Origin of the sequence: Stenotrophomonas sp. SAU14A_NAIMI4_8, assembly GCF_003086695.1 — a bacterium.
In the GTDB taxonomy this organism is placed as follows: Bacteria; Pseudomonadota; Gammaproteobacteria; order Xanthomonadales; family Xanthomonadaceae; genus Stenotrophomonas.
This window is the reverse complement of sequence record NZ_CP025999.1, coordinates 57672-114131: the sequence shown is the minus strand read 5'-3', so window position 1 is coordinate 114131 and position 56460 is coordinate 57672. Positions and strand designations below refer to the sequence as shown.

The 56460-nt window shown below is 68.4% G+C and carries 51 protein-coding genes (2 of these 51 running past the window's edge); 13 read left to right on the top strand and 38 right to left on the bottom strand.

The window, feature by feature from the left end:
- Positions 1-384, top strand: partial view of an FAD-dependent oxidoreductase gene (locus tag C1930_RS00460; RefSeq protein WP_108755017.1) — the 3' end only. Its footprint begins 1062 nt before the window's first position; only the last 384 of its 1446 coding nucleotides appear in the window; its start codon lies off the left edge, out of view; the stop codon is at positions 382-384.
- Here C1930_RS00460 and C1930_RS00455 read toward each other — a convergent pair.
- Positions 370-2832, bottom strand: a complete 2463-nt coding sequence (locus C1930_RS00455) for a response regulator (protein ID WP_234412712.1) — start codon at positions 2830-2832, stop codon at positions 370-372. The two genes, C1930_RS00460 and C1930_RS00455, sit on opposite strands and share 15 nt — an antisense overlap.
- A 165-nt stretch (positions 2833-2997) precedes the next feature.
- Here C1930_RS00455 and C1930_RS00450 point away from each other — a divergent pair, with 165 nt between their 5' ends.
- Positions 2998-3861 (top strand): methylglyoxal synthase, encoded by an 864-nt coding sequence (locus C1930_RS00450; protein ID WP_108755016.1) that lies wholly within the window; start codon positions 2998-3000, stop codon positions 3859-3861.
- Positions 3862-3975: 114 nt separating this feature from the next.
- On the opposite strand, the gene C1930_RS00445 is transcribed toward C1930_RS00450, so the two are convergent.
- Genes C1930_RS00445 through ttcA form a run of 3 tightly spaced genes read right to left on the bottom strand, consistent with a single transcriptional unit; the run spans position 3976 to position 6646 of the window.
- Entirely contained in the window at positions 3976-4755 is a 780-nt protein-coding gene (locus tag C1930_RS00445) for a SprT family zinc-dependent metalloprotease (RefSeq protein ID WP_108770819.1), read from the bottom strand.
- Positions 4756-4814: 59 nt separating this feature from the next.
- Positions 4815-5720 (bottom strand): recombination-associated protein RdgC, encoded by a 906-nt coding sequence (locus C1930_RS00440; RefSeq protein WP_108747982.1) that lies wholly within the window; start codon positions 5718-5720, stop codon positions 4815-4817.
- A 38-nt stretch (positions 5721-5758) separates the two neighbouring features.
- Complete coding sequence (ttcA, locus tag C1930_RS00435; RefSeq protein ID WP_199912391.1) at positions 5759-6646, bottom strand: tRNA 2-thiocytidine(32) synthetase TtcA; 888 nt, start codon at positions 6644-6646, stop codon at positions 5759-5761.
- Between the two features lie 91 nt (positions 6647-6737).
- Between ttcA and C1930_RS00430 the strand changes: the two genes are divergently transcribed.
- On the top strand, positions 6738-6941 hold the full coding sequence (locus C1930_RS00430) for a YdcH family protein (RefSeq protein WP_079224582.1): 204 nt from the start codon (positions 6738-6740) through the stop codon (positions 6939-6941).
- Positions 6942-7077: 136 nt separating this feature from the next.
- On the opposite strand, the gene plsB is transcribed toward C1930_RS00430, so the two are convergent.
- The 5 genes from plsB to C1930_RS00405 form a co-directional block, all read right to left on the bottom strand.
- Positions 7078-9714: a glycerol-3-phosphate 1-O-acyltransferase PlsB gene (plsB, locus tag C1930_RS00425; RefSeq protein ID WP_108755013.1), complete on the bottom strand. Its 2637-nt coding sequence runs from the start codon at positions 9712-9714 to the stop codon at positions 7078-7080.
- Positions 9714-10673 (bottom strand): hypothetical protein, encoded by a 960-nt coding sequence (locus C1930_RS00420; protein WP_108755012.1) that lies wholly within the window; start codon positions 10671-10673, stop codon positions 9714-9716. Before C1930_RS00420 ends, plsB begins: the two co-directional genes overlap by 1 nt.
- A 317-nt stretch (positions 10674-10990) precedes the next feature.
- Positions 10991-11806, bottom strand: a complete 816-nt coding sequence (locus tag C1930_RS00415; RefSeq protein ID WP_108770818.1) for a serine protease — start codon at positions 11804-11806, stop codon at positions 10991-10993.
- Positions 11807-12021: 215 nt separating this feature from the next.
- Entirely contained in the window at positions 12022-12747 is a 726-nt protein-coding gene (pyrF, locus tag C1930_RS00410; protein ID WP_108755010.1) for an orotidine-5'-phosphate decarboxylase, read from the bottom strand.
- Positions 12744-13667, bottom strand: a complete 924-nt coding sequence (locus tag C1930_RS00405; protein ID WP_108751735.1) for a 5'-nucleotidase, lipoprotein e(P4) family — start codon at positions 13665-13667, stop codon at positions 12744-12746. The genes pyrF and C1930_RS00405 overlap by 4 nt, the downstream gene beginning before the upstream one ends.
- 102 nt (positions 13668-13769) lie before the next feature.
- On the opposite strand from C1930_RS00405, the gene C1930_RS00400 reads away from it, so the two are divergent.
- Positions 13770-14426, top strand: a complete 657-nt coding sequence (locus C1930_RS00400; RefSeq protein WP_108757602.1) for a DUF480 domain-containing protein — start codon at positions 13770-13772, stop codon at positions 14424-14426.
- A gap of 75 nt (positions 14427-14501) precedes the next feature.
- Here C1930_RS00400 and C1930_RS00395 read toward each other — a convergent pair whose 3' ends face one another.
- The 3 genes from C1930_RS00395 to C1930_RS00385 form a co-directional block, all read right to left on the bottom strand.
- Positions 14502-15509, bottom strand: coding sequence for a DUF4272 domain-containing protein (locus C1930_RS00395; RefSeq protein WP_108770817.1), 1008 nt, complete (start codon positions 15507-15509; stop codon positions 14502-14504).
- A gap of 46 nt (positions 15510-15555) precedes the next feature.
- Positions 15556-16092: a GNAT family N-acetyltransferase gene (locus C1930_RS00390; RefSeq protein ID WP_108770816.1), complete on the bottom strand. Its 537-nt coding sequence runs from the start codon at positions 16090-16092 to the stop codon at positions 15556-15558.
- 141 nt (positions 16093-16233) lie between these two features.
- Complete coding sequence (locus tag C1930_RS00385; RefSeq protein WP_108755007.1) at positions 16234-18210, bottom strand: UvrD-helicase domain-containing protein; 1977 nt, start codon at positions 18208-18210, stop codon at positions 16234-16236.
- A 109-nt stretch (positions 18211-18319) separates the two neighbouring features.
- Between C1930_RS00385 and C1930_RS00380 the strand changes: the two genes are divergently transcribed.
- Positions 18320-19057 carry a sel1 repeat family protein gene (locus C1930_RS00380; protein WP_108770815.1) on the top strand — a complete coding sequence of 246 codons (738 nt, stop codon included), beginning with the start codon at positions 18320-18322 and terminating at the stop codon, positions 19055-19057.
- Positions 19058-19107: 50 nt separating this feature from the next.
- A complete protein-coding gene (locus C1930_RS00375; protein WP_108747968.1) occupies positions 19108-19728 on the top strand; it encodes a thymidine kinase in 621 nt (206 codons plus the stop codon).
- A gap of 511 nt (positions 19729-20239) precedes the next feature.
- On the opposite strand, the gene C1930_RS00370 is transcribed toward C1930_RS00375, so the two are convergent.
- The 7 genes from C1930_RS00370 to C1930_RS00340 all read right to left on the bottom strand — a co-directional run bounded on the left by C1930_RS00370 (position 20240) and on the right by C1930_RS00340 (position 28119).
- Positions 20240-21844: a glucan biosynthesis protein D gene (locus C1930_RS00370; protein ID WP_108755005.1), complete on the bottom strand. Its 1605-nt coding sequence runs from the start codon at positions 21842-21844 to the stop codon at positions 20240-20242.
- 48 nt (positions 21845-21892) lie between these two features.
- On the bottom strand, positions 21893-24358 hold the full coding sequence (locus C1930_RS00365; protein ID WP_108770814.1) for a serine/threonine-protein kinase: 2466 nt from the start codon (positions 24356-24358) through the stop codon (positions 21893-21895).
- A gap of 22 nt (positions 24359-24380) precedes the next feature.
- Entirely contained in the window at positions 24381-24947 is a 567-nt protein-coding gene (locus C1930_RS00360; RefSeq protein WP_108747965.1) for an ECF-type sigma factor, read from the bottom strand.
- Positions 24948-25014: 67 nt separating this feature from the next.
- Positions 25015-25827 carry a bifunctional DNA-formamidopyrimidine glycosylase/DNA-(apurinic or apyrimidinic site) lyase gene (gene mutM, locus C1930_RS00355; protein ID WP_108747964.1) on the bottom strand — a complete coding sequence of 271 codons (813 nt, stop codon included), beginning with the start codon at positions 25825-25827 and terminating at the stop codon, positions 25015-25017.
- A gap of 65 nt (positions 25828-25892) precedes the next feature.
- A complete protein-coding gene (locus C1930_RS00350; protein ID WP_234412711.1) occupies positions 25893-26543 on the bottom strand; it encodes a hypothetical protein in 651 nt (216 codons plus the stop codon).
- A gap of 44 nt (positions 26544-26587) precedes the next feature.
- Complete coding sequence (locus C1930_RS00345; protein ID WP_108770813.1) at positions 26588-26920, bottom strand: EF-hand domain-containing protein; 333 nt, start codon at positions 26918-26920, stop codon at positions 26588-26590.
- Positions 26917-28119 carry a fatty acid desaturase gene (locus C1930_RS00340; RefSeq protein WP_108770812.1) on the bottom strand — a complete coding sequence of 401 codons (1203 nt, stop codon included), beginning with the start codon at positions 28117-28119 and terminating at the stop codon, positions 26917-26919. The genes C1930_RS00345 and C1930_RS00340 overlap by 4 nt, the downstream gene beginning before the upstream one ends.
- A gap of 215 nt (positions 28120-28334) precedes the next feature.
- Between C1930_RS00340 and C1930_RS00335 the strand changes: the two genes are divergently transcribed.
- Positions 28335-29093 (top strand): ATP-binding cassette domain-containing protein, encoded by a 759-nt coding sequence (locus C1930_RS00335; RefSeq protein WP_234412798.1) that lies wholly within the window; start codon positions 28335-28337, stop codon positions 29091-29093.
- A gap of 211 nt (positions 29094-29304) precedes the next feature.
- Here the strand turns inward: C1930_RS00335 and C1930_RS00330 are convergent, their stop codons facing one another.
- Together C1930_RS00330 and C1930_RS00325 are read right to left on the bottom strand one after the other, a co-directional pair.
- Positions 29305-30507 (bottom strand): DUF4785 domain-containing protein, encoded by a 1203-nt coding sequence (locus C1930_RS00330; RefSeq protein WP_108770811.1) that lies wholly within the window; start codon positions 30505-30507, stop codon positions 29305-29307.
- An 11-nt stretch (positions 30508-30518) separates the two neighbouring features.
- A complete protein-coding gene (locus C1930_RS00325) occupies positions 30519-31397 on the bottom strand; it encodes a hypothetical protein (protein WP_108770810.1) in 879 nt (292 codons plus the stop codon).
- Between the two features lie 209 nt (positions 31398-31606).
- Between C1930_RS00325 and C1930_RS00320 the strand changes: the two genes are divergently transcribed.
- A complete protein-coding gene (locus tag C1930_RS00320; protein ID WP_108751723.1) occupies positions 31607-32446 on the top strand; it encodes a phosphatase PAP2 family protein in 840 nt (279 codons plus the stop codon).
- A gap of 138 nt (positions 32447-32584) precedes the next feature.
- Here C1930_RS00320 and C1930_RS00315 read toward each other — a convergent pair whose 3' ends face one another.
- Complete coding sequence (locus tag C1930_RS00315; protein WP_108754999.1) at positions 32585-34852, bottom strand: TonB-dependent receptor; 2268 nt, start codon at positions 34850-34852, stop codon at positions 32585-32587.
- Positions 34853-35011: 159 nt separating this feature from the next.
- Here C1930_RS00315 and C1930_RS00310 point away from each other — a divergent pair, with 159 nt between their 5' ends.
- Both C1930_RS00310 and C1930_RS00305 read left to right on the top strand, forming a co-directional pair.
- On the top strand, positions 35012-36058 hold the full coding sequence (locus C1930_RS00310; RefSeq protein WP_108770809.1) for a TIGR00266 family protein: 1047 nt from the start codon (positions 35012-35014) through the stop codon (positions 36056-36058).
- A 157-nt stretch (positions 36059-36215) separates the two neighbouring features.
- Positions 36216-37208, top strand: coding sequence for a patatin-like phospholipase family protein (locus tag C1930_RS00305; RefSeq protein WP_108754679.1), 993 nt, complete (start codon positions 36216-36218; stop codon positions 37206-37208).
- 67 nt (positions 37209-37275) lie between these two features.
- Here the strand turns inward: C1930_RS00305 and C1930_RS00300 are convergent, their stop codons facing one another.
- From C1930_RS00300 to C1930_RS00275, 6 genes are all read right to left on the bottom strand, one after another.
- On the bottom strand, positions 37276-38322 hold the full coding sequence (locus tag C1930_RS00300) for an XVIPCD domain-containing protein (protein ID WP_159093500.1): 1047 nt from the start codon (positions 38320-38322) through the stop codon (positions 37276-37278).
- Positions 38323-38412: 90 nt separating this feature from the next.
- A complete protein-coding gene (locus tag C1930_RS00295; RefSeq protein ID WP_108770807.1) occupies positions 38413-38640 on the bottom strand; it encodes a hypothetical protein in 228 nt (75 codons plus the stop codon).
- A complete protein-coding gene (locus tag C1930_RS00290; protein ID WP_108754996.1) occupies positions 38637-39470 on the bottom strand; it encodes a hypothetical protein in 834 nt (277 codons plus the stop codon). Before C1930_RS00290 ends, C1930_RS00295 begins: the two co-directional genes overlap by 4 nt.
- Positions 39471-39605: 135 nt before the next feature.
- Positions 39606-40466, bottom strand: coding sequence for a hypothetical protein (locus tag C1930_RS00285; RefSeq protein WP_108770805.1), 861 nt, complete (start codon positions 40464-40466; stop codon positions 39606-39608).
- Between the two features lie 127 nt (positions 40467-40593).
- Positions 40594-42603, bottom strand: a complete 2010-nt coding sequence (locus tag C1930_RS00280) for a hypothetical protein (RefSeq protein WP_108754994.1) — start codon at positions 42601-42603, stop codon at positions 40594-40596.
- Positions 42604-42689: 86 nt separating this feature from the next.
- A complete protein-coding gene (locus C1930_RS00275) occupies positions 42690-43172 on the bottom strand; it encodes an Lrp/AsnC family transcriptional regulator (protein WP_108747953.1) in 483 nt (160 codons plus the stop codon).
- A gap of 125 nt (positions 43173-43297) precedes the next feature.
- Between C1930_RS00275 and phhA the strand changes: the two genes are divergently transcribed.
- The gene (phhA, locus tag C1930_RS00270; protein ID WP_108754993.1) at positions 43298-44191 is read left to right on the top strand and encodes a phenylalanine 4-monooxygenase; all 894 of its coding nucleotides are present in this window, start codon (positions 43298-43300) and stop codon (positions 44189-44191) included.
- Positions 44192-44332: 141 nt separating this feature from the next.
- The gene (locus C1930_RS00265; RefSeq protein ID WP_108757599.1) at positions 44333-44992 is read left to right on the top strand and encodes a DUF4375 domain-containing protein; all 660 of its coding nucleotides are present in this window, start codon (positions 44333-44335) and stop codon (positions 44990-44992) included.
- A gap of 129 nt (positions 44993-45121) precedes the next feature.
- Here C1930_RS00265 and C1930_RS00260 read toward each other — a convergent pair whose 3' ends face one another.
- The 10 genes from C1930_RS00260 to C1930_RS00215 all read right to left on the bottom strand — a co-directional run bounded on the left by C1930_RS00260 (position 45122) and on the right by C1930_RS00215 (position 55721).
- Entirely contained in the window at positions 45122-46219 is a 1098-nt protein-coding gene (locus C1930_RS00260; RefSeq protein ID WP_108770804.1) for a GDSL-type esterase/lipase family protein, read from the bottom strand.
- A gap of 92 nt (positions 46220-46311) precedes the next feature.
- Positions 46312-47067, bottom strand: a complete 756-nt coding sequence (gene kduD, locus C1930_RS00255; protein ID WP_108751714.1) for a 2-dehydro-3-deoxy-D-gluconate 5-dehydrogenase KduD — start codon at positions 47065-47067, stop codon at positions 46312-46314.
- An 81-nt stretch (positions 47068-47148) separates the two neighbouring features.
- Positions 47149-47997 (bottom strand): 5-dehydro-4-deoxy-D-glucuronate isomerase, encoded by an 849-nt coding sequence (gene kduI, locus C1930_RS00250; RefSeq protein WP_108754990.1) that lies wholly within the window; start codon positions 47995-47997, stop codon positions 47149-47151.
- 155 nt (positions 47998-48152) lie between these two features.
- Positions 48153-49211, bottom strand: coding sequence for a LacI family DNA-binding transcriptional regulator (locus C1930_RS00245; RefSeq protein ID WP_108751712.1), 1059 nt, complete (start codon positions 49209-49211; stop codon positions 48153-48155).
- Positions 49212-49249: 38 nt separating this feature from the next.
- The gene (locus tag C1930_RS00240; protein ID WP_108754989.1) at positions 49250-50836 is read right to left on the bottom strand and encodes a family 43 glycosylhydrolase; all 1587 of its coding nucleotides are present in this window, start codon (positions 50834-50836) and stop codon (positions 49250-49252) included.
- A 28-nt stretch (positions 50837-50864) separates the two neighbouring features.
- Positions 50865-52022, bottom strand: a complete 1158-nt coding sequence (gene pelA / locus C1930_RS00235; RefSeq protein WP_234412710.1) for a pectate lyase — start codon at positions 52020-52022, stop codon at positions 50865-50867.
- Entirely contained in the window at positions 52019-53302 is a 1284-nt protein-coding gene (locus C1930_RS00230) for a TRAP transporter large permease (protein WP_108747944.1), read from the bottom strand. The genes pelA and C1930_RS00230 overlap by 4 nt, the downstream gene beginning before the upstream one ends.
- Before the next feature lie 3 nt (positions 53303-53305).
- Entirely contained in the window at positions 53306-53842 is a 537-nt protein-coding gene (locus C1930_RS00225) for a TRAP transporter small permease (protein ID WP_108754988.1), read from the bottom strand.
- A gap of 10 nt (positions 53843-53852) precedes the next feature.
- On the bottom strand, positions 53853-54854 hold the full coding sequence (locus C1930_RS00220) for a TRAP transporter substrate-binding protein (protein WP_108747942.1): 1002 nt from the start codon (positions 54852-54854) through the stop codon (positions 53853-53855).
- Between the two features lie 39 nt (positions 54855-54893).
- On the bottom strand, positions 54894-55721 hold the full coding sequence (locus tag C1930_RS00215; RefSeq protein WP_108754987.1) for a 2-keto-4-pentenoate hydratase: 828 nt from the start codon (positions 55719-55721) through the stop codon (positions 54894-54896).
- A gap of 155 nt (positions 55722-55876) precedes the next feature.
- On the opposite strand from C1930_RS00215, the gene C1930_RS00210 reads away from it, so the two are divergent.
- Positions 55877-56460: the 5' portion of an alpha/beta hydrolase gene (locus C1930_RS00210; RefSeq protein WP_108770803.1), read on the top strand. 451 nt of this gene lie beyond the right edge of the window; 584 of the gene's 1035 nt are visible here — the first part of the coding sequence; the start codon lies at positions 55877-55879; its stop codon lies beyond the right edge, outside the window.

The window sequence follows — 56460 nt, the reverse complement described above, 5'->3', positions numbered from 1 at the left end:
CGCCAGCCGCTGTCGATCGAAGCCGGTGCCGACGATGAAGTGATCGGCGTGACCGTGGTCGAGACCCGCCTGGGCGAACCCGATGCCAATGGCCGCCAGAACGCGGTGCCGATCGACGGCAGTGAATCGCTGCTGGAGGCCGACGTGGTGATCATCGCCTTTGGCTTCTCGCCCACCCTGCCGTCGTGGCTGGCCGAACACGGAGTGGAAAGCCAGGGCAACGGTCGCATCGTGGCCGGTGGCAAGCAGCGCCTGCCGTACCAGACCGCACACCCGCGCCTGTTCGCCGGTGGCGACGCGGTGCGCGGTGCCGACCTGGTGGTGACCGCCGTGGCCGAAGGGCGCGATGCGGCCGCCAGCATCGTGCGGCTACTGGCCAGCTGAGACCGTCGTGCCCGGCTGAAGCGGCGTGGCCAGCAGGTCGGCCACGGCCGCGTGCAGGTCGTGCGCCGCCACCGGCTTGGCCAGGAAGCGGTCCATGCCGGCGTCGACACAGGCCTGGCGGGTACTGGCCAGCACGCTGGCACTGAGCGCGATGATAGGCACCCGCGCCGCACCCGGGCGGGGATCGGCACGGATCGCGCGGGCCAGCGCGAAACCATCCATGCCCGGCATCTGGCAGTCGGTGACGACCAGCGCGAACGACTGCGCCTGCCAGGCCTTCCACGCCTGCGCACCATCGGCCACGGCCTGCACCCGCAGCCCATGGCCGCGTAGACGGTTCACCAGCAGCTGGCGGTTGGTGGGATGGTCCTCGGCCACCAGCACATCGACGCGGGGCAGCCGCTGCGACGGCCCCGGCCGCGCCGGTACCGGTAGTGCGGCGGGCGGCGTGCAGGCGGGCAGCCACAGGTCCAGCCACAGCGTGCTGCCCTGCCCCACGCGGCTGCGCAGCTGCAACTGGCCGCCCATGGTGGCGGCCAGCTCGTGGCAGATCGCCAGGCCCAGACCGCTGCCGCCGAACCGGCGCGTGGTGGACGCTTCGGCCTGGGTATAGGCACGGAACACCGCCCGCTGCCGGGCGGGGCTGATGCCGACCCCGGTGTCGGCCACCTGCAGCCGCACCTGCTGGCCATCGCCCTGCTGCGGCGATGTCTGCGGCAGCACCTGCACGCGCAGTTCCACGCCACCGTCCAGGGTGAACTTCAGCGCGTTGCCAACCAGGTTCATCAGGATCTGGCGCAGGCGCAGCGCATCCACCCAGCAACCGGCCTGCAGGGCAGGATCCACTTCGCAGCGCAGGTACAGGCCCTTGCTGGCCGCCAGCGGCGCCAGCAGCCGCTGCACGCCCAGCAGCAGGGCGCGCAGGTCGGTGGGCTGGGGCGCCAGCGCCGCCGCTTGCGGCTGCAGGCGCTGGCTGTCCAGCACGTCATCCAGGATCTGCCGCAGCATCGTAGCGGCCTCGTCCAGGCTGCACAGCGCCTGCTGCTGGCGACCATCGAGCGCGGTGCTGCCCAGTTGTTCCAGCAGGCCCAGCAGGGTGCTCATCGGCGTGCGGATCTGGTGGCTCATCGTGGCCAGGAAATGGGTCTTGGCCAGCGCGCCCTGCTCGGCTTCCTGGCGTGCGTCCTCCAAGGCACGCGCCCGGTCGTGGGCGTCGGTCACGTCCATCCAGTAGCCGGTCCATTCCATGTCGCCGGTCTGCTCGCCACGCACGGCCATCGGCTGCGCACGCGAGCGCACCCAGCGCCAGCCGCGGCGGCCGCGGCTGCGGAAGCTGACATCGATCGGGCCGCGCACCAGGGCGGCGGCATCGACATGTGCCAGCACCCGCGCACGGTCGTCCGGATGCACGGCGGCCATCAGCTGCGCATGATCGATGCGCGCGGTATCCACGCTGACCCCGAACAGGGCATGCACATCGCCGGCAATGTGCGGCACGCTGTACACGCCGCTGCTGCTGCGGCGGGCGCGGAACACCACCGCAGGCAGGCTGGCGGTGACATCCAGCAGACGCTGTTCAAGCCGCTGCCGTTGCAGTCCTTCGCGGTGCAGGCGCCAGAACCCGTAGGCATGCACCAGCGCCAAGGCCATTGCAGCCAGCAGCAGCGGTACCAGCCAGCGCAGCGCCCGCTGCGGCGGCGGCCGCGCTTGCGCCTGCAGCGGCGTCCAGCGCGCCAGCGCCTCGGCCTGCGCGGCAGGCGACGGTTCCTGCAGCAGCGGTGCATGGCGGGCCAGCCGCGCTGCGCATTCGGGCACGGTGGCCATGACCAGCGCATCGCTGAAGCCGGCCGGTGCGGCCACCCGCAGCACATCGCCGTAGAACTGCAGCGCGGCGCTGGCTTCGGCCAGGTTCACCACCACCGCATCCACCCGCCCTTCCACCAGCAGGTCGAAGGCCTTGTCCACCGGCGCTGGCGGCAACAGCAGGGCGTACGGGGCCTGTTCGCGCAGATGCCGGGCCAGCGGTTGCCGCTCGGGACTGGCGACCGTGGCGCCCTGCAGGTCGCCCAGGCCCAGGACCGGACGCGCGCCGCGCAGGCGCACGATCACCTGCGGCACCTGCAGGTAGCTGTGGCTGCTGACCCAGCCTGCCGGCACCTGTGCACGCGGCCAGCCCAGGATGGCCTGGGTACCGGCGGGCAGCTGGCCCGCGGACAGGGCGGCGGCCGGCACCGGCCTGGCCTGCATGCTGGGATCGTGCTGCTGCAGGGCCTGCAGATACGTGGCCAGCACGCCGGCGGGCTGGCCCTGATGCACCATCGACAGGGGCGGGCGATCGGCCGGATAGGCCACTGACCAAGGACCCTTGCACGCGTCCTTGGCGTAGGCGGCGGGCATCGCGGCCAGCATGGCCAGCAGGGCCCGGGCCGCACGGCCGGCAACGATCACGTTGGCATCCTCTCTGGCGCGGGCAAGCAGGCAGCGAAACCGCTCGGTGCCCTGCCGTCACGCTAGCGACTGGGATCGGCACGACAATGAGGAAACTTGCAAAAGCCGCTCTGGCGCGCTGATCACGACATACACTGCCGCTTCTACCATCTGCTGGAACCCACGATGCGCATCGGCCTGGCCGCCAACCGTCTGCACCACCATGATCCCCGTGCGGCGCTGTTCCGCTGGTTGCGCGCCAGCGAAGCGGGCCTGCGCCAGCTGGGCGTGTCGCTGCATGCGGTGGGCCGCACCCACGATGCGATCGAGCGGCATGGCTTCCTGGCCGGTTACGAAGGCCTGCGCCGCTATCCGTACGGTCGCCAGGGCGGACTGATGAAGCTGGTGGCGGAAGTGGTCGGCATGGGCGGCGATCGCGTGCTGGATGGCGCCATCTACCTGATCGATCCGGTCGATCCGTCCTCGGTGTTTCCCGAAGCCACGGCCTTGAAGCGGCAGTGCGTGATCCACGGCAAGCCCTTCATTTCCACGGTGGCCACCGCGCGTGACTGGGTGGAGGTGGAACGCGTGCATGCCGGCCTGGCCGCCGACCCGGGCGCCGATGACCTGCATGCCTTCGGCCAGCAGACGCTGGCGCTGATTGCCCACGATGCGATGAAGCCGGCCATGCTCGCCTTCGCCGATACGCACTTCGATGTGCTGGCCCGGTTCGGCGAGCGGGTGGCCACCGGCACCACCGGCCAGCGCTTGAACGAACTGGCGTGGAGCCGCGGCTGGCCGTCGGATACGCCGTGGGTGACCCGCTACCAGAGCGGGCCGATGGGCGGTGATGCGCAGATTGCCGACCGTGTGCTGGAGGGTCTGTGCCAGCGCGCGATCTTCTTCGAGGACCCGCACGTGGCACGCCAGCACGAAGCCGACATCCAGCTGCTGGAGCGCGCTGTCACCACCGTGACCGACCAGGCGGTGTGCATCACTGCACCGCAGGTGGCCGCGCGTTGGGCGACCGCAGCCGCAAGGCGCAAGTAGAGTCGAGCTTGCTCGACTGGGCGCGGTGTTGGACCCAAGAGCCGTCGAGCAAGCTCGACGCTACAACAGCAACAGCGCGGTGTTGGAACCAAGCGCCGTCGAGCAAGCTCGACGCTACACCAGCTGGCGCAGCATGGCCTTCAACCGGCGGCCTTCCAGCTGGAAGTAGTCGCGCTGCTCGCGCCAGGCCGGGAAGCGCTGTTCCACTTCCTGCCAGAACGCCGGCGAGTGGTTGGCCTGGATCAGGTGGCAGAGCTCGTGCACCAGCACGTACTCGAACGCCGCCGGCCGGCCCAGCACCAGCGCCAGGTCCAGCGCCATGCTGCCATCGGGGGCCAGCGAGCCCCATTGCGAGGACATCACCTTCAGCCGCACGCGGCTGGGCGCGCGCGGCAGGCCCGGCAGGTACTTCGGCAGCCAGCGGCCGACATCGGCGCGGGTCTGGGCCTCGTAGAACTCGCGCAGCAGGCGCCGCAGCGTGGCATCGCCGGCACGGGTCGGCCACTGCACGCAGGCGCCGTGTTCGTCGATCTCCAGCCGGGCGTAGCGGCCTTCCTGCCAGCGCACCGGCAGCAGCTCGCCGCGCAGCGGCAACTCGCCGGGCTCACCCGGCTGCAGCGGCGCCGGCAGGCCGTTGTCCTGGTAGACGCGCAGTTGCAGCGCCAGCCAGTCGCGGTGCTGTTCCAGGAAGCGCTCGCCCATCACCAGGCTGGCGCGCGGCGGCAGGGTCAGACGCGCGCCACGCTCGTCCACGCTCAGCTTGATGCGGCGGGCGCGCGGGTCGCGCACGCGCAGCACCTCGATCTCGGCATCTTCCAGGCGCAGGCGCACGGTATCGCGCTGCACGGTGGCGGGCGGGGTCGTGCCGATCAGGCGGCGCAGCAAGCGGCTCATGTGCCCAGCATAGCGCCGTGCGCGGCCGCCGGATGACCGGCGACCGACGGGGTGCCTGTTCAGTCAGCCTTGCTGAGCTTGAAGGCCTCTTCCAGCAGCAGGAACAGCCGGCGGATCTCGGCGCTCTGCAGGGCGAAGCGGGCGTCGAACTCGGCGCGGCGGCCGTCTTCGTCGGCGTGCTCCAGCTGGTCCAGGGCGCCGTCGAGGAACTTCAGCTTGCGCACGATCAGATCGTCGCCGATCACGAAGGACAGGTTGTCTTCGAAGATCAGCGCCAGCTTGGTCACCTGCTTGCCGGCATCCAGGTGCTTGTCGATCTCGTCGCAGCGCAGTTCCTGGTGCTGGCACTTCACCACCGCGCCGCCTTCCACCGGGTCCTTCATCTCGCATTCTTCGCCCAGGCTCAGGCCGGTGGGCAGCGGTTCGCCGGCAATCCAGCCGGTCAGGATCGAGCGCGGCGCTACTTCGGCGTTCAGCGGCATGGCCGGGAAGCTGCCCAGCAGACCGCGGATGTCGGACATGAAGTATTCGCCGGTCTTGCGGCTGGACGTATCCACGACCACGTAACCGTGCTGCAGATCGATGAAGGCATCATTGCGCGAGGACTTCACGAAGGCGCGCGGCAGCAGTTCGTGCAGCAGGTCGTCCTTCATGCGCTTGCGCTCGCGGCCACCCGGGCGGCGGCCTTCCTTCTCTTCGATCTCTTCCAGCTTGCGCTCCAGCAGATCGTTCACCACCGCTGCCGGCAGGATCTTGTCTTCACCCCCCACCGTCAGCCACAGATGGTCGGCGATGCGGTGCGACAGCTGTTCTTTTTCCTCGCGGCCGAACGGCGAGATGAAGCCGCGCGAGTTCATTTCCAGCGCACCCACCGGCTTGAGCAGGGCGTGCGGCAACAGGGTATCGACTTCGGAAAAATCAGTGGCGGTCGGGAAGCGGAAGAACGTCAGGTTGCGAAAGAACATGGAATTCCGGAAGGCAAGAGGAAAAAGGACGATTCCGCTCAGGCAGCGGATATCTGTGCGGGTGCGTGGTCATCGGGCGGTGGCGGTGCACTGCCACGGTCCAACGCCATGAAATCAAACAATGCGGGGTCGGCCAGCTGCGAGGGATGCACCTGGCCCATGGCCCGTGCGATCTGGTCTACGCGGCCGGGGTGGTCGGCATCCCACTGCTTCAGCATCAGGCCCACCTGGCGGCGCTGCAGGTTTTCCTGGCTGCCGCACAGGTTGCAGGGAATGATCGGGAACTGGCGCGCCTGTGCATAGGCGGCGATGTCGTGCTCGCGCACGTAGGCCAGCGGGCGGATCACCACGTGGCGGCCATCGTCGCTGCGCAGCTTCGGCGGCATGCCGGACAGCTTGGCGTGGTGAAACAGGTTCATGAAGAAGGTGGCCACCATGTCGTCGCGGTGGTGGCCCAGCGCGATGCGGGTGAAGCCGTGCCGTTCGGCATGGGCGTACAGCGCGCCACGGCGCAGGCGCGAGCACAGCGAACACATCGTGCGGCCTTCGGGAATGACCCGGCTGACCACCGAATAGGTGTCCTGTTCGATGATCTGGTACGCCACCCCCAGGCTGGCCAGGTACTGCGGCAGCACGTGTTCGGGGAAGCCCGGCTGCTTCTGGTCCAGGTTCACCGCCACCAGTTCGAACGGCACCGGTGCCTTCTTCTGCAGCTGCAGCAGCAGGTGCAGCAGGGTGTAGCTGTCCTTGCCGCCGGACAGGCAGACCATGACCTTGTCGCCGGCGCCGATCATGCCGAAATCGGCGATGGCCTGGCCGACCTGGCGGCGCAGGCGCCGTTCCAGTGCGTCATGCCCGACCGCGCCCACGCGCGCATCGCGCACCGCGCGCGGCACCGGGTCGGGAAGGGAGATCACAGCACTCATGCGCTCCATTCTAACGGCTTGCGGCCGCCCGGACCGGGGGTCGGAATTCCCCTCTCCCGGTCGTCATCGTCGCTGTGTATGCTCGCAGACTGTGGACACCTACAGCCCCGCCGAGATCGTCGAACGCCTGGTCGCCCTGCGCGCCGAACACCGCGTGCTGGATGAACAGATCACCCGCATGGCGGCCAATGGCGAGGACGAACTGGAATCCAAGCGCCTGAAGCGGCGCAAGCTGCAGTTGAAGGACTGCATCGCCAAGCTGGAAAGCCTGCAGATTCCCGACGAACCGGCGTAACGGCCCGTTCCGGTAGGTGCCAACCTTGGTTGGCCTCCTGGCCTGGTAGGTGCCAACCTTGGTTGGCACGCGTGGAAGGTGTGCGGACCAAGGTCCGCACCTACCCATCGCCGCCGGGCGAGGCCCGGCGCTGCCGTCAGGCCTGCGGGGTCGGCTCGTCCGGGCGCGCCGCTTCCGGGCTGACCCGCTCAATGGTGTGGCGCAGCTCGCGGCCCAGGATGAACTTGGCATCCTTGGCCCAGGCATCCAGCCGCTGGTCGAACACCAGCTTGCTGTTCTCGTCGGGCCAGACCAGGCGCAGCTCGCGCAGCTTCTGGATGAAGCCGCGGAACAGGGTCTTGTCGAAGAACTCGGGCGCGGCCGGGGCGTACAGCAGGCTCAGGCGCTGCGCCGCCTGCTGGCACAGGCTTTCCAGTTCCGCGGTACCGAGCACACCCGGGCCGTTCTTCACCAGCACTGAAATGGTGATGTAGTAGCGCTCGAACGCCTGCTGCAGCGAATGGCCGATCGCGCGCAGCCGGAAGACTTCGTCGGTCTGGCCGGTGTTGCGCGCCAGGATGCCGCCGTCATCGTCATTGATGTTCTGCAGCAGGCCTTCGCGCACGAACACGTCGATGGTCTGCTCGATGCGCTGGGCGAATTCATCTTCGCTCCACGGCAGGAACAGCTCGGCCTGCAGGAACGGGTACACCGTGCGGCCCAGCTGCACCAGGCCGGTGCGGCTCATGCGGCGGTTGTTCTGGAAGCAGCAGGCCACCCACGAGGACGCGGTGAACAGGTGCAGCACGTTGTTGCGGAAGTAGCTGAGCAGCACCGCGGTGTCGCCGCTGACACTGAGCACGTCACCCAGCGGGTGCTTGATGCGGGTCAGGACGTTGATTTCCTCGGCGTGGGCGATGATGCGCTCCGGCGAGTGCGGGGTCACCGTCACCCGGTCCGAATACGGCATCTCGACCAGCAGGGTCTTGCACAGCTCGATCTGCGCGATCAGGTCGGCCTCGCCCATCGCGTGCTTGGGCGTGGACAGCAGCGCCAGCGCCAGCAGGTTGATCGGGTTGACGTCGGCGGCGCCGTTGATGCGCACCTGGATGCGCTCGGCCAGGGTATCGACGGTGCTGGACAGCCAGCTCGGCTTCTCGTCTTCCGAGACGGCCTCGCCGTTCCACTCCGGCGCCTTTTCAGCCAGCACGTCATTCAGCGCGATCGGTTCGCCGAAGTTCACCACCACCTGGCCGTAGTTCTGCTTCAGCACCTTGGGGATGCCCCACAGCAGCTGCCAGATCGATTCCTTTTCCTTCGGCCGCCCGGACAGTTCATCCAGGTAGCTGCCGCCTTCCATCAGCTTTTCATAGCCGATGTAGACCGGCTGGAACAGCACCGGCTTGCGCGGCTGGCGCAGGAAGGCGCGCAGGGTCATCGAGATCATGCCGCCCTTGGGCTGCAGCAGGCGGCCGGTACGCGAACGGCCACCTTCGACGAAGTACTCGATGGAATAGCCGCCAGCGACAAGCTGCGCCACGTATTCACTCAGCACCGCCGAATACAGCGCGTTGCCGCGGATCGAACGGCGGATGAAGAACGCACCGCCCTTGCGCAGCAGGGTGCCGACCACCGGCAGGTTCAGGTTGATGCCGGCCACGATGTGCGGCGGCACGATGCCACGGTCGTACAGCAGGTAGGACAGCAGCAGGTAGTCCATGTGGCTGCGGTGGCTGGGCACGTACACCACTTCGTGGCCCGGCGCGGCGGCCTTGAACTTGTCCAGGTGGTGCACCAGCACGCCGGCGTAGATGCGGTTCCACACGTGGCTGAGCATGAAGCTGGCCGAGCGCACCACCGGGCTGGAATAGTCCGCGGCGATTTCCCAGGCGTAGGCATGCGCCTTCTTCCAGGCCTCGGCGGGCTTGGAGTTGTCGCGCTTGGCCTGGGCGGCAATGGCTTCGCGCACCGTTTCGGCGGCCAGCACCTGGTCCACCAGCAGGCGGCGGGTGGACAGATCCGGGCCGATCACCGATTCACGGATGCGGCGGAAGTGGGTACGCAGCACGCGCTGCAGCTTGCGCACCGTACGCTCGGGCTCCAGGCCCTCGTCCACGGTGGAACGCAGCGAAATGGGCGGGGCGAAGCGCACGATGGTGCTGCGGCCGTTCAGCAGCAGGCCCAGCAGGCGGCGGAAGCGGCCGACCAGCGCCCAGTTTTCCGAGAACAGCACCGCGAACCAGCCGCTCTGCTTGTCCGGCGCGCGGCCCACGAAGATCGAGACCGGCACCAGGTGCACGTCCAGATCGTCGCGCACGCGGTGCGCCTGCAGCACCTTGGCCAGCGAATCGGAATGGGTCTTGGCGCCGCGCTGCTCTGGAATGAGCGAATTGCTGGAGCTGCGCCGCGACAGCGCCAGGTAGGCGCGCTTGCGGCCGGTGGGGTCACCGGCCAGCGGCACCAGCGGCGAGGGCAGACCGGCCTGGCGGCAGGCCTTGTCCAGGATCAGCGCGTTGGACAGGCCGTAGTCTTCCAGCACGTAGACCACCGGGCGGCCGTCGTTGTACTGGCCCGGATCTTCCGGTTCGATCTTCAGCGACAGCCACGGTTCCACCAGCCGGCCCAGCAGCCGCGCCCACAACGGGCGGCGGCCCGCGGCGCGCGCAGCCGCAGGCGGCGGTACCGGGTTGGGGCCGGTGCCGGTCGAGGGGGACGCCGGCACTGCTTCGGCGGGCGTCGTCTGGGATTCTTCGCCGGGGAACGGCAGCGGGTTCTGTTTCGACATCGGCGCCATTATGGCTTAGGCGGCGGTGTTGCCGCTTCCCCGGCCGCGTCCGGGGCCGCGGTGGGTGCCGGTGCGGCGGCCGCGCGCGCGGCATCGGCCTGGCGCAGCAGGGCGTCGGTATCGGCCAGGGTACGGGTCAGGTACCAGTGGCCTTCGCGACGGCTGAGCGGCAACTGCAGGGTCAGGGTGCTGCCGGCCAGTTCGTAGGTCATGCGCACAAGGGCGTTGTCGCCCTGCACCGACAGCAGCTCGCCCTGCAGGCTGCGCAGCGCTTCGTCCACGCCCAGCCCGTAGCTGGCCAGCACGGCCTTCAGGGTGTGGATGAACGGTGCCAGCTGCTGCAGGCTGCCTTCCATGCCGGCCGCACGCAGGCCGTCCTCGTCGCCGAAGCCGACCTTGCCGGCGGCGCCGACCAGCGCGCTGATGGTGCTGCGCGCCCGCGCACGGTCGCTGATCGGGGCGCCCTGCGCCCACAGGGCCAGGGTCTGCACCAGTTGCACGTAGTGCGCCTGCTGGCTGGGCGTGTAGCCCTTCTGGTGCTGCAGGTACTGCACCCCGAAGTTGCCCATCGACTGCGCGGCCTGGCGCACCGCGCTGGCCTGGCCGGCCAGCTGGCGGTCGAAGCTGCGCTGCAAGCGGGGGCCGGCATCGGGTTCGCGCAGGGCCGACAGCATCGGCAGCAACTGGTCGCCCAGCGGCAGTTCGGTCAGCGGCCACTGGCTGTGGCCTTCGTCCCAGGCCTGTTGCAGCCTCTGGTACTGGCTGGGCGGTACGGCCAGCCTGGCGTAACCGACCAGATCATCTTCGGCCAGGCGCTGGGCCATGGCCTGTACCGCAGCGACGGGCTCAGCGGCAGGCGCGACGGCGTCCGGGCTGGATTGGCGGCAGGCGGCCACCGCCAGCAGCAGCACGGCCAACAGCCCCCCGTAACGCGCAGACCTTGTTTGCACTGCCCTTGCCACGCTCATGCATTCGGACTCCCCGGACCGGTCCGCATCTTGCGGCCTGCGAGGTGACAGCGGCAAGCCGCACGGTCACGGTTTCCCGCGCAGACCGGGGTCCGATCCCTTCCGCGGCCCGGCAGAAGGGCGCTGACGCCACTGCGCAGGCATACAAAAAAAAGAGCCCGGATCACCGGGATCGCAGGCTCTTCAAACCGGCACAAGGCCGGAGGACAAGGTGTCGCACGGTTCCGGCACGAGGCCGGATGGCGGCGATGCTACGCCGACCTTCAAGTTCAGGCAATACTTCATGTAACACAATTTAAATAATTGATTTTATTGACTCAATCCTTCTGCCACACCGCTTCAATGAAATCCACGGCATGTTTTTCGGCGATTCGGGCATAAACGCCGGGGTAGCCGGCCAGCGCGCAGCCCTCGCCCCAGCTGACGATGCCGAACTGGGTCCAGCCTTCGCGCAGGCGCAGCAGCAACGGCCCGCCGGAATCGCCCTGGCAGCTGTCCATGCCTTCGCGACCGGCGCAGATGACCTTGCCGCGCGACAGCTCGCCGGCGTAGGCCTGCTGGCACTCGGCGAAGGGCACGAACGGCACCTGCACGGTCTGCAGATGGGTGGGGAAGGCGTCGGCGCCGCTTTCGGTGGTGCCCCAGCCGATCACGGTGAAATCGCGGCCGGGCTTGAGGTAGCTGGCATCCGGGCGCAGCCGCACCTGCACCGGTTCGGCGTCGGCCAGCGGCGCGTCCAGCTGGATCAGGGCCACGTCGTGTTCCAGCGCGCTGCCGCTGTTGAACGCCGGGTGCACGTGCAGGGCGCGCACGTTCGAGGGCCGCGGGCTGGCTTCGGTGGACAGCGCGGTGGCGCCGCCCAGCACCGCCAGCGCAGCCGGCTGTGCGCCCTGCACGCAATGGGCGGCGGTCAGGACCCAGCTGGGTGAGATCAGGGTGCCGCCGCAGAAGTGCCGGTCGTAGTCGGTATCGCCGTAGGACAGCCCCTGCAGGCTGACCATGAACGGGTACTGGCCCGGTTGGGCGCTTTCGCCGCCGATGATGCGCGGCGTTTCGCGTGGCGCCGGCGCCGCGCTGGCGGTGCTGGACGCGGCGAGCAGGCCGGCCAGCAGGAACAGGGTATTGCGATCCATGTAGGTGTACTCCCTTCATCGTGGGTGGGCCGGCAGCCAGAGGCCGTGCCGGTTCACCGATTGGGAAGCACAGCGGCGCGCCGTTGCGCCGACCCGCGCACAGTTTTCGCCGCTGGGGATGCTTGCGACAGGATCATCCGCACAAATGCGAACGCCATCCCACGGTGGGTGGGATGGCGTTCGGGGTGCGGAAGTGCGGTACGTCGCCGGCAGGCTCAGCGGGCAGCCAGAGCCGCCACGATTTCCTGCTGGATGGCACGTGCGGCGGCCTGCGGATCGGCCGCCAGCCGGATCGGGCGGCCGACCACGATGGCGTCGGCGCCGTCGGCGAAGGCCTGGGCCACGCCCACCGTGCGCTTCTGGTCATCGCCCACCGGGCCACCGGGGCGGATGCCCGGGCAGACGATCGAGAACCCGGCACCGGTGGCGGCGCGGATCGGACCGGCTTCCTGGCCCGAGGCGATCACCCCGTCGATGCCGGCCGCCTGGGCGGCCAGCGCGCGCTCGACCACCACGTCGACCGGTTCGCGGTCGATGCCCATCTGCGCCAGGTCCGCACGGCCCATCGAGGTCAGCACGGTCACCGCCAGCAGGCGCATGTCGCTGCTGTTGGCGGCCGCGCAGGCCTCCATCATGGCCGGGTGCCAGCCGTGGATGGTGGCGTAGCTGACCGGCCACTGCGACAGGCGCTTGATCACGGCGGCGGCGGTGGCCGGAATATCGAAGAACTTCAGGTCGACGAACACGCGCTTGTCGCGGCGGGCCAGTTCGTCGAGCACCTGGAAGTACTCGCCGGAGGCCAGCAGTTCCATGCCGATCTTGTAGAACGCCACGCTGTCGCCCAGACGGTCCACCCACTCCAGCGCCTGCACGCGGTCAGGCACGTCCAGGGCGAAGATCAGGCGCTCGTCAGCGCGCAGCGGCAGGGGCGCGCGGCTCACGGTGCGTAGTCCAGCGCGGCGCGCTTGGCATCATGGCGGGCCTGGCGCGACTGGCTGTAATCGTTGTTGAACTGGGCCGGCTCGAAACCGCCGTAGGTCGGGTTCGGCAGCATCCACCAGCGCTCGCCGAACCAGTCGTGGTACTGCTGCAGCAGCGCGTCACGGCCTTCGTTGGTGTTGGCGGTCACTTCGACGAAATCGCCCAGCTGGTCGCCGAACTGCATCAGCACGCGGTACTTCTGCCCGGCCAGGCGGCGGCGGCAGTTCTTCTCGCTGCCGGCCTGCTCGCAGCCTTCCACCACGGTGCCCAGGCCCAGGAACACGCTGTCATCGGCCACCGGCAGGCCCTGCTCGCGCAGGTTGGCCAGGGTCGCGTCCTTCAGGTGCACGGCGCGGTTGGAGATGTACAGCAGGGTCACGCCCTTGGCGTTGGCGGCCTTGGCGAAATCGACAACGCCGGGAATGGCCTTGGCCTTCTTTTCGGCCACCCACTGGTCCCAGCTCAGCTCGTCGTATTCCTTGCCATCGCGCACCAGGCGCGCCTGGTAGGGCGAGTTGTCCAGCACGGTCTCATCCAGGTCGAGCACCACCGCCGGCTTCAGGCCCTTGGCATCGTTGCCGCGCTCTTCCGGCACCAGGGCGTCCCAATGGGCTTCCTTCAGCGCCACGTCCAGGTGGTCGGCGGCGGCGCGGTAGGTCTGCTCGGTGATCGCCTTGTATTCCTGCGCACGCTGCATCCACAGCACCGCATTGAGGTTGTCGTTGGCGGTGGCATCGGGCGCGCCTTCTGCCTTGGCAGTGGCGGCCGCAGCCTCCGGGGCGGCGGCTTCAGCGGCAGGCGCATCCACGCGCTTGCAGGCGGACAGGCCGAGCGCCGCAGTGGCGAGCAGGCTCAGGGACAGGGCAACGGGACGACGCATCAGGATTCACCGGCATTCAGATATACCGGCCCATTTTACCGGCAAAGACGCCACCGGGGCCGCTATGCTTCCCGGTTCACCCGTTGCGTGCTGCAGGCTGCCATGACCGATTCCGCCCCGACCCCCGACGTTCCCCTGCTCGACGCCATCCAGGCCCGCCTGCTGGGCTGCCTGGTGGAGAAGGAGGCGACCACGCCGGACACCTATCCGCTGACGGTGAACGCTGCGCAGTCGGCGGCCAACCAGAAGACCGCCCGCGAGCCGGTGATGAACCTCGATGCCGGCAGCGTGCAGCACGCCCTGCGCCAGCTGGAGACGCTGGGCCTGGCCCGCCAGCACTTCTCGTCGCGCGCCGACCGCTACGAGCACCGCCTGCAGGCCGCGCTGGACCTGACCCGGCAGCAGACCGTGCTGCTGGCCCTGCTGCTGCTGCGTGGGCCGCAGACCCTGGGCGAACTGGTGACGCGCAGCGAGCGCCTGCACCGTTTCGCCGATACCGACGAAGCCCGCCACGCGATCGAACGCCTGCAGCAGCGTGGCCTGCTGCTGGTGCTGCCGCGCGCCAGCGGCCAGCGCGAAGACCGTTACATGCACCTGCTGTGCGGTGAAGTGGATGGCGCGGCCCTGGCGGCGAAATACGCCGGCAGCGGTGGTGGCAGCAGTCCCGCCGGCGCCGACCCGGACCTGCTGGCCCGGGTGGAGCAGCTGGAGGCCACCGTGGCAGAACTGCAGGCGCAGCTGGCTGCACTGCGCGGCTGAGGGGGTGGGTGCCGACCGTTGGTCGGCACGGTGCCATACCAGCGAGGGCGGCCTGACCACCCTCGCCCCGCAGACTCAGGTCGGCGTATCCACGTCGTCCCAGTCGGCCTGTTCAAAGCAGAACAACCAGTTCAGCGCGTAGTGGCGCTCGTAGATCACGCCGCCCTCCAGCGCACCGGGCATCGGTGCACCTTGGCGCTGGGCCTCACGCGCAGCCCAGTGCAGCCGGTAGTGCAGATCCAGCGCATCCAGCAGCTCGGCGGTATCGCGCAGGGCCGCAGGCGCGCTGCCACTGTCAGCCTTCTGCAGCAGGGCACCCACCACATCCGGCACGGCACAGGTCGCCTGCGGCCACGGCAACACCTCGGACAGGCCCAGCGCCCACAGCAGCACGGCCAGGCTCTCGTAGCGCCATCCGAACGGCAGAGCCGCCTCGGCGTCCCCGTGCTCGATGAAGGCGGCCTCAGCCGGGCTCAAGGCCTCGGGCAGGGCCGGCAGGCGCCCGGCCAACTCGGCCAGGCTCAACGGTGGGTCACCGGCCTGCAGCGCCTCGGCGCGCAGCGCACACGCCAGCAGCGCCTGTGCTCTGGCCCAGACCTGGGCAGGCGCGCGCAGCTGTGCCTCGGCCGCGCCCACCACGGGTGGCAATGACGGCGGGGCATGCACCGCGTGGGCCTGCAGCTGCTGTTGGCTGCGCGCCCGGCGCTGCTCGGCGTCGACGGGATAGGGCACCTGCGCCTGCGGATCGAGCGCGTCACCCAACAGCACCTTGCCGGCCGGATCGCGGACGCTGCCATCTTCCAGGAAGCACACCGCGTTGGCCTGGAGCAGCCAAGGCTGCAGCGCCCCAAGATCGGCTTCGGCCAGCTCGAACAGATAGTGCTGGCGCACGCGCTGCACGTGCCGCATCAGGTGATAGCGCGCGGCGGTCATCTGCCCGTCGCCGTGGCCCAGCACGTAGTTCACGAAGCCGCCCAGGTGCGGGGCCAGTGCGGGGTCATCCAGACCACGGACGTTGGCAGCGTCGGCCTGTGGTGGCGGTGCCAGTACGTGGCCGAGGGTGGAATACGCGTTGATCAGCATCGGAGCATCCGTGCAGGAAAACAGACCTGCACCTTACTCCACTGGCTCATGCTGGCTGTTGAACCGCCGCAGCGCCCGGTGTGGCATACAAGCGGCTGGCCGCGTCCACGCCCGGCAGCTGGATCACCCCGCGTTCCTGCATGCCCAGGCCCAGCAGGATGCGCCCGGAGGCCACGTTGTCCAGGTCGGTGATGCCGTACAGTTCCTCGATGCCCAGCTCCGCACGCGCATGCGCGAACACCGCCCGCGCCGCCTCGCTGGCATAGCCTTGGCCGCCGAACGCCGCCAGCACCGCATAGCCGATATCCGGCCCCGGCAGGCCATCGCGCCGCACCAGACCGGCATTGCCCAGCCAGGCGCCATCGGACAGCCGCTCGATGGCGTACATGCCGAACCCGTTCAACGCATAGCTGTGCAGCACCCGCAGCGCGATGTACTCGCGCGCCTGTTCCTCGCTGCGCACCTTGCGGTCGCCGATGAAGCGCAGGAAGCCGGGATCGTTGAGCAGCGCCAGCATCGGCGCCGCATCGCGATCCGGCTCGAGGGCGCGCAGGCGCAGGCGTTCGCTTTCGATGGGGTGCATGCGCAGGCCTGTTGAGGGAGAGGCCTGATTGTAGGGCGATGTGCCGGGGTCGGATCCCTTCGCGGAGCGAAGGCCTCTGACCCCTGTCAGGACGGTGCTGGGGTCAGAGCCCTTCCCTGCGGGAAGGGATCCGACCCCGGGTCAATCGAACAGCGCCTCGATCGCCGCCAATCCCGCCGTCGCGCGCTCTTTCTTGCGCGCCGCATCGGCCACCGGATCGGCACCGTCGCGCTGGATTTCCTCGGCCGGAATCTCCTCGAAGAACCGGCTCGGCTTCAACCGCACATGCTCGCCGAACTTGCGCGTCAGCTTGCTGTAACTCATCCACAGCTGGATCTTGGCGCGGGTGATGCCCACGTACAGCAGGCGGCGTTCTTCCTGCAGGTTGCCTTCGTCCAGGCTGACCTGGTGCGGCAGCACCCCGTCTTCGCAGCCGACGATGAACACGTACGGGAATTCCAGACCCTTGGACGCATGCATGGTCATCATGCGCACCTGGTTGCCACCCTCGTCCTTGTCGCTGCGCGACAGCAGGGCGAGCTGGCCGGCCAGGTCGGCGGCGGTGGCACCGCGGGGGCCACCCTCGAACCACTGCGCCAGTTCCTCGATGTTGTTGGCACGGCGCTGGTAGCTGGCCTCTTCCTTGGCCTGCTGGCGCAGTTCGCTCAACAACCCCGATTCCTTGGCCACCTTGCGGATCATGTCGCCGGAGGTGATCTGGCGGGTCTGCGCACGCAGGTCGCGCAGGATGTCGGTGAAGCGCGCCAGGCTGTTGGCCGCCCGCGGGGGCAACTGCTGCAGCGCGCCGATCGCTTCGGCGGCGTGCGCCATCGGGATGTCTTTTTCCTGCGCCAGCTCGGCCAGCTTGGCCAGCGTGCCGGCACCGACGTCGCGCTTGGGCGACTGCACCGCACGCATGAACGCGGTGTCGTCGTCCGGGTTCACCAGCAGCCGCAGCCAGGCCAGCGTGTCCTTCACTTCCTGGCGTTCCAGGAACATGGTGCCGCCGGTCAGGTGGTAGGGAATGCGCAGCAGCTGCATCGCCTTTTCCAACGGACGCGACTGGAAGTTGCCGCGGAACAGGATGCAGAAATCACTCCACGGCACCTTGCGCGACTGCGCCACGAAGGCGATTTCGGCGGCGACCTTTTCTGCTTCGTGTTCGCTGTTGCGGCATTCCCACACACGGATGCGCTCGCCGTCGGCCTGGTCGCTCCACAGCTTCTTCAGGTGTTCGTGCGGGTTGTTGGCAATGAGCGCATTGGCCGCGCGCAGCACGCGGTTGGAGCAGCGGTAGTTCTGCTCCAGCTTGATGATTTCCAGCGCAGGGTAGTCGCGCCCCATCTGCTGCAGGTTTTCCGGGTTGGCGCCACGCCAGGCGTAGATCGACTGGTCATCGTCACCCACGCAGGTAAAGTTGCCCTTTTCGCCCGCCAGCTGCTTCAGCAGCCGGTACTGCGCATCGTTGGTGTCCTGGCATTCGTCCACCAGCAGGTAGCCGATGCGCTCGCGCCAGGCCACGGCGATATCCGGATTTTCTTCCAGCACCTGCACCGGCAGGCGGATCAGGTCATCGAAGTCCACCGCGTTGAAGGCGGTCAGGCGCAGCTGGTAGCGCTCGTAGACGCTGGCCGCTTCCTTTTCCCGGTTGCTGCGCGCGGCAGCCATCGCCTGTTCGGGCGACAGGCCGGCGTTCTTCGCGCGCGACACCAGGTTCTTCATGTCCTCGATGTCATCGGGCTTGGCGCCGGACATCAGGTCCTTGATCTGCGCAGCGGCATCGTCGGCATCAAAGATCGAGAAGCCACGCTTCAATCCCACGGCCGCGTGTTCGATCTGCAGGAACTTCAGGCCCAGGGCGTGGAAGGTGCAGATGGTCACCTCGTCGGCATCCTGCTCGCGCAGGCGCTTGGCCACGCGCTCGCGCATTTCCTTGGCCGACTTGTTGGTGAAGGTGATCGCCGCGATGCGGCGCGCGGGGTAGCGCCCGCAGCCGATCAGGTGGGCGATCTTTTCGACGATCACACGCGTCTTGCCACTGCCCGCACCGGCCAGCACCAGCAGGGGGCCTTCGATGTGCAGGACGGCGGCGGCTTGGGGGGGATTGAGACCGTGCATGGGTTGCAGATTGTACCGGCAGCCCGGGCCGTCCACAGCCCAGCCGCGGTTTGCCGTGGCCCCGGCGGGGGTGCTATAGCTAGGGCACAGCCATCGAAGGAATGATGTCATGAACGTAGTTCGCGTACGTCTGCTGTGCACCCTGTTGGCCACCCTGGTGCTGCCGGGCATGGCCGCTGCGGCCCAACCGCCCGAGCAGGACGCCCAGGTCACCCAGTCCAAGGCGTTCCTGGACAGCCATCCGGATCTGCGCCTGCGCCAGAAAGGCCTGCAGGCGTTGAAGCAGGACCGGGCAGACCAGGCCACCCACTGGTTCCAGCGGGCCGCCTGGTATGGCGACAAGCCCTCCCAGGCGATGCTGGCCGAGCTCTACTGGTCCGGCCACGGGGTGGCCGTGGATCGCCCGCGGGCCTATGCCTGGATGGACCTGGCCGCTGAACGCGGGGGGCAGCGTGCCCTGGCCAAGCGCGAGCTGTACTGGTCTCAGTTGAGCGCTAGCGAACGTGAACGCGCCCGCCAGGTCGGCCACCCCCTGCATGCGCGCTATGCCGACGCCGTGGCCCAGCCGCGCCAGGAGCGGCAGATGCGCGCCAGCCGCGTACAAGCCACCGGCAGCCATGTCGGCTACGTCGGCACCATGGGCGTGTGCATGCGCGGCGACCATGCCGTGGACCAGACCCGGATCATCAATGACACCTGCAGCAGCAGCGTCGAAGGCAGCCGCTACTACGCGCAGGCCCATTGGTCGCCCACCCACTACTGGCAGGCGCAGGACGCTGAACTGGAGCGCAGTCTGTCGCCGCGCGTGGACATCGGGCGCGAACAGGCGCTGCCGGCGCCGCGCTGAGTCTTTCCCGGCCGCCCCGGCGGCCGGGCACGTGGCCGTAGAATAGGCCGATGGCCAAGCTCTATTTCTATTATTCGGCGATGAACGCCGGTAAGACCACCACCCTGCTGCAGAGCGCGCACAACTACCGTGAGCGCGGCATGCGGGTGGCGATCCTGACCCCGCGCCTGGACGACCGCGCCGGCGCCGGCGTGGTGGCCTCGCGCATCGGCCTTCGTGCCGACGGCATGGCCTTCGAACGCGATACCGACCTGCAGCAGTGGGTGCAACAGGACCTGGCGGCCAACGGCCCCTTGGGATGTGTGCTGGTGGACGAAGCGCAGTTCCTCAGCCGCGCCCAGGTCTGGCAGCTCAGCGAGGTGGTGGACCAGCTGCGCATTCCGGTGCTGTGCTACGGCCTGCGCACCGATTTCCGCGGCGAGCTGTTCGAGGGCAGCCAGTACCTGCTGGCCTGGGCCGACGAGATGCAGGAGATCAAGACGATCTGCCACAGTGGCAAGAAGGCCACGATGACCGTGCGCGTGGACGAACATGGCCATGCGGTGCAGGACGGCCCTCAGGTGGAGATCGGCGGCAACGACCGCTACGTGTCGGTCAGCCGCGCCGAGTTCAAGAAGATCACCCGGGGCGAAGGGCGGATCGAGCCGATGCAGGCCCCGCTGCCGTTGTAAGGGGTGGGGGGTTTTGCAGGGCTTGCAGCCCTGCACCTGCTTTGGAGCAACAGCAACGGCCAAAGCCAAAGCGGCATTCCGTGGGTTGGCGGGGCGGTGTCGGAGTGCGGGGACGCCGCAAGTACGTCCGTGTAGGCTTGGCAGCCGCATCCATGCGGCTGACACCCCGCATTCCGACACCGCCCCGCCTTAGACAGTTGGCCGGCGGCCAGTAGATCCACGCCATGCGTGGATGAAATCTGTCAGATATCGATATGAATCTGGGGTCAGAGCCCGTTGCGCAGCAACGGGATCCGACCCCGGTGCCGTTCCGACAGATCGCGGACAACTGTCGAAGGCGGGGTGGGTCCGGTGGCGGGGGTGTCCGCGGCATGGATGCCGCGGCCAAGCCTACAGGGACGTACTTGCGGCGTCCCCCGGCACCGGACCCACCCCGCCATCCCACTGAATGCAGGCCTTTGACGTTGCTTCGGCAGGTGCAGGGCTGCAAGCCCTGCAGACCAACCCCAATTCAATACAGCGTGCGCTCGGGCGCGCCGGCCGGCGGCGGGGTGTACTGGTACAGCCAGGTCTCGGTGAGGGTCTTGCCGCCGCTGCGCAGGTACAGGCGGATGTCGATCTGCTCGCTGCTGCCCTCCGGCGGCACCAGGTCGAACATCGCCCGATACCCCTTGATCTCGCGCAGCGGGCGCGCCGAAACGATCTCGACCCGGCCACGACTGGTTTCCACCACCGCTTCCACGTCGGCCTTGTCGATCAGCCCGGCCAGTTCGCCGCCTTCGAAATCCACCGCGAAGCGCCAGCTGAAGTACTCGCGCTTCTTGCCGATGATGCCGCCCAGGCCGGTACGGCTGGCCACGCAGTGCGCCAGCGGCGGGCGCGCCGGCGGTTCGGCGCCCCAGTACAGGCGGTAGCCGATCAGCAGTTCCTGCCCGGCCTGCGGCTTTTCCTTCGGGTTCCAGAACGCGACGATGTTGTCGAAGGTTTCATCCACGGTGGGAATTTCCACCAGCTGCACCGAGCCTTCGCCCCATTCGCCCTTCGGCTCCACCCACAGGCACGGGCGCTTCTCGTAGAACACGCCGTCGTCCTGGTAATGGTCGAAGTTGCGGTCGCGCTGCAGCAGGCCGAAGCCGCGCGGGTTGCGGTCCACGAACATGTTGAAGCGCAGGTTGCGCGGGTTCAGCAGCGGCCGCCAGATCCATTCGCCCGACCCGGTCCACAGTGACAGGCCGTCGGTATCGTGGATTTCCGGGCGCCAGTCCCAGCCCATGCGGCGGTCGTTCTCGCCCACCTGGTACATGCTGGTGCAGGGCGCGATGCCCAGCCGCTCGATCGCCTTGCGCGGGTACAGGGCGCTGTCGATGTCCATCAGCAGCACGTCGCCATTGGTGATGGCAAAGCGGTAGGCGCCGGTCACGCTGGGCGAATCCAGCAGGCCATACACCACCAGGGTGTTGGAATCGGCTGCCGGCTGTTCCAGGTAGTAGGCGATGAAATCGGGGAACTCTTCCGGCTTGCCCATGCCGGTGTCGATGGCCAGGCCACGCGCGGACTGCCCGTACTGGCCTTCCTTGCCGACGGCGCGGAAGTAGCTGGCGCCGAGGAAGGCGGCGAAATCGCGGTCGGTGTCGGTGCGGGTGTTCAGGCGGAAGCCGGCAAAGCCCAGGTCGGCGGGCAGTTCACCGTTCTTGATGCCGCTCTTGCCGTAGTTGAACGCCGCGCCGTCGTAGGCCAGTTCCTGTGCCTTGCCATCGACCACGTCGAACATGCGCACCGGCGAATGGAAGTACAGGCCCAGGTGGAAGAACTTGGCCTGGAACCGGCCCGGCTGGTCGGCCCACAGCGCGTGGTCCTGGCGGTAGCCGATCGACTGGTACTGGTCCCAGTCCAGCCCTTCCAGCCGGCCCGGCAGCACGCGCTTGTGGCTCTTGTAGGGGGCCTGGGCCAGGGCACGGGCCTGGCCCTTCAGGGTGGCGAAATCGAACGGCTGCGGCTGGCCCAGGCGACGCAGGCCCAGCTGGCCGCTCTTGCCGGCCGCGCAGGCAGGCAGGGCAGGCAGGCCAAACGCAGCCAGGGCAAGGGAGGCATTGCGGAGGAAATCGCGACGTTGCATGCAGGCGCGGGAGCAAGGGAAAGGTCGGCCATCATAGGCAGACAAACGTTAACGGGCAGCGGAGGTGGCCGGCTGCGGTTCAGTCTGCGCCAGCGCGGCGATGCGGGCCTCCAGCCCGCGCAGGCCCGGCGCCTGCGGGCCGCGCTGGGCCAGCAGCAGCTGCCGCGCTTCAGCCAACACCTCGCGTGCCTGCGCGGGCTGGCCGGCCTGCTGCAGCGCCTGCCCCTGCGCCAGCAGCGCCTGTGGCAGCAACGCGGTGTGGTCGGGCTGTCGCCACAGCGTGGCCGCGCGCGCGTAGTGGCCCGCCGCGGTAGCCGCATCGCCACTGGCGCTGGCCCACTGGCCCAGGGCGAATTCACCGTGGCCGATCTCGCGATGGCTCGGCCCCAGCGCGGTCAGCAGCTGCGCCTGCACGGTCCGCAGCTCCTCGCCGGCCAGCGCCAGTTCGCCCCGCTGCAGCGCCAGCAGCGCGCGCGCCCGGCGCACCACCAGCGCCTCCGGGTGGCGCGGGCCCCAGGCCTCCTGGGCGGCTGTCCAGGCAAGTTCAAGCTCGGTGGCAGCGGCAGCCGTCTGTCCCTGCCGCGCCAGCACATCGCCCAGCTGGCGGTGCAGGGTGATCACCTGCGGGCTGCTGGCATCGCTGGGCTGCTGCAGCAGCGCCAAGGCCTGGCGGTAGCCGGCCAGCGCCGCCGGCAGGTCCCCCGCGGCGGCGTCCAGACCGGCCAGGTCGGCCAGCGATTCGGCACGCCCGAAGCGCTCGCCGATGCCCTGGTGGCGCAGTGCCAGGGCCTGGGTGAAGGATCGCCGTGCCGCCTCGGCATCGCCCAGTTCGGCCTGGCAGCGGCCCAGCTGGCTGTGGAATTCAGCCACCGACGCCGGCAGGGCGCTGGCTTCGGTGGCGGCCAGGGACTGCAGCGGCTGCAGATGGGCCAGGCATTCGCGGTCGCGGCCCAGCATGCGCAGCGCGCGCCCGCGCTGGGTCACCGCCTCCAGCTGCAACGCAGGCGGCACATCGTCCACCCGCTGCAGCAGCTGGCGCTGCCGGTCCAGTGTCTGCAGGGCCAACTGGTAGTCGCCCAGACCGATCCGCAGTCGCCCGATCACGCCCTCCAGCTCGGCCAGGGCCAGCGGCTGGTCGGCCAGCTCGGCTTCGCCACGCTGTTGCCCGGCAGCCAGCAGCTGCGGCACGTCGAAGTGCCCGTGGCGCTGGCTGGCCGCCTTGTCGAACAGGCCCACGGTGAAATCCTGCATGGCCTGCGCGCGGGCCATTTCCAGCCGCGCCTGCCGCGCCTGCCACAACGCCGTCGATGTGGTGCCCAGCAAGCCCAGCACGGCCACCGACGCCAGCGCCACGCCCCACCGGTGCCGGCCCACGTACTTGCGCACGCGGTAGCCCACGCCGGGCGGACGGGCCTGGATGGGCTGCCCCTGCAGGAAGCGCCGCAGGTCACCGGCCATCGCCTCGGCCGAGGCATAGCGCTGGTCGGGGTCTTTCTGCAGCGCTTTTTCCAGCACGACATCCAGATCGCCGCGCAGGCGCCGGGCCTGCCGCTGCAGCGCGCGACGCGGCGCGCCGGGCTGGTCGGCCAGCCGCTGCAGCAGCACCGACGCGCGTGGCGCCTGCACGTCCAGGATCGAACGTTCCCATTCGGCATCACTGTGCCGGCGCAGGCGGTAGGGCTTGTGTCCGGTCACCACTTCGAACAGCACCACGCCCAGCGAATAGACGTCGGTGAGCGTCGTGACCAGTTCACCGCGCACCTGCTCCGGGGCCGCGTAGTGCAGGGTGAACGCACGGATCTCGGTGGCCGGGTGCGGGCTGCTGGTGTCGTCGTGGTCCAGCAGTTTGGCAATGCCGAAATCCAGCAGCTTCACCGTGCCATCGTCACGCACCAGGATGTTGGACGGTTTCAGGTCGCGGTGCACCACCAGGTTGGCGTGGGCATGGCTGACCACCGCGCAGACCTGCAGCATCAACTGCAGGCGGGCTTCCAGCGGCGGCTGCACCCTGCGGCAGTAATCGCTGATCGGCTCGCCTTCCACGTAGTCCAGCGCCAGGTAGGGCTGTCCGTGCAGATCCACGCCGGCATCCAGCAGCTGCGCCAGGTGCGGGTGCTGCAACCGGGCCAGGATCTGTCGCTCGCGGCCGAAGCGCTGGCGCAGGCCGGGATCGGCCACGCCGCTGCGCAGCAGCTTCAGCGCCACCTGGCGCTGGTACAGGCCATCGCAGCGCTCGGCCAGCCAGACCTCGCCCATGCCGCCTTCGCCCAGCGGGCGCAACAGCCGGTACGGCCCCACCTCGCTGCCGGCGCGGCCCGGTGGCGGCGCGGTCCACAGCGGCTGGGCCATGAAATCCTGGCTGTCCGGTTCCTGCTGCAGCAGCCGCTGCAGTTCATGGCCCAGCGCCGGGTCATGTTCGGTCAGGCGCTGCAGGCGCCGCTGCCGCGCCTCCGGGCCCAGTTCCAGCAACTGGTCCAGCCAGGATGAAAGTTCCTGCCAGCGTGCGCTGTCCATCGGCCGGGCCGCGTCGCGGTGCTCAGTCTTCGCGCATGGCGGCCAGCAGGAACAGGCGCGCCTTCTGCCAGTCGCGGCGGATGCTGCGTTCGGAACGCTGGCTCAGTTCGGCAATCTCCTGTTCGGACAGGCCGGCGAAGTAACGCAGTTCCACCACCCGGCCCAGGTGCGCGTCCACCGCCTGCAGGCGTTCCAGGGCCACGTCCAGGGCCAGCAGGTCTTCGTCCAGGCGCACGCCACTGCTGCTGTTCTCGGGAATCTCGGCCACCCGTTTCAGGTCGCCACCGCGCTTGCGGGCCAGGCGGTTGCGCGCGTAGTCCACCACCACGCTGCGCATGGCCGATGCCGCGTAGGCGAAGAAGTGCGCGCGATCTTCGAAGCGGGCGGCGCCGCGGCTGCCCAGCAGTTTCAGATACGACTCGTGCACCAGTGACGTGGCATCCAGGGTGCGCCCCTGCTGGCCGGCCAGCTGGCGCCGGGCCATGGTGTGCAGTTCCTGGTAGAGCGTGGTCAGCACGCGGTCCAGCGCGGTGCGATCACCGCCGCGCGCAGCGTCCAGCCATACGGTGATGTCCGGTCCCTCATCCATCGCCAACGTTCCCCCGCCGGATGTTGGCTGGACTATAACGCTGCCGGTGTGCAGCGCATGAAGACGTTCAGCGCTGGCAGCGGCTGCACCAGACGCTGGCGCGCTGGCCGATCATGGCGTGCTTCAACGGGCGCCCGCATTGTGGGCACGGCAGGCCATCGCGGCCGTACACCAGCAGTTCCTGCTCGAAGTAACCGGGAGCGCCGTCGGGGCTGATGAAATCGCGCAGGGTGGTGCCGCCGCGGGTGATCGCATAGCCCAGCGTGTCCTTCACTTCGCGCGCCAGCCGCTGGTAGCGCGCGCGGGAGACCTTGCCGGCCTCGCGCAATGGGCTGATGCCGGCCTTGAACAGGCTTTCGGCGGCGTAGATGTTGCCCACCCCCACCACCACCGCCTGGTCCATCAGGAAGGTCTTCACCGGCGCGCTGCGGCCGCGGCTGCGTTCGAACAGATAGTCGCCGTCGAAGATCTCGTCCAGGGGCTCCGGGCCCAGGCCCTGCAGCAGCGGATGCACTTCACCGGCCGGCTGCCACAGCAGGCTGCCGAAGCGGCGCGGGTCGTTGAAGCGCAGCAGGCGGCCATTGTCCAGGCTGATATCGACGTGGTCGTGCGTGCGCAGCGGCGTGTCGCCGGGCAGCACGCGCAGGCTGCCGGACATGCCCAGGTGCAGTACGGCGCTGCCCACGGCGGTATCCAGCAGCAGGTACTTGGCACGGCGGCGTACGCTGTCGATGCGCTGCCCCGGCAACTGCTCGGCCACGTCCGGCGGGATGGGCCAGCGCAGGTCGGCGCGGCGCAGGATCACCCCGTGCACGCGGCGACCTTCCAGATGCGGCGCCAGGCCACGGCGGGTGGTTTCGACTTCGGGCAGTTCAGGCATGGGCTGATTCTACGCCGGGCCACGCGAAGCCGCCGGCAGGGTCCGGCGCTACCGGACAAGGCGCCCTACGCATCCGCGGTGGGCGCTTCGACCAGGAAGGCACCTTCCACCAATGCCCCCCGCCCACCCAGTCGCCAGAACGCCAGATAGGGCCCGAAGTCGACCGCGGCCGGGGCCAGTGGCTGGGCGATGTACCAGCCCAGGTAGAGATCGGAGGCAAGGTGGTACAGCGCCTCGTCCAGTGCGTTCATCTGCGGGCTGTCGAGCGTGCGCGCCCGGCGCACTTCATCGCAGATGACATCGTGCAGGTAAGCCGCTGGGCCCGAGCCGCTCCAGGCCGACTGCAGACGGTCGGCGGGGGCTTCGACCACCGGCACAGCGCGCAGCGTGGCCTGCAGCGCGGGCTCGCCGGCAACACCGGCCACCCGGGCCAGCTCATCCAGCCAGGCGCGCGCGGCGCGGGCCAGCGCCTGCGTATCGCCCACGTGGGCCGGCTGCAGGTACAGGTGGTTGCCCCAGTGACCGGCGCCGAGCACGTCCAGCGCGCGCGCACGCAGTGCATCGGCATGCGGGAAGGTGGCGAACACCGCGGCCAGCGTGTCCGGCCCGGTCACGCCCTGCAGCAGGCCGGAGAAATACCAGTCCTCCTGATCGCTGTGCCCGGCACAGAATGCCGTCCACTCCTGCATCAGTTCATCGTCGATGCGGTCATCCATGGTGAGGTTTTCCCTTGCAGCGGTGCGGCCGCCATGATCGCCGATCAGCGCGGCGGTGCGGCCAGTTCACGCGCGTCCAGGTAGCCATCGCGGTTGGCATCCTGTTTGTGGAAGCGCTGGATGAGCGTCTGCCGCTGCTGCTCGCGGGTGATCGGCCGGCCCTTGCCGCCCGGCAGTTCATCGGCGGTCAGCACGCCATCGCCGTTGCGGTCCATGCGGTCGAAGGCATACAGCATCCATTGCACGTACTCCGCTTCACTCACGCGGCCGTCGCCATCGCTGTCCATGCGCTGCAGGTAGGTGGCGGTGTCGCTCACCTGGGCGTGCGCGCACAGCGGCGCCAGCACGGCCAACAACGCTCCAGCTATTCGCTTCATGCGCCCACCAGGGTGTAGCCCTTCAGGCGCGCGGCGTAGGCCTGCAGCGTGGCGATGCCGCTTTCTTCGGCTTCGCGGCACCAGGCCTGCAGCTGGCGCAGGCGCTCGGCCGCATCGTGGCCGCGGGCTTCCAGCAGCGTGGCCAGGCGCGCGCGGAACTCGACCAGCACCCCGATGCGCGGACGCTGCGCGACCCAGGCGCGCAACTGCGCGCGGCTGTCCGGATGCAGCCAGCGGCCGTCGTTCACCAGACCGCGGCGCAACCGCCGCGGCAGCAGACGGCGCAGCTTGGCCCCGGCGTGGGCGGCCTCCTCGCGCAGTGCCGGCACGAAGACATTGCGCTGGTAGTCGGTCATGGCCTGGAAACGGTGCGACAGCAACGCCTTCAGGGTGTCCGCATCGGGTACGGCGATGTTCGGGCGCACATCCATGGCCGGCGCCACGCGCAGCACCGTGGCCAGGCGCAAGGCCTGCAGCAGGCGGATCGCGCTCCAGCCGATGTCGAATTCCCAGCGCCGCATCGCAAAGCGCGCCGAGCTGGGGAAGGCATGGTGGTTGTTGTGCAGTTCTTCACCGCCGATCCAGAACGCCCACGGCGTCAGGTTGGTGGAGGTATCGGCCGATTCATAGTTGCGGTAGCCCCACCAGTGGCCCAGGCCGTTGACCACGCCAGCGGCCCAGAACGGAATCCAGGCCATCTGGATGGCCCACAGCGCTACGCCCGGCAGGCCGAACAAGGCCGCGTTGATGGCCAGCAGCAGCACCGGGCCCAGGGTGGCGCGCGGCGTATACAGGTGGCGCTCGATGGCGTCGTCCGGAGTGCCGCGGCCGTACTGTTCGATGTCCGCGCGCTGGCCGCGGGCCTGCCGGTACAGTTCCACGCCGTGCCAGAACACCTGGCCGATGCCACGGGTGACCGGGCTGTGCGGGTCGTCTTCGGTTTCCACCTTGGCGTGGTGCTTGCGGTGGATGGCCACCCATTCGCGGGTGATCATCGAGGTGGTCAGCCACAGCCAGAAACGGAACAGGTGGGCCAGCACCGGGTGGAAATCCACGCCGCGGTGGGCCTGGCTGCGGTGCAGATACAGGGTGACCGAGAAGATGGTCAGCTGGGTGAAGACCAGCAGCACCAGCAGCAGCTCCCACCACGTCGGGCCAAGCAGGCCGTGGGCCAGCAGGGAGATCAGGGCATCGGGCATGGCGGCTCTCCGGATCGACGCGGGGATGGCAGACATGATGGGCGCTTGCGTTGCAAACTGCACCCTGCGACGGTGATCGGCACCGTCATTCCGTGGCACCGTTCACACGTTGGGGAACCCCGTTGTCGAGTCCTGAACCACGCACCCACGCCCCGTCGCCGGCCGGCGCCGGCGATGTCCTGCCGCCCCTGATCGAACTGGACCACGCCAGCGTGATGCGTGGCCAGGTGAAGGTGCTGCACGCGCTCAGCCTGCGCGTCGCCCAGGGCCAGCACACCGCGCTGCTGGGCCCCAATGGCTGTGGCAAATCCACCTTCATCAAGCTGATTACCCGCGAGCTGTACCCGCTGGCCCAGGCCGACGGCCGGGTGGCGGTGAAAGTGCTGGGGCAGAACCGCTGGCAGGTGGACCGGTTGCGCTCGCAGCTGGGCATCGTCACCGGCGATCTGAGCAGCAACCTGTCCGACATGCCCGGGCTGACCGTGGAGCAGGCCGTGCTGTCGGGCTTCTTCGCCAGCTATGTGGTGCCGGCGTTCCGTGAAGTGACCGCCGACATGCGCGAGCGGGTGGCCCAGACTCTGGCCATGACCGGTGCGCTGGGCCTGCGCGAACGCGCGTATGCCGAGCTGTCGGCCGGCGAGACACGCCGCGTGCTGATCGCCCGTGCGCTGGTGAACCGGCCGCAGGCGCTGCTGCTGGATGAACCGTCCACCGGACTGGACCTGGTGGCGCGGCAGCAGTTGATCGCCACCATGCGCACCCTGGCCCAGCAGGGCATCACCCTGGTGCTGGTGACCCACCACATCGAAGAAGTGATCCCCGAGATCGAGCGGGTGGTGCTGCTGCGCGACGGCCGCGTGCTGGCCGATGGCCCGCGCGATGCACTGCTGCGTGATGAGCCGCTGTCGGCGGTGTTCGGCGGCGCGATCCACGTGGTGGAACACGATGGGCGGCTGACTGCGTACGCGGGGTGAACCACCGGGTCGAAGCGCGCGACCGGGATGGCGGACGACGGTAGAGTCGACTGTCAGTCGACTGCTCTTCGTACGGCCCCCGAAAATCCCGCGCTGCGCGCGTTAGTCGACTGACAGTCGACTCTACCCCGCCATGGTCCCGCCCCATCGCGATGTTGCCTCGCCCTTACGCGGTTGCAGCGGGCCGGGTTCACCGGCCCGCTGCTGTTGCTCAGAACCGCAGCGCCTGCGCGCGCGATTCGATCGGTGCCATCCGGCTCTGGTCCTGCAGCTGCAGCTCACGCAGTTCATACGGCGCACCAAAGCCGGCAGGCAGCGGTGCCTGGTCGAACGGCAGCACCAGTGCGCCCTGCCCGGCGCCGTCGAACCACGCTGCGGCATGCGCCTGCGCCACCGGCTTCAACTGGCCGTCGGCGCCGGTGGCGTACAGCGTGCCACGCGCTTCATAGCGGCCTGGCGCAGCCACCTGCAGCGGCAGGCTGACCCGGCGGCTGGCGGTATCCGGGCTGGCCTGGCCGCTGAACCGCGCGGTGGGCTGGGCCACGGCAAAGGCCACCTTGCCGTCGCGCAGTACGCCGTCTGCCTGGGCGAACACCTGCAGTTCCCACAGCCCCTGCACGGTGCTGGCCTGGGCGGGAATGCGCACCTGCGCACGCAGGCTGCCGTCGCTGGTGCGCAGCAGCCGCTGCGGCCAACTGCGGCCATCGGGCGCCACCAGCAATGCCTCGCCGCCCAGGCTGCCGCGCCGTGCCGCCATCTGTTTGGCGTTGGCACCGTCTTCCAGCAGGCGCGCCTGCAGCTGCACGCTGCCACCGGCCAGCACCTGCGCCTGGCTGGCCTGCACTTCCAGGCGCACCGGGCTGTTGGGTTCAAGCACCTGCACCACGTAGCGCCCCTGCGCCTGCGCGCTCTGCAGGCGGTAGGCGCCCACCGCGCTGCTGGCACCGGTGCGCAGCATGCTGCTGCCATCGCTCACCGCCATGCCGGCGTCCTGCAGCTGGCGTGCATCGACACTGCGGGCCACGCTGGTACGGCCGGCGGCATCACGCACCTGCAGTGCGTCGGCGGGCAGCGCGCGTGCGCCGGCACCGGGACTGACCTGGATCACCGCGTCCGGGGCGGTCAGCGGCAGGTCCAGGCCACGCTGCAGCTCGGCCGCGTCGACCTGCTGCCAGTAGCTGCGGCTGACGGCGGCATACGCGCCCGGTGCCTGCAACGGCTGCGCCGGGTCCAGCGCCCAGGCGAAGGCCAGCGGCACGCGCTCGCTGTCTTCGGCGGGCAGGGGCGCGGCCACCAGCGCGGCGGGCACCTGGTCGGTGCCCAGGGCGGCACGCAGCGGTTGTGCGGCCAGGGCGGGCCCGGCGGCAAGTGCGGTCAGCACGGCAGCGGCCAGGAAGGTGGAATGGATCTTCATGGTCGTCTCCCTCACTGGGTCAGGTCGTTGCGCAGGATGGTGCCCAGGCCGAAGCATTCGCGCCGGCTCTGGTTGTGGCTCAACGGCTCGGCCCCCTGGGTGCGCGCCTTGTCGGTGAACAGCAGGCTGCCGGCCGCCTTCTGGCTGCTGCATTCCAGGAAACCATCGGAACAGGACGACAACCAGTTCTGGGTGAATTCCAGGCCGACGTTGGCCGCGTAGCCGCCGCAGTAGCTGTTGCTGTCCCAGACCGCCGATTCGACATCGCTGCCGACCACCGCGCGGAACGGCTTGGGCAGGGCCGGGCGGCCGGCGGTGCCATACAGGTTCTGCGCGTTGTAGGTGGCCATGTGGCCGACCTGCTGCATGCGCACGGCATCGTTCTTGTAGCCCAGCAGCCAGCCCAGCGAGGTTTCAAAGGTGTTGCCGTTGAGCACCGCATCGGCCAGCGGCGTGCCGGCTGACGACGGGGCCAGCGCGGTGACCTTGCGGGTGCGGCTGATGATCTTCGGGTAGCGGCTGTCGTAGGTGGGGTTGGACAGGATCCAGCGCATCACGTTGCCGCCGTTGGAATGGGTGATGACCACCAGCTGGGTGATGCCGCGGCTGTCGATGAAGCCGGTGAGCTGGCTGGCCAGGCAGCCGGCCGCTTCGGGCTTCCACATGTACTGGGTGAAATCGCAGTTGATGACCACGTAGTTGCTGCTGTTCGGCAGCCCCTGGCGCACGGTGTCGATGATCGCCGGCTGCCAGTAATCCTGGGTGGCGTTGGTCTGCGCGCCGGTGCCATGCACGAAGGCCACGCCGTAGACGTCGGCGGCCTGTGCCGGTGCGGCGGCCAGGCCCACCAGCAGGGCCAGGACGATACTTCCTGTTGCGGTGCTGCGCATCGCATCTCTCCCTTGTCAGCAGATCCCCCCGGCCCGGCTGTGGGCAGATGCTGGTGCTGAAGGCATGTGAAAGTCCGTGCGCTGTGACCGGAATCAGGACATTGGCGACAAGCCGACCGTGCCGGGTCTGGCCGTATGACCGATGGGCGCTGCGGCACCCGGCGGCGGCTGCGATCATGGCGCCTGTGTTCACAGCCCCGAGTCTGCCCATGTCCCTGATCGCCCGCCCTGCCCGCCCGTTGCTGGGTCTTGCCATCGCCATGACCCTGGCCAGCTGCGCCGCCACCGCCAGCAAGCCCACCGCGGTGGAGGCCAACGTGACCACCCGGGCAGTGGGCTACCTGGACGCAACCGCAGTACCGGCCAGCCTGCTGCTGGTGCCTGCCCCGCCTGCGGCCGGTTCGGCTGGCTTCGCGCTGGACGAACAGGTCAGCCGTGAAGCCCGCGCCCTGCGCGGCACGCCGCGCTTCGCCCAGGCCACGCGCGACGCCGAACTGGGCTTCCCGGAAGGCGCCAACCAGTTCTCGTGCGCGATCGACGTGGACGTGGATGCAGTGAAGACGCCTGCGCTGTATCGCCTGCTGGAGCGCAGCCGGATCGATGCCAGTGCGGCCACCAAGGCGGCCAAGAACCACTACCAGCGCCCGCGCCCGTTCATGGTCAATGGCGAACCCACCTGCACGCCCGACGATGAAGCCGGGCTGCGCAAGAATGGTTCATACCCCTCCGGCCACACCTCGATCGGCTGGGCCTGGGCGCTGATTCTTTCCGAGATCGCCCCGGACCGCGCCGATGCCATCCAGGCACGCGGCCGCAACTACGGGGAAAGCCGCCTGGTGTGCAACGTGCATTGGCAGAGCGACATCCTGGAAGGCCGCTTCATGGGTGCCGCCGCCGTTGCGCGCCTGCACGACAATGCGGCGTTCCAGCAGGATCTGCTGGCGGCTCGCAGGGAAATTGCCGCGGCACGCAAGGCGGGACAGCACTCGGCCCGCGACTGTGCGGCAGAAGAAGCGGTGTTGAAGGTGCGCCCGCAGAGCGCGCTGTAAGCCTGCACCGCACGGCTCCGGGGTCAGAGCCCTTTCCTGCGGAAAGGGATCCGACCCCGATGTCCCCAGCGACCTCGGAAACGCAGAAGGGCCGGCATTTCGCCGGCCCTTCTTCATTGCATCACGCGGTCAACCGCCTCAGAACTTCGCGGTGAATTCCACGCCGAACGTACGCGGCTCGTTGAGGAAGCCGGTGAGGTTGTTGAAGTCGATCGCACCGACCACGCGGGTCTGGTTGGTCAGGTTGCGGCCGAACACGGCCACGTCGTACTGGCCGTAGTCCCAGTTGTAGCCCACGCGCAGGCCACCTTCCAGCGAGCTGCGGCTGCGGAACTCCGGCGACTCGTACAGGAAGAAGTTCACCGGGCTCTTGTACGCCCAGTCGGTGTAGACGTAGATCTCGCTGGCGTCGTTCACCGGGAAGCCGGCACGCAGGGTCAGGTTGTGGATCCACTTCGGCGCCTGCGGCAGCGGGTTGCCGTTCACCAGCGCGTAGGTGCCGCCGTTGATGACGGTGGTCGGGTCGGTGATGGTGCAGCCACCGCCGCAGATCGCCACCGCCAGATCGCGGTCCTTGATCTCGGTGTCGTTGTAGCTGCTGCCCAGGGTCATCAGCACGTGGTCGGTCAGGTAGGCCTCGAAGTCCAGCTCGAAGCCCTGGCCGATGGTCTTGTCGGCGTTGAGCAGGGTGGCGGTGTTGTTGCTACCACCCACCGCGATCAGCTGCTGGCCGTCCACGTTGTAGCGGAACACGTTGAAGCCCAGGCGTGCGCGACGATCGAACAGGTCGGCCTTGATGCCGGCCTCATACGAGATCACCTTTTCCGAATCGGCCTGGGTGACGCCGCCGAAGGCCAGGCGGCCCTGGATGGACGGTGCACGGAAGCCCTTGGCCACGCGCGCATAGGCATTGATGTTGTCGGTGATCTGGTAGACGCCGCTCAGGTCCCAGCTGACATCGTCCACATCACTGTTGGCCAGGTACGGGCCGCTGACCGGCGTACCACCGGACACGGCCTGCAGCACGCTGGCGGTGAAGTCCTTCTTGTCCTGGGTGTAGCGCACGCCGGCACGCAGCTTGAAGCGGTCGGTCACGTCCAGGTCGCCCGAGGCGAACGCGGCCCAGGCCTTGTTGCGCTGGCTCTGCACGGCGTGGCCGGTCTGCGGGTTGCCCGGGGTCAGCGAGTCGTAGTTGAAGCTGTCGATGGTGACGTCTTCATCGAAGTAGAACACGCCGGCCTGCCAGTCGAAGCGGCCCCACTCGTTGGATTCGACGCGGAATTCCTGCGTCCACTGGCGGTGGTGCGGCAGGCCGTCGGCCGACTCGGACGGGAACGGAATGAAGCCCGGGCCGTAGTTGCCCGCACCGAGGAACGAGGCGCCGTAGCCGCCGTCCACGTCGCCGTGGTTCAGCGATTCGGCGGTTTCATAGCCGGTGATCGAATGCAGGGTGACCCGGCCCAGGTCCCACTTGATGCGCGCGCTGCCGCCCCAGGTTTCCAGGTTGGAGAAGTTCAGGCCGTCGGTGGACACCTTGTCGCGGTCGAAGTTCTCGACCAGTGCGTTGCTGCCCGGCTGGATGATGTTGGCGCGGAACAGGCGCGCGGTGCCGTTGAGCTTGCGCTTGTGCAGGTTGAACAGCGCTTCCACGTCGTCGCCTTCGTACAGGAACTGCACGCGGCCAGCGGCTTCGTCATAGCCTTCGAAGCCCGAGCTGGGCGCATTGGCGATGGTGTTGTCGACGTAGTTGTCGCGGCGCTGGTACAGCGCGGACACGCGGGCCGACCAGCGGCTGGTCAGCGGGCCGCCGTAGGCGCCCTGCACGTTCCAGGTGTCATAGCTGCCGTAGGACACCTTCACGTAGCCGTCGGCGTCCTGCGAGGGGCGTGCCGAATCGAACTTCACTACGCCGGCCGGGGTGTTGCGGCCGAACAGGGTGCCCTGCGGGCCGCGCAGCACTTCCACGCCGGCCAGGTCGAACAGCGGGAAGCCCTTCAGCAGCGGGCTTTCCTGCACCACGTCGTCGTACACCAGCGACACCGGCTGCGAGGCATTGAGGTCGAAATCGGTGTTGCCCAGGCCGCGGATGTAGAAGCGCGGGAAGGCACGGCCGTAGGACGACTCGATGTTCAGGCTGGGCACGCGTGCGGACAGGAAGCGGATGTCATCGCCGGCCGAGCCGAGCACATCCAGCTTTTCGCCCTGGATGGCGGTGATCGCCACCGGCACGTCCTTGGCATTTTCCACGCGCCGCTGCGCGGTCACCTGCAGGGCGTCGAGGGCAACCGGGTCCTTGGCGGCAGGGGTTTCCTGGGCAGCTGCTACCAGCGGCAACAGGGCGGAAAGAGCGGCAACGAGGGGGCGCGCGACCGGAAGGCGGCCACGGGAAGTGCGGGTCGGAGACATGGCGGTAGGCTGTGTTTGGAGGGGTGGTAAAACGGCGCTACCAGATAATTGTTGCAATACAGCACCCGCGCCGCAAATGCCGATCGTTCATGGCCCTGCCATTCGCCCCCGTGTGCTGCGGCTAGACTCGTGGTTTGTTCCCGCAACGGAGCTGCAGCAATGACCCAGTGGTACTTCCATGCCGCCGGCCAGGCCGAGCGTGTCGGCCCGCTTGATGACGAGGCCGCGCGCGCCCATGCGCAGGCGTATCCACACGCGCTGGCCTGGTGCCAGGGCATGTCCGGGTGGACACCGGTGTCCGAGGTTGCCGCGCTGCGCCAGCCGGCCGCGCCCACCCCGCCACCGCATGCAGCGCCGCCGCCGGCGGCGCATCGCAGCGTGGTAGCGCCGGTCAGCAACAGCGGTGGCCACGGCGACCCGATCGATTTCCGCATCGTGGGCCATGAGATGCAGTTCGTGGAAATCGGCCTGGACCCGGGCGAGAGCGCGATCGCCGAAGCCGGCGCGCTGATGTTCAAGGACGCCTCGGTGCAGATGGACACCGTGTTCGGCGACGGTTCGCAGGCCAGCAGCGGCTTCATGGGCAAGGTGATGGCCGCCGGCCGCCGGGTGGTCACCGGCGAAAGCCTGTTTGCCACGGTCTATACCCAGATCGGCAACGGCCGCGGCACCGTGGCCTTCGCCGCGCCCTACCCCGGCACCGTGCTGCCGATGAAGCTGGACCAGCACGGCGGCCGCCTGATCTGCCAGAAGGACAGCTTCCTGGCCGGCGCCCGCGGGGTGCAGATCGGCGTGCAGTTCCAGCGCCGGATCATGACCGGCCTGTTCGGCGGCGAGGGCTTCATCATGCAGAAGCTGGAAGGCGACGGCTGGGTGTTCATCCATGCCGGTGGCTGCGTGGTCGAGCGTGAGCTGGCGGCCGGCGAGCGCCTGGACGTGGATACCGGCTGCGTGGTGGCCTACCACCCCACGGTGGACATGGACGTGCGCCGGGTCAGCGGCATCAAGAGCATGCTGTTCGGTGGCGAGGGCGTATTCCTGGCCACCCTCACCGGGCCGGGCAAGGTCTGGCTGCAGTCGCTGCCGTTCTCGCGCCTGGCCGGGCGCATGTGGATGGCCGCGCCGCAGGGCGGTGGCAAGAACCGCGGCGAAGGCTCGGTGCTGGGTGGGCTGGGCCGCATGCTGGACGGCGACAACCGCTTCTGACCTTTCACGGTAGCGCCGGGCCACGCCCGGCGCGCACAGCGGCGACGGCACCGCCAGCTGAACCATCTGCCCGACATCGCCCGGCGCTACCCACGTAAATTGCAGCTTCGGTATGCTGGCGCCCTTTCCTGAACCCGCGCCCCGTGCGCCGCTGCCGATGACCGTGTTCCGCCCCCGCGTGCTGCTCTCCGTCGCCCTGCTCGGCCTGCTGGCCGGTTGCGGTGGCGAAGAGGTGCGGCCCACCCCGCCCCCGCCGCCGACCGTGGTGCCGCAGGCCAAGCCGGTGAAGATCGGCATCGCCCTGGGCGGCGGCGCGGCCAAGGGCTTTGCCCACATCGGCGTGATCAAGATGCTGGAAGCCAACGGCTTCGAACCGGTGGTGGTGTCCGGCACCAGCGCCGGCAGCGTGGTCGGTGCGTTGTATGCCAGCGGCATGGACGCCTTCCAGATGCAGAGCAAGGCGGTGGCGCTGGACGAAGCCAGCATCCGCGACGTGCGCCTGTTCTCCGGCGGCCTGGTGCAGGGCCAGAAGCTGCAGGACTACGTCAACGAACAGGTGGCCAACCGCCCCGCCGAGAAACTGAAGAAGCCCTTCGCCGCCGTCGCCACACAGCTGGAAACCGGCGAGCGTTCGATCTTCGTGCGCGGCAATGTCGGCCAGGCGGTGCGTGCCTCCAGCAGCATTCCCGGCGTGTTCGAGCCGGTGAAGATCGGCGGCCGCAACTACATCGACGGCGGCGTGGTCAGCCCGGTGCCGGTGGACGCCGCGCGCCAGCTCGGCGCCGAGTTCGTGATCGCCGTGGATATTTCCAGCAAGGCCAGCGGCAAGGCGCCGACCGGCATGCTGGGTATCGTCAACCAGTCGATCGCGATCATGGGCCAGCGCCTGGGCGAGCAGGAACTGGCCCGCGCCGACATCGTGATCCGACCGAAGGTGCTGGATATCGGCGCGGCCGATTTCAGCCAGCGCGGCACCGCCATTCTGGAAGGTGAGAAGGCGGCCATGGCGGCCATGCCGCAGATCCGCGCCAAGCTGCAGCAGATGCAGAAGGCACGCGGCGCGGCGCTGGCACCGACCCCGGTCGTGGCACCCAAGTGCGAAGAACCGTCGCGCCTGGGAAAGCTGATGGGCCGCAAGGAAAAGTGCTGAACTGAGACGATCGGCAGGCGTGGCCCGCAGGCCGCGCCCACCGCCTACGCAGATGCGCCGGGGCCGGTCAGGCCATGACCGGCGCGCTGCGGGTCGGCTGCAGCTGCTGATCCTGCTCACGCTGCAGCGCCTGTTCCTGCGCCTGGCGCTGATCGTTCACCGCCAACTGCTGGAAGGACTGCTCCACCGGGATCGCCAGCGCCTGTGCCACCGGCACCTGCGCGCGCAGATGCGCCGGGTCGGCCGGGTCGCCCTGCACCACGAACAGGTTCGGCCCTTCCTGCCCGGCGAGCACCCCGCGTCCCATCAGCACGTGGTCCACCCGCTGCAGTTCGGCGCCGGCCGCCAGCGTGGTGAGGCTGGCGCTGACGCACTCGCTCTGCGCATCCCACGGCTTGCCCAGCCCCGCCTCGAGATCGCGCACGCCCGCCGCGCACTGCTGGTAGAGCGCGTGGCGTGCATGCCCGGGCTCGCGCGGATCGATGCCGGCACGCTGCCGTTCCGGCTGCATCTGCAGCGGGGTGGCATCACTCAGCACGAACGGGCTGGCCATGATCGTCCGGTCCTTGTTCTCATCGTCCGCATGGAACTGCCCGCGCAGCGTCTCGCGCAACTGGCGCACATCGCGTGCATCGTCCAGATACCGCAGCGTGGCCGGATCGGTCTCGCGCACGCTGCCCACGGGCACCGAACCGATGGGCAGCGGCAGCACCGGGGCATTCACCGGCACCGAGACTTCGCGGCGCCACTGTCCCTGGGCATCGTCGTGCACATACGTCGCACCGTGGTAGGCAATCCGATCCGGGTCGAGATTGGACACAGGCTGCAGGCCATGCGGTCCACGTGCCTCGGCCATGTTCTTCAGATAGCCGGCCGGATCGTCGATCAGGTTCCGGTACTTGCCGAGCACCAGGTTCGTTGTCTCGGCCGCGCGATCCAAGCCGCGATTGTTGTTGTCCAGCAGCATGGTCCAGACGGCTTCGGCTTCTGCACGACCACCATGGGCGCGTGCGGCCATCAGCAGCGTGTAGGGGGTCCAAGCGGAGGGATCAATGCCGCGTGCGTTGAATGCGTCATCATGCGCTTGCTGGATGTCATCGACTGGGAGGTTCAACGCAAGATCCGACCTGCCCGCTTCAAACTGTGCTGCGCGCAGCGCGAAGTCGCGCTGGATCAGCTCGACGCCGAACTCCTGCCACTGACCTTAATTGAAATGAACGCCATCGGCGCGCGCCTGCCGGTCCGCGAAGCTGTTCGCCGTGGCACCGGGGTTGTTGTCGTTGCGCACGACACCGAGTGCCAGCAGGCCGTAGCCGTCATTACCCTGCTTGTGCGCGAGGTAATTGAAGTACAGCTCGCGGTTGCCCGCCTCTGCGTAGGCCTCAAGAATATCGAGGTCCTGCCTGCTCAGTCCGTCCTTTCCAGTATTCATTTGCGCTCCTTCGTGATGTTGTCAATCAGCAACACGCGCGCGCGCGTTGCGATCTGCTTCCATTGCGGCAGCCCCTCGCGGGGATACTTGATGTCAACGATGGTGTTCAGTTCCTCGATGACGAACGTCTGCTGGCATTCGGCGAATCCGATAACGCGCTTCTTCACCATCTTTCCATCACGGTACTCCACGCCCGACTCGGTGATCTCGCGCGGCGTACAGCGAACCAGCTGGTCGACGCGTCCCACGTCGTCCCGCGATACGTACCAGTCGTAGTGATAGTCCGGCTTCATGACCGGTGCTGTTTCGGGCATTCCTCTCGCGCGGTGGTAAGCACGCACGCTGTCCATGTCTATGTAGTAGGGAACCAAGCCATGGAGCGCGTCACCCTGGATCCGCCCGTCCAGTGATGCAGCTGGGTCATCAATCCGGCTTGGTCGGGGGGTGTATCTGCGCTGCATCACGTCCCAGACGTCTGCCTGGCCGATGTACATGTAACTGAGCCTTACCGTGCGGATGGATACATCGACCGTGAGGTTCATCCGCTCGCCGGGCTTGAACGGCTGCAGCGATGGGTACTCCAATGCGAGTGAGAAGCTTCCATCGTGCTCGGGCCCCATCTGTGTGCTGAAGTAATTCTGCGGCAACTCCAGCTGATAGGGCCCCACGCAGGCCCGCTCGATGGGTGAGGGAACCTGGTAGGGATTGATCGGCTGGTTGTCGATTGTGATCGAACACCCCTGCTCATTCGTCAGAAGGCGCGGCGGTTTACGCGGCGTTTCGGCCTGCGCGCACGCACCCAGCAAGAGCGTGATCAACAGGCCAGCCATGGGCGACTTCAACGGTTGCATTGCGATCCTTGCGATGAGACACGGGCAAGCATACGACGACACGTCTGCCGTTCGTTTATGTTGCGACCATCGTTGGTAGTCCGCTTGTTCGTCCCCAGGGCGATATTCACATGACTACCGGGTTCTTTCCGCAGCACTGTTGTCGATCAGCAGCGCACGGGAGCGCTCCCTGATCGTCTTCCAGTCCGCAATGCCTTCCCGCGGATAGTGCACTTCGGCAATGACACTCAGTTCCTCGATGACAAACCGCTGGTTGCACTCGGCAAAGCCAAAGACCGGCTTCTTCACCATCTTTCCATCACGGTACATGACACCCGATTCCGCGACATCCCGGGTGGTGCACTTGATCACCTGGTCGATCTGGTCCGCTGCATTTCGGGAAACGAACCAGTCGTACTGCCAGTAAATGTGCTGGATGATCGGTGCGCGTTCATCGAAGCCCTGCTTCCGGTAGAACTCCTGAACCTTTGCCACGTCGACGTAGTAAGGCACCAGGCCATGCACTGGATCACCTTTGATGCGCTCTTCCAGAGTCTCAGACGGATCGCCTTGCTGGTATTCCTTGCGCGTGTAGCTCTTGCGCATTACGTCCCACAGGTTGACGCGATCAATATAGGTATAGTCGATTCTGACGGTGCGAATGGAGACATCCGCACTCAGGTTCATCCGCTCGCCGGGCTTGAACGGCTGCAGCGCTGGATACTCCAGTGCCAGCGAGAAGCTGCCATCGTGCTCGGTGCCCATCTGGTTGCTGAAGTAGTTCTGCGGCAGCTCCAGCAGGTACGGGCCCACGCAGGCCTGCTTGATCGGAGCAGGATCGGCGTAAGCGTTCTGCGGACCCAGGCTGCGCTTGCGCGTGCAGCCTTCCTCGTTGGTCTGCGTCGGCGACATATTGCGCGGCGTTTCAGCCTGCGCACACGCCCCCAACAGCAGCGTGATCAACAGGCCAGCCACGGGCAGTTTCAGCAGATGCATTGCAATCCTTGCGGTAAGACACGGCCCAGCATACGTCGCGCCATGAACGTGCGGCGTGGTCATCGCCCGGTTGTGCGGCCCCGGTCACAGCGCGAACCACCGTCCCGGCGACCCCTCCGCGCGGGTATCAGCGCACGGGCCGGTAGCCGCTGGCGTGCTGCCGCTCGCGCTTGCGTGCCTGCCGCACCTGTTCCTGCAGGGCGGCCGTGTGCTGCAGGTGTTCCATGCCATCGGCAGGCACATGCAGCTGGCGCCGCGCGCGGGTCATGGCCAGATAGGCCGCGCGCACCGGGTTGTGCCAGATGCGACTGCCCTGCCCTGCGCTGAAGCAGCTGGGCGACAGTGCAACCACGTCGAACTGCAGGTTCTTCGCATGCTCGGCCAGGCACAGCACCACACCGCCATCGCTGGCCGCTTCCTGCGCGTCCAGCACCTGCAGCAGCGCCTGCACCTGTTCGTTGGATGCCAGCAGTTCCACCAGTGCGCCCTGCCCGTCGTCGGCCAGGGCCGCCAGCACGCGCTGCCACTCCTGGCTGGACCCGCTGTCGCCGCGCCGACGCCAGGCGTCCAGCGGGCGCTGCAGTTGGCTGCGCAGCGTGCGCAGTGACGCCGGGTGCAGGTAGGGGCTGAGACCGCGCAGCTGCAGCTGGGCCGCATCCTGGGCCAGAAGCGCCGCGCTGCCGTGGATGCGCAGGCCGGCGATCGGCACCTGCGTCCAGTCGCGGTACTGCAGCACGCCGGTGGCGCGGTCGGTGGCGCCGACGAAGGGCCCGCTGTCCTGACCCAGCCCGTCCAGCGCCAGGGTCTGGTTTACCAGGTCGTCCACCTGGTTTCCCTGCCGCACCGACTGGTGCATTTCCAGCACCTTCGATGCAGCCCAGCGCGGCACGGTGCCGGTCAGGCACTGGTGCGGGTCGCCCAGGCTGACCACGCCCGGCGCGTGGGTGGACAGCAGCTGCTTCCACGACGGGCTGAGATCGTGTGCCTCGTCGATCAGCAGCATGCCCAGCTCCAACGGTGGACGCACGCCGCGCAGGGCCAGCCACTTGCCGATGTGCAGCGGGCTCAGGCTCAGCAGCGTGCCACGCTGCAGCTCGGCGTCGAACATGCAGCGCCAGACATACTCGGCCGCCTGCAGATAGGGCCCCACGTCCAGCATGGCCGCCGGCACCGAGCGGTCGAAATGCTGGAAGGCCATGCGCGGCGCCGCCGAGGCACACCAGCGGTTGATTGCCTCGAAGGCCGTCATCAGCACCTGTTCCGGCGTACGCGCGCCGATGCCCTGCAGGCCGATGCGCCCGGCAATCTCGCGCGGGGTGCGCGTACTGCGCCGGTAGCTGGCCACGAAGCCGTTGCTCAGGCCACTGCGCGCGGCGTGCTGGGCCAGGCGGTTGGCGAATTCGATCTGGGTCAGCAGGCGCGCTGCGGTACTGCCCGGCACGCGACTGCGGAATGCTTCCACCTGCGCGCGTGACGGCGCTACATAGGTATAGCGGCCGGGGCGCGCATCCATCAGTGCCAGCACCAGATGGCCCTTGCCGGTGCCCGCATAGCCGTCCAGATCGATCAGTTCATCGGGATTGGCCGCGATGGCACGCAGCACACGCGCCTGTTCGCTGGTGTACAGGCCGTGGTGTTCGACCGCGCGCGCGTCTTCGGCGGCGGCATCGTCCTGTGCAGCATCGTCATCATCGACATCGCTGGCGAAGGTGGCAGGAAAGCGGATGGCATGCTCGGCCAGCGTCTGCTGGCAGGCCTGCTGCAGGGCCAGGCCGGGATAGGCGCGTGGCGACTGCACGATGAAGTCCTGCAGGATCTCCGCCGGGGCCAGCAACACACCGTGCGCGGCCAGTGCGGACAGCCAGGCGTCGAGTTCCGGCTGCGCGCCGCCGCCCTGCCCCGCCAGCTGCGCGGCTGCGGCGGCACCGTCGGCAGCGAAAAGCGCGCAGGCATCGTGCAGCAGCCGCTCGATCTCCGCCGGTGCGTGCAGGCGTGTGCGGCACAGCTGCGCGGCCATCAGCCCGGCCTGTTCCAGCGCGGTCTGCGGCGGCGTGCCGTGGGCGATGAAGCGCGCCAGCGATTTGCGCTGCAGCGGCAGGAAGGTGGTGGCAAGCACCGGGGGCTGGATGTCGGACATGCCTGTTACCGGAAAGGAACGCTGCGACGGGCGCAGGGCGGTGATGCTCGGCTACCCGCCCGGCGCCGTCAAATCGCAGCGGCCGTTCATTCCAGCTGCGACAGCGGCAGTGCCTGGAACCCCTTCACCGTGCGCAGCACGAAGCTGGAATTGGCATCGGCCACGCCGCCGGCGTTCAGCAGCTTGTCCAGCAGGAAGCGCGAAAAATGTTCCAGGTCGCGCACGTAGACGTGCAGCAGGTAGTCCATGTCGCCGGTCAGGGCATGGCAGGCCACCACTTCATCCCAGCCCTGCACGCTGTCCACGAAATGGCCGATGGCGGCCTGGTCGTGCTTTTCCAGCTGCACCCGCACGAAGGCCTGCAGGCCAAGGCGCAGCTGGCGTGGCTCCAGCCGTGCGCCATAGCCCACGATCACGCCCTCGCTTTCCAGCCGCTGCAGGCGGCGCAGGCAGGCAGACGGGGAAAGGTTCACCCGCGCCGCCAGCTCGGCGTTGGTGGCGCGACCATCACGCTGGATCTCGGCCAACAGGCGTATATCCGTGCGATCGAACTGGACTTCTCCGGCCATTGCTGCCCCGCAACACGGTGAGTACGCAATGATATTGCGCCACAAGCCGCATTCGGCGCAACTTTTGCAACCCTGTTGCGCGCGCCCTGCCCTAGCATCACCGGTATCCCATCAAGGAGTGCCCCATGGACCTCGCCCAGCCCCGCCGCGTCGAACACCAGCAGACCGACAAGGGCTACGTGCCGGTGTACACCACCGCGCTGGTCGAGCAGCCGTGGGACACCTACAGCGCCGACGACCACGCCACCTGGAGCACGCTGTACCAGCGCCAGCGCGAGCTGCTGGTCGGCCGCGCCTGCCAGGAATTCCTGGACGCACAGGACGAGATGGGCATGAGCGCGCACATGATTCCGCGCTTCGACCAGTTGAACGAAGTGCTGGGCGCGGCCACCGGCTGGACCCTGGTGGGCGTGGAAGGCCTGCTGCCGGAACTGGATTTCTTCGACCACCTGGCCAACCGCCGTTTCCCGGTCACCTGGTGGATCCGCCGCCCGGACCAGATCGACTACATCGCCGAGCCGGACCTGTTCCACGACCTGTTCGGCCATGTGCCGCTGCTGATGAACCCGGTGTTCGCCGACTACATGGAAGCCTACGGCCGGGGTGGCGTGAAGGCCCACGCGATCGGCCCCGACGCGCTGCAAAACCTGACCCGGCTGTACTGGTACACCGTGGAGTTCGGCCTGATCGACACGCCCGAGGGCCTGCGCATCTACGGCGCCGGCATCGTGTCTTCCAAGGGCGAATCGCTGTACTCGCTGGAATCGGCCGCGCCCAACCGGATCGGCTTCGACCTGCAGCGGATCATGCGCACCCGCTACCGCATCGACACGTTCCAGAAGACCTACTTCGTCATCGACAGTTTCGAACAGCTGATGCAGGCGACCTCGCCCGACTTCACCCCGATCTACGCCGCACTGGCCGACCAGGCCCACCTGCCGGCCGGCGATGTGCAGGCCGACGACCGCGTGTTCCAGGCGGGCACCGGTGAGGGCTGGGCCGACGGCGGCGACGTCTGAGGCCACCCTCTGGCCGTTGGGGTCAGATCCCTTTCGCACGAAAGGGCGCTGACCCCGAATGCTGCTGGCTAACCTTCAGAAGCCTCTGCCGCTCTTGAAGGTTATGACGGTCGTCCCATGGCGTCCGCTATCCTGCACGGCATGTCTGACGTATTTGCCTCGCTGCGCGTATCCGACGTCGCCTTCAACGACGACTTCATCCTGCTGACCCTGGCCGATGGCCGCCGCACCCGCCAGCCGCTGCGCTGGGCGCCTGCGCTGTTCGAGGCCACGCCCGAACAGCGCGCGCACTGGGTTGCCACGCCCAACGGCCTGGGGGTGAACTGGCCCGCGTTGCTGCCGCCGCGCGAGGACGGCGTGGTCGATATCCCCAACCAGGTCTGGGACGACCGCTACGAGGCGGCGCTGGCACGACTGAAGGCGGCGGCATGGACGCTGGATGCGCTGTCCGATGAGGACCAGCAGCTGGTGGCGCTGTGGCGCATGGAAGCGGACATCAACAACGGCGGCTTCATGCAGTTCCTGTGCAACTGGGGCGACCCCACCTGCCAGTTGGCGCTGCGTGCATTGCAGGCGATGGGCGCGGTGCAGACCCACGCGATCCTGGCCGGCATGCGCGGGCTGCTGGACCGGCTGGAAGATGACCCGGCGATCACCCAGCTGACCGACCTGTACGGCGCGATGACCGAGCAGGAGCAGGAGGCACTGCATGCCTTCGACGAAGCCTATTTCGAGCGCCCGGAAGATCTGGCCCGGCTGGGGCTGAGGCACTTCGGCCCGGAGCCGGTTGAACAACGATGACCCATGCCCCGGTAGAGTCGAGCTTGCTCGACTGACGTAGAAGAGCAGTCGAGCAAGCTCGACTCTACGGCGCCGCGCTCCCTCTGTAGAGTCGAGCTTGCTCGACTGACGCGGTGTTGGTATCACGGTTCAACGCGGGTACGCCAGCAGCACCACCAGGTCCTCGTCGCCGACCTGCTGCAGCGCGTGCGTACTGCCGGTGCGTGTCAGCAGCGCATGGCCGGCACGCACGTCGTGCTGCCTGCCATCCAGCACGTAACTGCCCTGCCCGCTCACGATGTAATAGATCTCGTCCTTGTGCTGCGGGTGCAGGCCGATGCCGGCGCCTTTGTGCAGCACCCGCTTGCGCAGCACGAACGGTAGATCGGCCACGTCGGCGAAGAACGGATACGCAGTGGTCGGCCCGGCACCGCCATGCGGGCCTGGCTGGGTGCGCTTCACCGCATCTTCGTGCACCACCTGCGAGGCGCGCGGCGCTTCGCCGCCCTGCGCGGGCGCCATCACATCGCAGTCGAGATCGCGCCGCAGCGCCGGTTTCAGATCCGCAAGCAACGGCACCGCCTCGCGCAGTACCAGGCAGGCCACCGCGTTGGCGCCGGCCACGCTGAAATGCGTTCCGTCGGCCTTGCCCTGCTCGGGCACGAACAGGAAGTACGGGCGTGCGCCCTGCTCGCCCAGCGCGCGGATCCAGCGCGTGCTGCGGTCGTTCAGATCGATCAACGCGACCTGCTCGCGCGCGGCCAAGGCCTTCATCGACTGCGTGTAGCGGCCATGCGTGTCCAGCAGCGATCCGAAGTCGTACAGCAGGCGCGCCACCGGGGTGATCAGCACTGGCGTGGCGCCGCGCTCGCGCGCCACCTGCACGTAGCGCATCAGCAGGCGCGGGTAATCGCTGTCCGGGTCGGTGTAGCGGCTGGCGTCTTCAAACTTCGCATCGTTGTGGCCGAACTGGACCAGCAGCACATCGCCGCGCCGCAGCTCGGCAGCGATGGCATCCAGGCGTCCTTCATCGATGAAGCTGCGCGTGCTGCGCCCGCCCTTGGCGCGGTTGTGTACTTCGAAGCGTGCCGGGTCCAGGTAGCTCTGCAGCGCCTGGCCCCAGCCCGCCTGCGGTGCGCGCTCGGGCCCGTACTCGGCAGCGGTGGAATCGCCGGCAATGAACACCCGCACCGGTGCCGCCTGCGCGGCGGTGCATGACAGCAGCAACAGCAGCAACAGCCTTCGCATCGCGGCACTCCTGTAGAGCCGAGCCGTGCTCGGCTGCGTTGCGGAAGCGGCGCGGACCAAGGTCCGCACCCACCGTTGGTTGCGTTGCCGGGTTACCGCGCCAGCCAGCCACCATCGACCGGCAGCACCGCGCCGTTCACATAGTCCGACGCCGACGACGCCAGGAACACCGCCGCGCCGGCCAGGTCATCCGGGGTGCCCCAGCGACCGGCCGGAATGCGGTCCAGGATCGACTGGTTGCGCGCTTCGTCGGCACGCAGCTGGGCGGTGTTGTCGGTGGCCATGTAGCCCGGCGCGATGGCGTTGATGTTCACGCCCTTGCCCGCCCACTCGTTGGCCAGCAGGCGGGTGATACCGGCGATGCCGCTCTTGCTGGCGGTGTACGACGGCACGCGGATACCGCCCTGGAAGGACAGCATGGAGGCAATGTTGATGATCTTGCCGCGGCCCTGTTCGATGAAGTGGCGACCAGCCGCCTGCGAGATGAAGAACGCGGACTTGATGTTGACGTTCATCACGTCGTCCCAGTCCTGCTCGCTGAAGTCCACCGCATCGGCGCGGCGGATCAGGCCGGCGTTGTTCACCAGGATATCCAGGCCACCCAGGCCTTCGATGGTTTCGCGCACCACGCGTTCCACCGGCTCGATGCTGATCAGGTTGGCTTCGATGGCCAGGCAGCGGCGACCCAGCGCGGTGATCTTCTCGATGGTCTCGGTGGGCGGGGCGATGCCGGCCACGGCGACGTCGGCACCAGCGGCGGCCAGTGCCACTGCGATGCCCTGGCCCAGGCCGGTGTTGCCACCGGTGACCAGAGCGACCTTGCCTTCCAGGCTGAAGGGATTAGCCATTGCGTGTGCGTTCCTTGGTAGGGGCCTGCGTGATGCAGGCCGAAGGCCACCGGCACCGGGTGCGCGGTGGCAGGGCAGGGCTTACTTGAGCTGGCAGATGTCCAGCACGTGCATGTCGGTGTAATCCAGGTTTTCGCCACCCATCGCCCAGATGAAGGCGTAGTTGCTGGTGCCGGCACCCATGTGGATCGACCACGGCGGCGATACCACCGCTTCGTTGTTCTGCATGACGATGTGGCGCTGCGCGTCCGGTTCGCCCATGAAGTGGTACACGCGGTCGTTCTGGCCCAGATCGAAGTAGAAATAGACCTCGCTGCGGCGGTCGTGCAGGTGCGGCGGCATGGTGTTCCACACGCTGCCCGGCTTCAGTACGGTCAGGCCCAGCAGCAGCTGCGAGGACTGGCAGGTGGCCGGCACGATGTACTGGTAGATGGTGCGTTCGTTGCTGGTTTCCAGCGCGCCGCGATCCAGCGCCACCGCGTCCTTGATCGACAGCTGCTTGGTTTCGAAACGCGCGTGGGCCGGGGTGGAGGCCAGGTAGAACTGCGCCGGGTTGGCGGCGTCCTGCGAGGCGAACACCACGTCTTTGCTGCCCATGGCCACGTACAGGCCATCCTTCGGGCCCAGCGTGTACACGGCGCCATCGACGGTGACGGTGCCAGTGCCGCTGCCCACGTTGATCACGCCCAGCTCGCGGCGCTCCAGGAACGGATGGCCAGCGGCCGAGGCCGGTTCGGTCTGCGTCGGCAGCGCCAGCGGGGCATCGACCGGGGCGGCACCGCCCAGCACGAAGCGCTCGTAGTGGGTGTACTTCAGGGTGATCTGGCCGGCGTTGAACAGGCCGTCGAGCAGGTACAGCTCGCGCAGCTGGTCGTTGCTGGCGCCCTTGATGGCGTCGGGATGGGTGGCGTAGTGGGTCTTGCAGTACATGGCTTCTCCAGAGCAGGGGGCGGGCCGAAGGGTTCGGCCCCGGCGCGGTTCGTGGTGGATTCTAGCGACGCTGGTAACCGGTGTCATTTTGCGTCGCACGATAGGGTGATGTGTCGCAAGCAAGCTTGCGACCTACAGGATTGAGGCCTACGGCATCAGTCCTCGGGCGGTTGGCAGGAGTCGCGGACGATCAGGTGCGGGCGCACGCTGGCAATCTGCAGCGCGGCCTGGCCTTCGGGCTGGATCAGCATGGCCGCGGCGGTGCGCCCGGTGTCGCGGGTATGGCGGCGCACCGAGGTCAGCGACGGCCACAGCCGCGAGGCCAGCGGGCTGTCGTCGTAGCCGACGATGGACAGCTGGCGCGGAATGTTGATGCCCGCCCGCAGCGCCACCTTGTAGATGCCGGCGGCCATTTCATCGTTGCCGGTGAAGATGGCGGTGGGCCGGCGCTTGCCCAGCAGCAGTTTCTCCGCCGCGGCCACACCCGATTCGAAGGTGTAGCCGGCCTCGATGATGCGGTCCTTCGGCAGCTCGATGCCGCGCTGGGACAGCGCGTCGATGAAACCGGCGGTGCGTTCGTGGGCCGAGCGGTAGGCGCTGGGGCCGGTCACCAGGGCAATCTCGCGGTGGCCCAGCGACAGCAGGTAATCGGCCGCTTCGGCGGCGCCGTCGCGGTCGTGGGTCACCACCATCTGCGAACTGTCATCCAGCGGCAGCGCGGCCACGCGGGTGAAGCGGCAGCCGATCTCGTCCAGCATGTCGGCCAGCGCCTGGTCTTCGGACGCACGCGGCACCAGGATCACCCCGTGCAGCTTCTGCTGCTGCACGAAGCGGCGCACGCCGTCGATGTAGCCCGGGCTGCGGCTGTCGCAGGGGTGCACCACCAGTTCGAAGCTGGACCCGCGCAGCGCGTCCAGCGCGCCGTACTGCATGTCCACGATGTACTGCGCGGTGGGGTTGTCGTAGACCATGCCGATCAGGAAGGAGCGGCGGAAGGCCAGGCCACGGGCCAGCGGATCGGGCGTGTAGCCGACCTCGCGCATCAGCGCCTCGACCTTGTCACGCGTGTCCTTGCGCACCAGGGGCGAGTTGTTGATGATCCGTGAAACCGTTTTCTTCGATACTCCCGACAGTCGCGCGATGTCGTTGATCGTGGCGGCCTTGCCCTTCGCCAATGCCGGCGTGGCGGCATCGTTCTTGTTGCGCACTGACATGTAGTGAACCCGGTAAGTCTGGGGATTCCAGCGCGCGCTCAGTCCAGCGCGCGATAGCGGAAGCTGCGGAAGGTTACCGCACCGTCGCCGGCCGCATACAGCGCCGGTTTCAGTGCCAGGAACTTGCCCGCCACATTGTGATGGTAACCGGACACTTCCATCTGAACCGGGTACTTCTGCCAGCGCTGGCCGTCGGTGCTGGAGTGGATGGTGACGATGTGGCGGTTGTTGGTCACCCGCAGCCACAGCTTGCCGCCCTTTGCGCTGGGCGCCAAGCGGGTGGGGCGCTCTTCGCCGTAGCGGTGCATGATGAACTTCTCGCCGTTGCTGCCCACGCCCACGTACAGGCGGTCGCTGTAGAACAGCAGGGCGCCGCCCACCGCACCCGGGGCGATGTCCATCTCCACCTCGAACTGGTAGGCCTTGTCGCCGGCGATGGCGGTCAGCGGCGAGCTGTCGCGCGGGGTCTGGCCCTTGCCCTGCAGCACCAGGCCCTGGCCGCTGAAGCCCAGCCGCCGGTACTCGTCCTGGGCCGGGTTGAAGAACGACCACTGCGGGCCGAGCGCCTTGCCGCGGAAATCATCGGACAGGGACATGCCGTGGCGGCCCACCGATTCCCCGGAAGGCTTGCGCAGCGGCTGCCCCAGGTCGCCGCCCTTGGCCACGAACCAGCCATCGTCGGTCCACTCGATCGGCTCCAGCAGCGCCTGCCGGCCCAGCGTCCAATAGCCGTTCTCGTAGCCGTGGTACATCATCCACCAGCGTCCGTCGGTGCCTTCGATCACCGTGGCATGGCCGCGCGACCACCAGGGTTCGGCGGCCGACTGCGTGCGCATGATCGGGTTGTTCGGTGCGTTCACCCACGGCCCATGGATCGAGCGCGAGCGCGCGGTGATCACCATGTGCCCGGTGGGAGGCCCGGCGGTGCCGCCCACGGCGGTGGTCATGTAGTACCAGCCGTCGCGGAAGTGGATCTTCGGGCCTTCCTGCGCATAGGCCTCCACGTCCCAGCTTTCCGGGTATTTCCAGCCGTCGTAGACGTGCTTCGGCGTGCCGACCACGCTCAGGCCGTCGTCGGCCAGCTGCACGTAGTCGCCGCCGCTCAGGAACAGGTAGCGCTTGCCGTCTTCGCCCACGGCATGGCCGGGATCGATGTAGCCGCCCAGGCCGATGTCGATCGGCTCGCTCCACGGGCCCTTGATGCTGTCGGCCCAGACCACGAAGTTGCTGCGGTGTTCGCCGGTACGGGCCGGGAAGTAGATGTAGTAGCGGCCCTGGTGCTTGACGATGTCCGGTGCCCAGATCGCGCCCACGTTGCGGGTGATCGCGTGGCCCAGCGGCTGCCAGTTCACCAGGTCGCGCGAGTGCCAGATCGGCAGGCCGGGGTAGGCATCGAACGAGGACAGGGTGAGGTAGTAGTCCTGGCCGTCCTTCAGCACCGACGGGTCGGGGCGGTCGCCGGCGAACACCGGGTTCAGGAAGGTGCCGTCGCCCAGATCGGCCTGGCGCTGGTTCTCGATGCCGCGCTTCCACGCCGTGGACGCTGGCTGGGCCTGCGCCAGCACAGGTGCGGCCAGCAGCAGGGTGGCGGCCAACAGGGATTTCAGAGCGGTGCTGGACAGCATCGGGTTCCTCCGTGGTGCGGATGCGGGTTCAGGGGGTGCGGTGCCCGGTGCGCGCGCGCCAGGCCGGCGCGTCGCGGTCAAGCAGGACCTGCGGCCAGGTGCCGTACCAGTGGTAGCCGGTGCGGCGTTCGCGGCCCACCTGCGCATAGGTCTGCAGGCGCTGGCCCTGGCGGTCGGCCAGCACCACCGTGTTGTCGGCCAGGTCGTGGAAGCGGCCCCACAGCGGCGGCGCGCCGGGGTCGGCCAGCAACTGCCGGTCCTGCGTGCTGCGGTGGTGCGCGAACTGTTCGGCCGGGGCGTCCACGGTCTGCAGGCGCAGCCCGTGCAGGGCATTGGCCTGGAACCAGGCAAGCGCGCCTTCGATGGCCTGCACCGTCTGCGGCGACGGATCGGGAATGGACATCAGGTAGCGCACCACGCCCACGCTCTCGTCGGTGACCAGCGCGGCCAGCTCGAACTTCCGCCCCGGTGCGGGCTGCAGCGTGGCGGCATCGTACTGGCCCGCCCAGATCGTGGGCCGGCCCTGCTGGCGCACCTGCAACTGCAGCAGGCAGGCATCGCCACGCTGCACGGCGCTGGCCACCCGCGCGCGCCGCGCGGCATCGACGAAGGCGAATCGCGGCGCCGTCTGCACCTGCCGCAGGGTGGTCAGCACGCCACTGGTCACATCGTCGGCGAAGGTGATGCGGTCGTGGTAATCGGTACGCGCCGGCACCGAGTGCGGCCAGCCGCCGCAGCTGGCGATCTGCTGGTCCAGGATGAAATCCAGGCCGCGCAACGCGGCATCGCGATAGCGGCTGTCACCGCTGCGGCCGAAGGCTTCGGCCAGGTAATCCACCTGGGTATAGGTGGTGCGGTTGTCGAAGCTGCCGCCCGGTTCGTCCTGCGCCTTGCGTGCGGCCTCGCGGGCCGCGGCATCCAGCACCCGTAGCGGGTCCTGGTTCACCGGCCAGCCGCCGGAGCGGCGCTGCAGAAGCAGCAGGTTGTCGGCAATCTGCCGGTACTGCTGCGGCTGCAGCCGCGCGTAGCCCTCTGCATGGCCACTGCGCCAGTGGTTCACGCCATCGTTGAAGCTGCCCACCGGAATTGCCTGTGATGCCGGCGATGCCGGCGGCGGCCCGGCCTGGGCGGCGGTGGCCGCCACGCCCAGGCCCAGCAGCCACGGCAGCGTGCGCGCGCGCATCATGCGCGCAACGCGGCCGGCAGCCACAGCGACAGCTGCGGGAAGAAGGTGACGATCAGCAGCACCGCCAACGCAGCGAACCAGAACGGCCAGATGGTGCGCATGCTCTGGCCCACCGTGATCTTGCCGATGGAGGTGCCAATGAACAGCACCGAGCCCACCGGCGGGGTCACCAGGCCCAGGCCACCGGTCAGCACCAGCACCAGGCCGAAGTGGATCGGGTCGATGCCATAGGCCTTGGCCACCGGCAGGAAGATCGGCGTGCAGATCAGGATCATCGGCGCCAGGTCCATGAAGGTACCCAGCAGCAGCAGCATCACCACGATCATCAGCAGCACCATGAACTGGCTGTGCGCGAACGACTGCAGGAAGTCCACGGCCGCGGTCGGCACCTGCAGGTAGGCCAGCAGCCAGCCGAACACGGCGGCAGTGGCGATCACGAACAGGATCACGCCGGTGCTGCGTGCGGCGTGGATCACCGTGTCGAAGAACTCGCGCCAGCGCAGCTGCCGGTACAGCACGGTGGTCACCAGCAGGGCGTAGACCACCGCAATGGCCGCACTTTCCACCGCAGTGAAGATGCCCGCGCGGATACCGACGAAGATCAGTGCCACCAGGCCCAGGCCGGGCAGGGCGGAGACGATGCGCAGCAGCACCGCGCGCCAGCCGGGGAAAGCTTCCACGCCATAGCCACGGCGGCGTGCCACGGCGTAGCCGGTCAGCATCAACGCCAGGGTCATCAGCAGCGCGGGAACGATGCCGGCGGCGAACAGATCGGCAATGGACAACCCGCCGCCCGCCGCGGCCGAGAACAGGATCAGGTTGTGCGACGGCGGCACCAGCAGCGCCACCAGCGCTGCGGTGATGCTGACATTCACCGCGAAGTCGCGGTCGTAGCCGCGCTTGACCATCTGCGGAATCATGGTGCCGCCGACGGCCGAGACGTCGGCGATGGCCGAGCCGGACACGCCGCCGAAGAACAGCGAGGACAGGATCGAGACCTGGCCCAGGCCACCGCGCATGCGGCCGACCAGCGACGAGGCCAGTGCGATCAGGCGCTCGGAGATGCCGCCGCGCATCATGATTTCGCCGGCGAAGATGAACAGCGGAATGGCGATCAGCGACGCCGAGCCGGTACCCGCCGAGATCTGCTGCACCAGCACGATGGTCGGAATATCCAGGTACAGCAGCGTGGCCAGCGCCGCGGCCGCCAGCGCGTAGGCCACCGGCACACCCAACAGCAGCAGCACGGCGAATACGGAGAACAGAATGGTGATGCCCATGGATCAACGATCTCCTTCAGCGTCATCGGCACCGGCATCGGCCGCCGTCTGGTGCAGTGCCTTCCACGCACGGTTCAGCGCGAACAGCACCATCAGCGCGCCGCCCAGTGCCAGCGGCAGGTAGTTGATGCTCTGCGGCAGGTTGGCGCCGGCCGCCTTGATGTCCAGGCCGTCCAGCAGCAGGTCGGTCGACCAGAACGCGATGAAGCCGCCCAGTACCGCCACCACCAGCTGGATCAGCACATCCACGGCGCGGCGCAGGCCGGCGCCCATGTACGCGTGCAGCAGGAAGAAGCCGAAATGGCGGTTGGTATGCACGCCACAGGCGGCACCCAGGCTCATGGCGGTGGCCAGCAGCAGCAGGGTGACCGGTTCGGTCCAGCTGGGCGAATCGTTGATCACGTAGCGGGCGAACACCTGCCAGCCCTGCACCACCACCAGCCCCAGCAGGGCGGCCACGGCGCAGTAGATGGCGATGTCGGCAATGCGGTCCAGCAGGCGCTGTCCAGGCCCGGCGGCGGGCGTCGTCGTCTCGGTCATGGCAGGGTCCTCAGGCAGCGCGGATGCGATCAACCAGCGCGGCGATATCCGGCTGTTGCAGGTAGTGCTTCAGCAGTGGCTGTGCGGCCGCGCGGAAGGCCGGCATGTCCACTTCGTTGGCTTTCACGCCGTAATCGAGCACGGCGCGGCGTGCGGCGCTTTCAGAGGCATCCCACTGCTCGCGCATCACCGCCACCGAAGCGCGTGCGGTGTGCAGCAGCAGTTGCCGGTCATCGGGCTGCAGCCGCTCGAAACTGGCCCGCGACATCAGCAGCACGTCCGGCGCATACGAGTGATCGCTCTGCGACCAGTAGTGCGCGGCCTCGAAGTGGCGGCTGGAGTGGAAGCTGCGCATGTTGTTCTCGGCACCATCGATCATGTGCGTTTCCATGCCCGAAAAGGTGTCGCCCAGCGACATCGGCGTGGGGTTGGCCCCGAGCAGGCGCATCAGCTGGATGAAGATGTCCGAGGAGGCCACGCGCAGCTTCAGGCCGTGCAGATCCTTTGGTGCCACGATCGGGTGCTTGGTGTTGTAGAAGCAGCGCGCGCCGGAATCGTAGATCGCCAGGCCGACCAGGTCGCGGCTCTCGAAACCACGCAGCACCGCCTCGGCCACGCCATCGTCCAGCGCGGCACGCTGGTGCGCCACCGACTTGAACACGTAAGGCAGGCACAGCGCCTGGGTCAGCGGAAACGCGTTGTTCAGCGCACCGGCATACACGCGGGTGATGTCGATCGCGCCGAAGCGGGCCATGTCGATCGCTTCCGATTCGCGGCCGAGCTGGCCCGAGTGGTACTGGCGCAGGCGCAGGCGACCGTTGGTTTCGCGCTGCAGCGTCTCACCGATCCACTTCACCGCGGTCACGGTGGGGTAGTCGGCCACGTGCACGTCGGTGGCGGTCAGCAGGGCGCCGCCGTCCACGCTGCCCGCCGGCCCACGGCCGCAGGCGGCGAGCATCGGCGTGGCCAGGGCAGCAGCACCACCGGCCAGGAAATTACGTCGTGTGATCATCTGCGCCCTCCCGCGCGTGTTCACTGGGCGTGCTGGCGGTTACCCCGCCGGCACGGCCCTGCAGGCAATGTCGCCGAAGCCGGCGAAACGCACCAGCGCGGTCTGCCCGGCGGTGATGTCATGGATGCCGGTCGCGTTGCCGGTGGCGATCAGGTCGCCCTTGCGCAGCGGGCGGCCACGCAGCGCCGAACGGGACAGCGCGAACGCGTAGGCCGCGCGCAGCCCGCCCGGCAGGCGGGTGGCACCACCGGTGCCGACCACTTCGCCTTCGATCAAGGTTTCGGCGCGCAGTGCGGTTTCATCGCGCGTGGTCCAGTCCACGATCTCCGGGCCCAGCACCAGACCGTTGTTGTTGCCGAAGTCGGATACCACCACGCGCGGGCCCAGTTCGTTGATCGTGGCCAACGGGCTGCTGGCCACTTCCACGCCGATGTACAGGCGGGCGGGCAGGGCTTCGGCCTGCTCGGGCGTCCACTGCACCTGTCCGGCCGGAGCGTCCTCCAACAGCTCCAGCACGTACTCGGCTTCGACCGCAGCGAAGCCGCCGACGAAGATCGGGATGTCCGTTGTTCCACCGGTAGCATTTTTCAGCTGACGGGAAAAAACCGGGCCCAGCAGGCGCTCGTCCCCGGACCCATCGCGGCGCTCGGCGGCGATGTAGCCCACTTTCCAGCCCACCACCTGGTCATCCCAGGCGGCAATGGCCAGGTCCTGTACCTGGTAGGCACTGACCAGGTCGGCGGGGATGTCGCCCGGGAATGCGGGCAGGGCCTGCCCGGCGCGGCGCGCCGTGGTGAAGGCGTGGGCGATCGCGGCCGCATCGTCCGGCGGCGGCGTCTGCCCGTGTGTGCCGTGTTCGTTGCTCAAGAACGGTCTCCCTGTGTTTGTTGCACTGCCCATCGACAGCGTCTGCAGGAGGTGTATATGGTAAACCGGTGTCATCGTGCAAGCCGCAGCGCATCAAGTGCACCGGACCTTGCCGTGGGGCACGCTGTTCCCTGCCTTCGGAGCCCTTGCCTGCCATGCCTCTGCGTCCTGTAGTGCTGTTGTTGTGCGCTCTTCTGCTGGCCACGCCATTGAACGGTGGCGCCACGCCACTGCGCGAGGGCGAACGGCCCGGCCAGGAGCTGGCGGGCGAACAGATTGCGCTGTGGCCGGTCGGACAGGTGCCCGGCGAACAGGGGAAGCCCAGGCCGCCACGGGTGGTCGAGCGCAGCAGTGACCCGGCGCAGCCTGACCGCTACGTCGACCAGGTGGACGCGCCGTACCTGCTGGTGCACACCCCCGCGCGCAGCAACGGCCGTGCCCTGCTGGTAATTCCCGGCGGCGGCTACCAGCGCGTGGTGATCGACAAGGAAGACAGCGCCTTGCTGCCGGAGTGGGTGGACCGCGCGGGCTACACGTTGTTCGTGCTGCGTTACCGCCTGCCGCAGCCGGGCCGCGACCGCCAGGCCGCGCTGGCCGATGCACAGCGTGCGATGCGCGTGGTGCGGGCGCAGGTGGCCCAGCGCGGGCTGGATGCGCAGAGCGTCTCGGTGATGGGCTTTTCCGCCGGCGGCCATGTGGCGGCACGGCTGGCCACCGGCTTCGATGTTCCGGCCTATCC

What these genes read in the sequence shown, in the direction of transcription:
- C1930_RS00450 (WP_108755016.1), top strand. Translation starts at nt 2,998, where the DNA reads ATGCGCATCGGCCTGGCCGCCAACCGTCTGCACCACCATGATCCCCGT.
- C1930_RS00445 (WP_108770819.1), bottom strand. Translation starts at nt 4,755, where the DNA reads ATGAGCCGCTTGCTGCGCCGCCTGATCGGCACGACCCCGCCCGCCACC.
- C1930_RS00440 (WP_108747982.1), bottom strand. Translation starts at nt 5,720, where the DNA reads ATGTTCTTTCGCAACCTGACGTTCTTCCGCTTCCCGACCGCCACTGAT.
- ttcA (WP_199912391.1), bottom strand. Translation starts at nt 6,646, where the DNA reads ATGAGTGCTGTGATCTCCCTTCCCGACCCGGTGCCGCGCGCGGTGCGC.
- plsB (WP_108755013.1), bottom strand. Translation starts at nt 9,714, where the DNA reads ATGGCGCCGATGTCGAAACAGAACCCGCTGCCGTTCCCCGGCGAAGAA.
- C1930_RS00420 (WP_108755012.1), bottom strand. Translation starts at nt 10,673, where the DNA reads ATGAGCGTGGCAAGGGCAGTGCAAACAAGGTCTGCGCGTTACGGGGGG.
- C1930_RS00415 (WP_108770818.1), bottom strand. Translation starts at nt 11,806, where the DNA reads ATGGATCGCAATACCCTGTTCCTGCTGGCCGGCCTGCTCGCCGCGTCC.
- C1930_RS00405 (WP_108751735.1), bottom strand. Translation starts at nt 13,667, where the DNA reads ATGCGTCGTCCCGTTGCCCTGTCCCTGAGCCTGCTCGCCACTGCGGCG.
- C1930_RS00400 (WP_108757602.1), top strand. Translation starts at nt 13,770, where the DNA reads ATGACCGATTCCGCCCCGACCCCCGACGTTCCCCTGCTCGACGCCATC.
- C1930_RS00395 (WP_108770817.1), bottom strand. Translation starts at nt 15,509, where the DNA reads ATGCTGATCAACGCGTATTCCACCCTCGGCCACGTACTGGCACCGCCA.
- C1930_RS00390 (WP_108770816.1), bottom strand. Translation starts at nt 16,092, where the DNA reads ATGCACCCCATCGAAAGCGAACGCCTGCGCCTGCGCGCCCTCGAGCCG.
- C1930_RS00385 (WP_108755007.1), bottom strand. Translation starts at nt 18,210, where the DNA reads ATGCACGGTCTCAATCCCCCCCAAGCCGCCGCCGTCCTGCACATCGAA.
- C1930_RS00380 (WP_108770815.1), top strand. Translation starts at nt 18,320, where the DNA reads ATGAACGTAGTTCGCGTACGTCTGCTGTGCACCCTGTTGGCCACCCTG.
- C1930_RS00375 (WP_108747968.1), top strand. Translation starts at nt 19,108, where the DNA reads ATGGCCAAGCTCTATTTCTATTATTCGGCGATGAACGCCGGTAAGACC.
- C1930_RS00370 (WP_108755005.1), bottom strand. Translation starts at nt 21,844, where the DNA reads ATGCAACGTCGCGATTTCCTCCGCAATGCCTCCCTTGCCCTGGCTGCG.
- C1930_RS00365 (WP_108770814.1), bottom strand. Translation starts at nt 24,358, where the DNA reads ATGGACAGCGCACGCTGGCAGGAACTTTCATCCTGGCTGGACCAGTTG.
- C1930_RS00360 (WP_108747965.1), bottom strand. Translation starts at nt 24,947, where the DNA reads ATGGATGAGGGACCGGACATCACCGTATGGCTGGACGCTGCGCGCGGC.
- mutM (WP_108747964.1), bottom strand. Translation starts at nt 25,827, where the DNA reads ATGCCTGAACTGCCCGAAGTCGAAACCACCCGCCGTGGCCTGGCGCCG.
- C1930_RS00350 (WP_234412711.1), bottom strand. Translation starts at nt 26,543, where the DNA reads ATGGATGACCGCATCGACGATGAACTGATGCAGGAGTGGACGGCATTC.
- C1930_RS00345 (WP_108770813.1), bottom strand. Translation starts at nt 26,920, where the DNA reads ATGAAGCGAATAGCTGGAGCGTTGTTGGCCGTGCTGGCGCCGCTGTGC.
- C1930_RS00340 (WP_108770812.1), bottom strand. Translation starts at nt 28,119, where the DNA reads ATGCCCGATGCCCTGATCTCCCTGCTGGCCCACGGCCTGCTTGGCCCG.
- C1930_RS00335 (WP_234412798.1), top strand. Translation starts at nt 28,335, where the DNA reads ATGCGTGGCCAGGTGAAGGTGCTGCACGCGCTCAGCCTGCGCGTCGCC.
- C1930_RS00330 (WP_108770811.1), bottom strand. Translation starts at nt 30,507, where the DNA reads ATGAAGATCCATTCCACCTTCCTGGCCGCTGCCGTGCTGACCGCACTT.
- C1930_RS00325 (WP_108770810.1), bottom strand. Translation starts at nt 31,397, where the DNA reads ATGCGCAGCACCGCAACAGGAAGTATCGTCCTGGCCCTGCTGGTGGGC.
- C1930_RS00320 (WP_108751723.1), top strand. Translation starts at nt 31,607, where the DNA reads ATGTCCCTGATCGCCCGCCCTGCCCGCCCGTTGCTGGGTCTTGCCATC.
- C1930_RS00315 (WP_108754999.1), bottom strand. Translation starts at nt 34,852, where the DNA reads ATGTCTCCGACCCGCACTTCCCGTGGCCGCCTTCCGGTCGCGCGCCCC.
- C1930_RS00310 (WP_108770809.1), top strand. Translation starts at nt 35,012, where the DNA reads ATGACCCAGTGGTACTTCCATGCCGCCGGCCAGGCCGAGCGTGTCGGC.
- C1930_RS00305 (WP_108754679.1), top strand. Translation starts at nt 36,216, where the DNA reads ATGACCGTGTTCCGCCCCCGCGTGCTGCTCTCCGTCGCCCTGCTCGGC.
- C1930_RS00295 (WP_108770807.1), bottom strand. Translation starts at nt 38,640, where the DNA reads ATGAATACTGGAAAGGACGGACTGAGCAGGCAGGACCTCGATATTCTT.
- C1930_RS00290 (WP_108754996.1), bottom strand. Translation starts at nt 39,470, where the DNA reads ATGGCTGGCCTGTTGATCACGCTCTTGCTGGGTGCGTGCGCGCAGGCC.
- C1930_RS00285 (WP_108770805.1), bottom strand. Translation starts at nt 40,466, where the DNA reads ATGCATCTGCTGAAACTGCCCGTGGCTGGCCTGTTGATCACGCTGCTG.
- C1930_RS00280 (WP_108754994.1), bottom strand. Translation starts at nt 42,603, where the DNA reads ATGTCCGACATCCAGCCCCCGGTGCTTGCCACCACCTTCCTGCCGCTG.
- C1930_RS00275 (WP_108747953.1), bottom strand. Translation starts at nt 43,172, where the DNA reads ATGGCCGGAGAAGTCCAGTTCGATCGCACGGATATACGCCTGTTGGCC.
- phhA (WP_108754993.1), top strand. Translation starts at nt 43,298, where the DNA reads ATGGACCTCGCCCAGCCCCGCCGCGTCGAACACCAGCAGACCGACAAG.
- C1930_RS00265 (WP_108757599.1), top strand. Translation starts at nt 44,333, where the DNA reads ATGTCTGACGTATTTGCCTCGCTGCGCGTATCCGACGTCGCCTTCAAC.
- C1930_RS00260 (WP_108770804.1), bottom strand. Translation starts at nt 46,219, where the DNA reads ATGCGAAGGCTGTTGCTGCTGTTGCTGCTGTCATGCACCGCCGCGCAG.
- kduD (WP_108751714.1), bottom strand. Translation starts at nt 47,067, where the DNA reads ATGGCTAATCCCTTCAGCCTGGAAGGCAAGGTCGCTCTGGTCACCGGT.
- kduI (WP_108754990.1), bottom strand. Translation starts at nt 47,997, where the DNA reads ATGTACTGCAAGACCCACTACGCCACCCATCCCGACGCCATCAAGGGC.
- C1930_RS00245 (WP_108751712.1), bottom strand. Translation starts at nt 49,211, where the DNA reads ATGTCAGTGCGCAACAAGAACGATGCCGCCACGCCGGCATTGGCGAAG.
- C1930_RS00240 (WP_108754989.1), bottom strand. Translation starts at nt 50,836, where the DNA reads ATGCTGTCCAGCACCGCTCTGAAATCCCTGTTGGCCGCCACCCTGCTG.
- pelA (WP_234412710.1), bottom strand. Translation starts at nt 52,022, where the DNA reads ATGATGCGCGCGCGCACGCTGCCGTGGCTGCTGGGCCTGGGCGTGGCG.
- C1930_RS00230 (WP_108747944.1), bottom strand. Translation starts at nt 53,302, where the DNA reads ATGGGCATCACCATTCTGTTCTCCGTATTCGCCGTGCTGCTGCTGTTG.
- C1930_RS00225 (WP_108754988.1), bottom strand. Translation starts at nt 53,842, where the DNA reads ATGACCGAGACGACGACGCCCGCCGCCGGGCCTGGACAGCGCCTGCTG.
- C1930_RS00220 (WP_108747942.1), bottom strand. Translation starts at nt 54,854, where the DNA reads ATGATCACACGACGTAATTTCCTGGCCGGTGGTGCTGCTGCCCTGGCC.